Consider the following 56,167-nt stretch of genomic DNA (forward strand, 5'->3'; position numbering starts at 1 on the left):
ACGACGGTGGCGATGACGGCGGTGGCGACGGTGGCGATGAAGGTGGCTGGAACTGATCGCCAGGGAACGGCCATTCCAGCCCGTTGCGACACGATAGGCGGGTGAACGCACACCCCATCTGGCCAAGTCGCGACGATCCGACGGTTGCCGCTGCGAGCGAATGGATCGGTGGCCCCGCGGGTCGTCACGCGACGGTGGGTTCTCGCTGGTGGAACCCGCTGCGGATCATGCTGGCCGTCGCGTGCACGGTCTTCGCGCTGGGCGTGTTGCTCGACGAGCCGTGTCATGACGCATCCTGGGAACGACGCGACGATTCCACGCTGTGGACGTCGCTTTGTTACAGCGACGTGCCCTTCCTCTATCGGGAACGCGGTTTCTCCGACGGTGACCTTCCGTATTGGGACACCGCACTCGAGTACCCGGTACTCACCGGCGTCGTCATGCAAGGCTCGGCCATTGCGGCGCGGGCCGTGCAGTCGTTCGTCGATTCGGAACCCGCAGATCCGGCCGTGGCGGAAAGTGTGCGATTCTACGAGGTCACGACGTTGCTTGTGGGCCTCTCTGCGCTCGTTGTGGTGGCCGCTACGGCGCTGACCGTGCCGCAGCGGCCGTGGGACGCGATGTTGGTGGCCGCATCACCGATCATGCTGCTGAGTGCAACGATCAACTGGGATCTCCTCGCGGTGGCTGCGGCAAGCGTTGCCATACTCGCGTGGACACGAGAACGACCAGGCTGGGCTGGGATCCTCATCGGGGTCGGGGCGGCGGTCAAGCTCTATCCGGTCCTGCTCCTCGGCCCCCTGGTGCTCGTCGCCCTTCGCGCCCCCGGGCGGCTACGTGAGCTGCGAAAGGTCGGTGTCTGCGGCGGGGTCGCCGTGGCGACGTGGAGCCTGATCAACGCGCCGTTCGCGCTATGGGCGCGGGACGGATGGCTGACGTTCTTCGAGTTCAATGCTGCCCGTGAGGCCGACTTCGGTTCGATCTGGTACGCCCGCCAGCTACTCGCGCCCGAGCTGCTTCCCGGCGACGTCGATCGGCTGGCCTTGGGCGCAGCGCTCGTCCTGTTGGGTGCCATCATCCTGCTGGCCATGCTCGCGCCCCGTCCGCCCCGCCTGGCCCAGCTCGCCTTCCTCGCGGTGGCGGCGTTCGTGCTGATCAACAAAGTGTGGTCGCCACAATACTCACTGTGGCTGCTACCGCTGGCGGCACTCGCCATTCCGCGCTGGCGGGAACTGTTGATTTGGCAGGCGGCAGAAGCTATCTACGTCGTCTCGGTCTGGTTCTATCTGTCCGGCTTCTTCGCCGATCACATGATCTCAGATGAGGTCTATGCGTGGTCCATTGTCCTCCGGGCCGTAGTGCTGATCTGGCTGTGCAGCATGGTGGTTCGCGATATGTTCGCCCCTGACCGTGATCCGGTGCGCAACACGAACATGCCCCCATCGCCGGTTCCGGACCGGCTGGAGCACGCCGGCGCATCGGCACCGACGGGCGCAGGTGAGAGGCACCGTTCGGCATGAGTTGGCGAGACACCGAAAGCGTGGCTGTGGAGACGGCAGACTCGCCGGGCCGGGGGCCGTCGTCGGTGCTCATACGCCGACGCGTGGACAACGATGCGATCGGCATCTGGATACTGAGCCGGATCTCCATGGTGGTCGTGGCGGCAGCGACCGGGTGGCTGTTCGCTGTGAACGGGCAAGACGTGATCGGCTGGCTGGATCGCTGGGCACAGTGGGACGTCCATCATTATCGGGGCATCGCCATCCACGGCTACGAAGGTCAGCCCACCGGTGTGCCGAACGAGGCATTCTTTCCGGGCCTTCCCGCGTTGTTGTGGCTCGGGGCGCAGATAGGGCTGCCGCACGTGCTGACCGGACTGCTCGTCTCGTTCGTGGCCGGTGGAATCGCTGCGATAGCCCTGGCACGGCTGGGAGAGCTCGAAGGTGGGCGACATGCCGGGCGTCTCGCCGTCGTGCTCTGGGTGTGCGCACCACCGGCCGTGTTCCTCGCAGCGCCTTACACGGAGGCCTTGTTCCTGGGTCTGGCGTTGCCGGCCTGGTTGGCCGCGCGTCGTGGTCACTGGCTGGCGGCCAGCTCGTTGACCGCGCTGGCGTGCACGGTTCGCGTAAGTGGAATCTTCCTGGCGGCCGCCGTGGGCGTTCATTGGCTCGTGACCCGGAGACGTCACAGGAACTGGTCCGGATTCGGCTGGCTCTTCCTCCCGCTCGTTCCGCTGGCTGGCTGGATGTTCTACCTCAAGCAGCTCACCGGGAATTGGCTGGCCTGGATGGATGCTCAGGCACAGGAATGGAACCGGGAACTCACACCACCGTGGGAGGCACTGAGCAATACCTGGCAGGCGGCCTTCGGCGGCACGCAATCCCCCGGCTTCGCATGGATGTTCGGTGCCGAATTGGTCGCGATGCTGGCCGGAACGTTGCTGACGGCCGCATTGCTCTGGTGGCGGCGATGGGGTGAAGCGACCTGGGTCGGGCTGCAGGTGGTTGCGTTCGCGACGTCGTTCTGGTTCTTCTCCGTTCCCCGGGCGATGCTGCTGTGGTGGCCACTGTGGGTGGGCCTGGCCGTGCTCGCTTCGCGTCGCCGCTGGGTGCTGTGGCTATATCTGGCAGTGAGCGCGCCGTTGATGGTGGTCTGGGCGGCAACCTTCCTCACCGGTCGCTGGGCGGGTTGAGGTGGCGTTCCACTGATTGCACCTTCGTTTCGAGCGCGCCGGATAGGCCGGGGCGATAGTCCGCCTTGATGACGGTGCTCACGCGTGGTGCGCGGCTGGCGACCGCGTCGACGGCCTGTCGCACTACGTCCATGACCTCGTCCCAGGACTCACCCTCGATCGTGGTGAACATGGCATCGGTCCGGTTGGGGAGCCCGGAGGCGCGCACGACCCGGACGGCCTCGGCGACGATCTCGCCAACTCCCTCGCCGACGCCGAGTGGTGTCACGGAGAATGCGACGACGACGGACATGCCGGCCTCCTCGATACGGTTCGGGCGAACTGACGAGCTCCATGATTCCTCATCCATCATCGAACGATCGCCGATGTCGGGTGGGTGCGATAGCGTCAAGTCATGCCCGAGCCAGATCACGTTCGTATCGGTGCCCATGTCGGCTCCGAAGACCCCGTGGGCGAAGCGCAAGCGCGCAGCGGCGACGCAGCCCAATTCTTCCTCGGGGATCCGCAAGGCTGGAAGGCACCCACCGTCGCCTACCCCGACGGCGCGGAGGCATTGCGGAAGGCTGCCGAGGACGCCGATGTCGAGCTCTACATCCATGCGCCATACGTGCTCAACGTCGCCACGACCAACAACCGGATCCGGATCCCGAGCCGCAAGATCTTGCAGCAGCAGGTGGATCTCGCGGCGGAGGTCGGGGCCAAGGGCCTGGTGATACACGGCGGCCACGTCCTCAAGGGCGATGATCCCGACGTGGGTGTGGACAACTGGCGCAAGTGCGCCGAGCGGCTCGATGCGAAGGTTCCCGTATTCATCGAGAACACGGCAGGCGGAGACTACGCCATGGCCCGCACGCTTGATCGGCTGGCCCGCGTGTGGGACGCGGTGGCCGAGCATGGCCTCGGTTTCTGCCTCGATACGTGTCATGCGTTTGCCGCCGGTATCGATCTCGCCGAGGTTGTCGATCAGATCATGGCTATCACGGGCCGCATCGACCTGGTGCATGCAAATGACAGCCGTGACCCCTTCGGTTCCGGCGCGGATCGGCATGCCAATCTCGGTGACGGCACCATCGGACTGGCGGCGATCGCCGAGGTCGTCCGTGCGGCGGGTGCCCCGGTGATTCTGGAGACTCCGGGAGCCAAGAGCGGCGAGAGCGACGACGTCACTCGGTTGCGGGAGTACCTGCGGAGCTGACGCGTTCGGCGTCGCCGTTCACGTGGCGTCGACGCCCGGCGGTGGCCTGACCGACGGTGGTCATGGCGGAGGCAGGATCGGACGTGTGATGATCGCCAGGTACGCTCGGCCCGTGACGAACGCGCCTGCACTCACCGTCCGATCGATCTCTGCTGAACAGCATCTGACCGCGATCGCCGAGCGTCCGTCCGTCAGCTTCTTGCAGACTCCCGCGTGGGGGCTCGTCAAACAGGGATGGGTGGCCGAGTCGGTCGGCTGGTTTGACGGTCAGACCATTGTCGGAGCCGGCCTCGTTCTCTACCGAAAGGCTCCTCGGTTACGGAAATACCTGGCCTACGTCCCCGAAGGTCCGGCGATCGACTGGGAGTCGGCCGCCAAAGCCGGAGATCTTCACCGGTGGCTCGATCCGCTCGTCGAACATGTGAAGTCTGCCGGAGCGTTCGGCCTGCGGGTGGGAGCCCCGGTCGTCACGCGGATCTGGCAGAACGCCACCTTGAAGACCGCGCTGGCCGACGACGCCGTGAAGCGCCTCCGGGACGTTACCGCAGACGAGGTGACCGAGGTGGGGGAATCCCTGGCGGCGCAGCTGACCAGTGCTGGCTGGCGACCTCCGCCGGAGGAGGAGGGCTTCGCTGCTGGACAACCTCGTCACGTGTTCCAACTTCCGCTGCACGGCCGTTCGGCCGATGATGTGCTCCGCGGTTTCAACCAGCTGTGGCGGCGCAACATCAAGAAGGCCGACAAGGCCGGAGTGACAGTGAGCTACGGCACTGAAGACGACCTTCCGGTATTCCACGAGCTCTACACCGAAACGGCACGACGGGACGACTTCACACCCCGGCCACTCGAGTATTTTCAGCGCATGTGGCGCACCATGAGCGCTGAAGACCCGGAGCGATTCCGGCTGTATCTCGCCCACCACGACGGCGACCTGGTGGCAGCGACCATCATGGTGCAGGTCGGCGTGCACGCGTGGTACTCGTACGGGGCGTCGTCGACCGAGAAACGCGAAGTACGTGGTTCGAACGCCGTCCAGTGGAGGATGATCGAGGACGCTCTGGCTGCCGGGTGTGAGATCTATGACCTGAGGGGGATCACGGACACGCTGGACGAGTCCGATCCGCATGCCGGTCTGATCCGGTTCAAGCTCGGTACCGGCGGCCAAGCTGTCGAATACCTCGGTGAATGGGATTTGCCGATTTCCCGCCTCATGTACAACGCGTTCGAGCTCTACATGAAACGCAGGAGCTGATCTGCCGATGTCGCTGACCTTGCATGTCGATGCGTCCCGGTGGCGCGAGCACCTGCGTCGATTTGTGGACACCGGTCGGGTGGCTGTCGTTCCGGTGGCGAAAGGCAATGGATACGGCTTCGGAAACGAGACACTGGCTGCGGAAGCCGGCGCGCTGGGTGTGGAAACGCTCGCGGTGGGGACCTACGAAGAATTGGCTCGCCTCGACGATGCATTCGCTGGCGATCTTCTGGTCCTGACCCCGTGGCGGCCATGGATGAACGCCCGGCTCGGCGACGAGCGGGTCATTCACACCGTATCCCGGCCGTCCGATCTTCATGCACTGGTCGAGCGGGGAGGGCGTCCCCGGATCGTGCTCGAGGTGCTGACAAGTATGCGGCGCCACGGCGTCGATCCCACGCAGCTCGAGGCTATAGCCGAGCCGTTGGCCGAGACCCGGTTCGAAGGCTTTGCACTACATCTCCCGCTTGCCGGAGATCATCGAGACGAGGCACGTGAGCTTGCGGAAATGGCGTTTGGCGCGGTGGCGTCATCCCCGGTGCGCCGGATCTGGGTCAGTCATCTGTCGAGGCAGGCCGCATCGGACGTGGCGTCTGCGATCGATGCCGATGTGCGCGTGCGCGTCGGGTCCGACCTGTGGCTCGGAGACCGCAGCGCGTTGAGCATGCGGGCGACGGTGCTCGATGTCCACTCTCTTCAGCGCGGTGAACGCTACGGTTATCGCCAGCGCCCCGCCAGGAGAGCCGGCCACATCGTCGTCGTCGCCGGAGGCACCGCCCACGGTGTCGCCCTCGAGGCGCCGTCCGCTGTGACGAGCATCCGGCAGCGCGCCGTCTCGGTTGCCAAGGGCGGACTCGAAGCTACGGGTCGCGCGTTGTCGCCCTTCCGGATCGGTGGGAAGCAGCGATGGTTCGCCGAGCCACCCCACATGCAGTGTTCGATGCTTTGGTTGCCGCGCGACGTCGCGCCGCCCGAACCCGGTGATGAGGTGGAGCTCGACGTCCGTTTCACGACGACAACTGCCGATCGGATCGTCTGGGAGTGAAACTAGGCGGTGCGGCGGAATCTGTCGGCCGTCGCTGGTACGCTTACACGCGGTCTGGTTGTCGGTGGGCGATTCACCAGACAGCACAGACCGGCAGACGTACAGCCCTCCTGCTGCGGAAAGACCGCGGCCGTGAAGACCACGGGAGGTGAAACCGGCATGCGTCATTATGAGGTAATGGTCATCCTCGACCCGGAGGCCGAGGAGCGCACCGTCGCTCCGACTCTCGAGCAATATCTGGAGATCGTACGCAAGGCCGGCGGCACGGTCGAGAACGTCGACATCTGGGGCCGTCGCAAGCTTGCCTACGAGATCAACAAGAAGAGCGAAGGCATCTACGCGGTGTTCGATGTGAATTGCGAAGCCGACACCGTATCCGAGCTCGACCGTCAGCTCGGACTCTCCGAATCCGTGCTGCGCACCAAGGTCGTCCGGCCCGTAGCGCGCTAGGTCGTCGGGCGTCGGCGCTCGTACCGCACGACATTCCCGGAGCAAAGGGAGCATCCATGGCAGGCGAGACCGTCATCACCCTCATCGGCAATTTGACCGATGATCCCGAGCTGCGCTTCACGCCGAGTGGCGCGGCCGTCGCCAACTTTCGGGTCGCGTCCACCCCACGCACGTTCAACCGGCAGACGAATACGTGGGAGGACGGCGAGCCGCTGTTCCTCTCGTGCTCGGTCTGGCGGCAAGTGGCGGAGAACGCGGCCGAGACCCTTCAGCGGGGTATGCGCGTGATCGTGAGCGGCCGGTTGAAGCAACGCTCGTTCGAAACGCGCGAAGGAGAGCGGCGTACGGTTTTCGAGGTCGACGTCGACGAGGTCGGCCCGAGCCTGCGCTATGCCACGGCCAAGGTCACCAAGACACAGCGTCAAGGTGGCGGAGGATTCGGTGGCGGTGCACCGCAAGGAGGCGGTGACCCCTGGGCCAGCCAGGCTGCTCCGGCGGCACCGCAGGGTGCCCAAGCACCGGCGAACGATCCATGGTCGACGAACGCCCCGGCGGCTGACGAGCCTCCGTTCTGACCATACCTGTACCCGTCCATCCACCCATCCCGGTCGACCGGCCGGGCTCTTCGTCAAGGAGGAGCACCACGATGGTGAAGTCCCCAGTACGCAAGCCGAAGAAGAAGGTTTGCGCCTTTTGTCAGGAGAAGATCGACTACGTCGACTACAAAGACACGGCGTTGCTGCGCAAGTACATCTCTGATCGGGGCAAGATCCGCGCCCGCCGTGTCACGGGTAACTGCACGCGGCATCAGCGTGATGTGGCGACGGCGATCAAGAACGCGCGCGAGATGGCGCTGCTGCCGTACACCTCGACGGCCCGCTGAGAAAGGTGCGGAGAGCATGAAACTCATTCTCAAGCAGGAAGTCTCCGGTCTGGGATCGGCTGGTGACGTCGTCGAGGTGCGCGACGGCTATGGCCGTAACTACTTGATCCCCCGTGGGTACGCCATGGCGTGGACCAAGGGCGCGCAGAAGCAGATCGACGCGATCCAGCGCGCACGCGAGAGCCGGGAGATCGCCGATCGCGACACCGCGCGGGCGATGAAGGAACGCCTCGAGGCGGGTCCCATCCAGCTGAAGGCCAAGGCCGGCGAATCGGGCCGGCTCTTCGGTTCGATCACGCCGGCGGATATCGCGTCGGCGGTCGTGGACGCTGGCGGGCCGCAAGTCGACAAGCGGCGTATCGAGGTTGGCACGCCCATCAAATCCGTCGGTGAGCACACGGTTACGGTCCGGCTCCACGAGGACGTCTCCGCCAAGATCAAGATTAACGTCGCTGCCGCCTGATCACTCCTCGCCCTGGCGGGGAGGGTCCGTGCTGTACGGCAAGAGTCAGTACGGCGGGGAACCACGTCAGGCAGAATCGTGGGCGTGATCCTCAGGTACGTGTGGGCGCCGCTGGTCAGCAAGTCCACGTTCCGGCGAGGTATTCACCTGCTGCTCGGCGGCGTCATCCTGATTCCGTACCTGCTCTTGGCGTTCGGGTTCGCGCAGATGTATGCGGACCCCGACGTGCCGGTCGTGCCCATCTCCGTGTTGGTGGCGGTCACCGTCGCCATCGTCGCGGTGCCGCCGTTCTTGCCGGTGATGCGCGGGCTGGAGATCTCGGCCGCACAGAGCCTGTTGGATGTGGGGCTTCCGGAACCGGCGCGGCATCCGTCCTGGGACGCCCGTCTACGTGGCGCCACATGGTACGTGCTGCACCTCCTCGGGGGCGGCGCCGCCATGGGAACGTTGCTCTACTGCGTGCCGGCGGCAGTTGTTTCGATCATCAGAGGGCTGGGTGCGGAGGACCAGCTGCCGGCCGACGCCAGCGTGCCTCCGTTCGGCGGCGTGCATGGGCCGGCATCGGTAGCACTCGGCGCGCTCATGCTGCTACTGGTGGCCTACGTCGTCGCCGGAATCGGTGGTGCTCTTGCTCGGGTGGCGCCGTTCTTGCTCGGACCGTCGCCCGCGGAACGCATCGCCGCACTCGAGGACGAGACACGGCGGCTCGCGGAGCGCAATCGACTGGCCCGGGAGCTGCACGATTCGGTCGGTCATGCGTTGACGGTCAGCACGATGCAGGCGGCTGCGGCCCGCCAGGTACTGCGATCCGACCCGGATACGGCGGAACAGGCATTGACGGCGATCGAGGAGGCCAGCCGCTCAGCGGCGGAAGATCTCGACCATGTCTTGGGATTGCTCCGGGACGATCGCACAGCTGACGAGCGTGCAGCTGACGAGCGTGCGAATCGCCGTGTCGATCGTGAACCGGAGCATAGTGGCTCGCGAGGCCGTGACCCCGTTTACGGGCTGGATGAACTCGAGAATCTGGTCGAAGATGTGCGTGCAGCCGGCATGGAGGTCGACGCTGAACTCGATTTTGAAGGCCGGATGGTTCCTGCTATCACATCGCGGGAGGCGTATCGGCTGGTTCAGGAGGGACTGACCAACGCCGTACGACATGCCGCGGCACCGTCCGTCGTGGTGCGAGTACGCGGTGACCACACGGGCGTGACCATCGAACTGTCCAACCCCCTGCGTCCGGCCGAGTCTGCGACCGGCGGTGCGGAGACCGATGGTCGGGGCCTGCGCGGTATGCGGGAGCGTGTCAGCATGTTGGGCGGGGCCTTCTCCGCTGGCCCGGCGGAGGACGGCGTCTGGCGTGTGCGGATCTGGTTGCCGGGCCGGAAGACGCCTGGCAGTAGGGCATCGGCACGAGGCAGGGAGTGAGTTCGGTGGGAGAGTGCCGCTGATGGCGGAGAACGCGATCAGGGTACTCCTGGTGGACGACGAGGAGCTCGCTCGCGCTGGACTCCGTGTGATCATCGAGTCGCAGGGTGACATGACCGTGGCGGGTGAGGCTGCTGACGGTGCGCAGGCCATCTCGATGGTGTCCACGTTGCGGCCCGACGTCGTGATGATGGATGTGCGGATGCCATCCATCGACGGTATCCAGGCGACGCACACGTTGATGTCCCGCGCGGACCCACCCCGGATCTTGGTCGTGACGACGTTCGAGAACGACGATTACGTTTACGATGCCCTGCGGGCCGGAGCACACGGCTTCGTGCTCAAGCGCACTCCACCTGATCAGATCATGCACGCCGTCCGCACGGTGTTCCGTGGTGACGGGCTGCTCTATCCGGACGCGATCCGGCGGCTGGCGGCCCGGCGCCGGTCCGAGACGTCGTCGGGTGATCCGGCGCTGTTGCCGGGATCGCGGCTGACCGACCGCGAAGGTGAGGTCCTGCGGATGATGGCGGCCGGGCTGTCCAATGTCGAGATCGCCGGCGAACTCGTGCTGGGTGTGGAGACCGTGAAGACACATGTCGGAAACGTGCTCACGAAACTGGGAGTGCGAGACCGGACACAGGCCGTGATCGCGGCCTACGAGTCCGGCTTCGTCGCCCCCTCCGAATGACCTACCTCACCGAATGATCATGTTTGGTACGTTTCCTCGGGCCATGACACGTCTGCAGTCGTGTCATGGCCCGAGGAAACGTACCAAACATGATCATTCGGAAGGGGAAATCCCTCGGAAGGGGGAGGGAGTTCCCCGGTGATCGGGATCCCGTGCGCTGCGTCCTCGCCGCAAGCTGGGACGTATGAATCAGTACTCGCTTCGCGTTCACGACAGCAAGCAGCCTCCGCCGCCGACGAAACCGCCGTCGCCCTGGTCGGGTCCGAACCGCTTGATCGGCGCCGCAGCCGTGTGGTCGCTCGTCTACGGCGTGATAGCCATATTGTGGACCGTGACCGGCCGGGGTTATCCCCTCGGAGAAAACGATCCACACGCCTCGAGTTCACTCCTGGGAGCGGTGCCCGCCGACGTCGGGGCGCCGTTGTTCGCCGCGGTAGCTCTGGCGGGGGCAGGCATCGGTGCGCTCATGCTCCGGATGACCGTCGTCTCCCGCGTCGGCCGGGTGATGATCATCGGTTTCGGAATGGCCTCGGCTATCGGCTGGATGGTGATCGTGCCGGATAGTCGGGCGCTTGCCCTGGTCGGTTACCTGCCGATGGTGGTCGTCCAGGCACCGTTCGACGCGGAGCTCCGGGGGGAGTTCGTCGATACCATCAACGGTGTCTATGCGAATCATGTCGCTGTACTCGTCGGCGGCTTCCTCTGGCTTGCCGCCACGGTAATCTTCGCTCGCCGCACAGCCGGAAGGTGCGAGAACTGCGGGCGGGGAAGGCGGCACGCTGCGTGGACGGCACCCGGCGCGGCCCTTCGCTGGGGCCGGATCGCGGTGGCTGTGGCCGTTGCGGTTCCGGCTCTTTACGCGCTGACCCGTTGGACGTGGATCGCCGGTTTCCCGCTGGGCATAGACGACGAGACCCATGCCGAGGGTATGGCCGACGGAACATTGTGGGCCGGTGCCTGGCTGGGTTCGTTCGCGCTGGTGGGAAGCATACTCACGTTGGGTCTGGTTCAACGTTGGGGTGAGGTCTTTCCTCGGTGGATTCCGGGGCTGCGCGGCCGTCGGGTACCCGTCATGCTGGCGGTCATCCCGGCGTCGCTGGTGTCCGCGTTGTCGGTTTCGGCTGGACTGAGCATGAACAAGGCTGGATTTGCCGACGGGATGCTCAGGTTGACGTTGGATAGTTGGGCCGTGGCTGGGCCGGCGATGCTGTGGCCGGTATGGGGTGTCGCGCTGGCCGCCGCTACGTACGCGTACTATCTCCGGCGCCGGGATACCTGCGGTGTGTGCGGTCGCGGCGCGCTCACCGGACAGCTCCCGTGATGGCCCATTTGCCTCGCCGTTCTCGGGCCTCGAGCGTGACGAGTCGGGCAAGCGTCCACACGCCGATGGCCGACCAGAGCCCTACCATGCCGGGGGTGCCGGAGAGGTTCAGGTAATGTACTGCGGCGGCCGCGGGCAGGAAGATGGCGACCGACGCAACCGACGCCCAGGCGAGGTAGGGGCCGTCCCCGGCGCCGATCAGTACGCCGTCGAGGACGAAGACCCACCCGGCCGCGGGCTGCAACACCGCCGCGACGACGAGTGCGGTGACGAGCAACGAGCGAACCTCGGGATCCTGGGTGAACAGTACGGGATAGACGGTAGCGACACCGAGGACGACGATGGCCAGGGCGAGCCCGCTGAGTACACCCCACTGGACCATACGGCGGGTGACGTCCCGGGCTTGTTCCACATCCGATGCGCCGAGCGCCCGCCCGACGAGCGCTTGAGCCGCGATCGCCACTGCGTCGAGAACTAGTGCGAGCAGGATCCAGGTGTTGAATGCCACCTGATGCGCGGCGAGTTCGGCGGTGCCGAGGCCGGTGGCCACGACGGTCGTGATGATCAACGCGATCCGCATGGCCACGGTCCGGACGATGAGCGGCACCCCGGCGCCGAACGCGCGCCTGACGCCGGGCCAGTGTGGCGCGAGCGATGCTCCCTCGCGGCGTGCCGCACGGGCAACGACGACGACGAATACCGTGGCCATGCCGACCTGAGAGATCACGGTTCCGATCGCCGACCCCGCGATCCCGAGGCCGATGCCGTGGACGAGCCCGATGTTGAGGACGACGTTGCTTCCAGCACCGGTGACAGCGACGTAGAGCGGCGTCTTCGTGTCCTGTAGCCCTCGCAGCACGCCCGTGGCGGCGAGAACGAGAAGCATGGCGGGTATCCCGAGGAGGCTGATCCGCAAATACGTCTCCGCCTGCTCGGCGACGTCCGGAGCTGGGCCGAAACGCTCGACGATCCATGGTGTCAGCGGCCATCCCGCAGCGAGCGTTCCCGTCCCGATCACGACGGCGAGCCAGCAGCCGTCGAGGCCGGAATGGAGTGCCCCTCGCATGTCGGAGGCTCCGAGCATCCGCGCGACAGCGGCGGTGGTCCCGTACGCCAGAAAGATCGAGACGTTGACCAGCGTGGAGAGCACTGTGCTGGCGATGCCAAGCCCGGCGAGTTCCGGGGTGCCGAGGTGCCCGATGATCGCGGAGTCAGTGAGGAGGAACAGCGGCTCGGCGACGAGCGCCCCGAGCGCGGGCAGGGCGAGGCGCAGGATCTCACGGTCGGCCGGATGCCTGTGAAATGCTGCCGGACGGGTGAACATAACACTAGTGACAGTAAAGGTTGCTCCTGACATTACGAGGCGTTTCTCAGAACGTGAGATGTTCACAGGTCAGGGGAGAATCCACAGCCCGTGGACGACTATCTGTGCAGTTCACAGCGCACTTTCCACGGTTGCTGTGGGTGCTTCTCCACAGTTTTCCCCAGTATTGTCCACAGCTGGGGATGATCGATGCGGTGGACACCAGGGGACTGAGGCGCATTGTCCACAGCCCGTGCATAACCGTTGTGTGTGTCGAACTTGGTCGCCTGCCCACGACGGCATAACGTCGCTGGAACTGGGACCCGTCGGTCCGTCCACTGGCCGACACGCCGGATGACGTCTCGGTGGTCGCGGCCAACACATGTCGGTCGCGACTGCTAGAACGTGTGTATGAAGCGTCGGGATGTGAAGGGGGACGGCAGGTGAGTGTCACCGAGCTGCCGAACCGCGACGATGCTCCCGCGGGCGGACCGGGCCTGACCCCACCGCAGGATGTCGCCGCGGAGCAATCGGTGCTCGGCGCGATGCTGCTGTCCAAGGATGCGATCGCCGATGTGGTGGAGATTCTCCGCGGGCACGACTTCTATCGTCCGGCCCATGAGGTCATCTACGACGCGATCATCGATCTCTACGGCCGCGGCGAGCCGGCCGACGCCGTCACGATCGCCTCGGTGTTGCAGAAGAACGGGGATATGGGCCGGGTCGGCGGCGCCCCGTATCTGCATACGTTGGTCTCTTCCGTGCCGTCTGCGGCGAATGCCGGCTACTACGCCAACATCGTGCGAGAACGGGCCATCTTGCGCCGTCTGGTGGAGGCGGGTACGCGCATCACCCAGATGGGGTACAACGCCGAGGGCGACGCGGACGATGTCGTCGATCGAGCCCAGGCCGAGGTCTACTCCGTCACCGAACGTCGAGCCTCCGAGGATTACCTGCCGCTGTCCGAGATCATGGAGGGTGCTCTCGACGAGATCGAGGCGATCGGTTCTCGCGCCGGCGAGATGGTTGGTGTGCCAACCGGATTCACCGATCTCGATGCCCTGACGAACGGCCTGCACGCCGGACAGATGATCATCGTGGCCGCGCGACCTGCGATCGGAAAGGCGCTGGCTCTGGACACGCCGCTGCCGACGATCACGGGATGGACCACGATGGGAGAGGTGCGGGTCGATGATCTGTTGATCGGCGCGGACGGCACGCCGACCCGCGTCGTCGCTGCCACCGAGGTCATGCACGATCGCCCGTGCTACGAGGTGGAATTCTCCGACGGCGGTGTCATCGTCGCCGATGCGCAGCATCAGTGGGCCATCACGGACGGCGACGTCATGACGACAGAACAGCTGGCGTCGGCACCGGGCGGTCATCACGTGATTGAGCTGGCCGAATCGTTCGAATGCCCCGATGTCCTCGCTGCGGAACCGCCCGCGGGAACGTGGAAGATCGTGGATGTCCGCTCAGTCCCGGCCGTCCCGGTGCGCTGTGTGGAGGTCGATGCCGCGGATCACCTGTACCTCGCCGGCAGTTCGTGTGTGCCCACCCACAATTCGACGCTGGGCCTGGATATGGCCCGCGCCGCGTCGATCAAGCACCAGGTGACGTCGGTCATCTTCTCGCTGGAGATGAGCCGAAACGAGATCACCATGCGGCTGCTGTCGGCCGAGGCTAAGGTGCCGTTGCATCACATGCGAGCCGGGCAGATGACGGATGACGACTGGAACCGCATCGCTCGCAGCACCGGTGAGGTCTCCAGCGCGCCGCTGTTCATCGACGACTCACCGAACATGACCATGATGGAGATCCGGGCCAAGTGTCGTCGGCTCAAGCAGCGTCACAACCTGCGCATGATCATTGTCGACTACATGCAGCTACTGACCAGTGCGAAGAAGGTCGAGAGCCGTCAGCAGGAGGTCTCGGAGTTCTCCCGGGCGCTGAAGTTGCTCGCCAAGGAACTCGATGTGCCAGTGATCGCGGTCTGCCAGTTGAATCGGGGACCGGAACAGCGCACCGACAAGAAACCGATGCTCAGCGACCTCCGAGAGAGTGGTTCGCTGGAGCAGGATGCCGACATGGTGCTCCTGCTGCACCGTGAGGATGCCTACGAGAAGGAATCACCGCGTGCGGGTGAGGCCGATCTGATCGTGGCCAAGCACCGAAATGGCCCGACAGCGACGATCACCGTGGCGTTCCAGGGGCATTACAGCCGCTTCGTCGACATGGCGCAGTAGCGCCATGGGCTCGTTCACGATGCGTCGAACAAGTACCGATCGGTGAAATCGTTGCGGAACTTCCTATCGGGGTCGTAGCGATTCACCAGCTCGCGGAAGTCGGGTAGCCGGGGGTAGCGAGGTCGCAGGCGCTGCGCCGGCATGGTGAAGACCTTGCCCCAGTGCGGCACGGGGTCGAACGGGTCCAGCGCGTCCTCGATCACGGGAAGCACGGTATGCACGGCGCGGGGATCGTCGATCCACGTGAAGTGAACGGCCACGACATCCTTCTGGTACGCCGGGCTGAGCCATAGATCGTCGGCGGCGATGGTGCGGATCTCGGAGATTTGCAGTACGGGCGCGATCACGTCGCGTATGCGATCCAGCGCGTGGATGGCTTCGACGGCCCGGGAACGCGGCACGAAGTACTCGGATTGCAGTTCCTCGCCGCTGCTCGGGGTGAATCCGAGCCGGAAGTGCGGTAGCCGCTCGTGCCAGGGGCCGCGCTGGCCGGCTTGCTCGGTGCAATGTTCGGGTGACATGCCGGGTACGGGATGTCGGGCGGCGCGGGCCATGCGTGCTCCGAACCACTCCTCCCTGGCTGTCCAGGGTCCACGATCGGCGCGATGCTTTACCCAGACTTGATCGAATTTCTGGCTGCGCCAACGGGTGAACAGGCTCACGCTGTAGGCGGCAGACACGATCGTGTCGAAGTGCTCGGTGAGCGCCTCGTGCGGCAGGTCCTCGAATACGTACTGCTCGACGTCATATGCGGGCTCGACGGTGAGCGTCACGTTGACGACGGCGCCGAGCGCGCCCAGCCCGACGACGGCACCGGGAAAGGCGTCGTCCTGCGCGGTGAGTGTGACCATCTCGCCATCTCCGGTGACGAGATCGATCGCGGAGACGGCGGTCGCGAGGTTTCCATTGGTGACGCCGGAGCCGTGGGTGGCCGTGGCACATGAACCGGCAACGGAAATATGGGGAAGCGAGCCGAGGTTGTGCAGCGCGTATCCTTCGGCGTGCAAACGCTGGCTCACCTCGCCGTATGGCATCGCCGCGCCCACGGTCACCGACGTTCCGTCGGCGTTGACAGTCACGTCTTCGGGCATGCCGGCGAGCGAGATCAGCTCACCGTCGGTGTCGGCTATCGAGTTGAACGAGTGGCCGCTGCCGAGGACCCGGATTCGATCGGCCCGGGCAACCAGCTTCTGTAACTGTTCGAGGGACGACGGGCGGTGGACATGTTCCACGTGGAACGTCACGTTGCCTGCCCAATTCGCCGGACGCTGGCCCATCCGTGCCCCCTTGTGCCTGAACCGCATCCATCTGATCACAGGGGTATCGCGCGTCGCCAGTGTCGATGATCGATTCTTCGCATCATCCCGTGATCAGATGGACGACGCGCTGGTTCAGTGGAACTCGTCGGCGTGCTCGGCCGCCCACTCGGCGAACGTGGTGCCGCGAGCGCCAGTGATCGTCTCGGTCGTCTGGACCGCGGCCTGCGGTTGGTCGACGAGCTCGGCACGGGCATCGACGTACCATTGCGCGTACTCGCCCATGAGTGGTTGGAGGATCGCGATCCCTTCTTCGCGTGATACCTCGATGCACGGGATGTCACGGCCGAGCGCTCGACCGAGGTCGCTGACTTGGTCGTAGCGGTTGATGGTCTCCGGGCCGGTGAGCTCGTAAGCCTTTCCGGCGTGACCGTCGCCGAGCAGGATCGACGCGGCGACGGCCGCAATGTCGTCCATGGCGATCGGGGCGTTGGCCGCCTCGGGATACGGGTCTCGCACCTGACCAGTCGAACGGATTTGTGGGGCGAGGATCGTGGAGTTCTCCATGAACTCCCCGGCCCACAGATGCGTCCAGTCCACGCCGCTCGTCTCGACGGCGCGCGCGACATCGCCCCACCAGCTCTCGTAAGGGCCGGAGAGGTCGACGATATGGCGAACGCCTGTCTGTGCAGCAAGCGTGGTGACCTGTTCGACGGTCTCGGGCAACGGCGCCAAGTACATCCGATCGACGCCGTGGAGCGCCGCGGGAAGAGTATCGGGCTGGCCGACATACCCGACGACGACGTCGACGTTGCCGGGTAGTGCTGCCTTCTCCGGATTGGTGGTGAGGGCGCGCACGTCATCTGCGCCCTGCTGGAGCAGATGATCGACGACGCGGCGGCCGATGTTGCCGGTAGCACCTGTGACGAGAATCTTCATAAACTAAAGCGTACGTTGTACGTAAAATTCGTACAACGTACGCTTTAGTTCTGCGACGAGACACTCTCGTCGCCTTGCTCGAACGTTGAAGGAAGGGGTGGTCCCGAATGGATAGGGAAGAGGTGGTCCCCGAATGGATTCGGAGGGGCGCGCTCACGTGGCAAGGTCGCGTTCGGTCGAATCGTGGACATGGCAGCGGCATGCCCACCATCGGGACGTGCCGGAATGCTTCCCGCGTGTGGCGGCGGGAATTCGGCTGAAACCGAGGTGGAGGTAGGTGGGAGCCAAGAACCGAAGTTGGCGGCAACGATAGCGTCAAACTCGGCACGCAGCAGTTCATGGTCGGAACAGATGAGCTCAGCGAATGCCAAGCGGACCGACGGTTGCTGCATGCCTTTCCGCATCACGACCACACCTCCAGTCACACTCACCAGAGTTGTAGATCGCTTCTAGACATTCTTATAGCAGGCACTATAAATATCGTCAAGGCGAGCCGCACAGCACGAGACCGGCGCGAGAGACGAGACTCCGCGCCGGTCTCGGATGCGCGCATGTCATGTCCGAGCCGAGGTCAACTGCCTCACGACCTCGCGATGACCGCGCTGGGCTTCCTGCAGACTGCTCCACGTCCAGCGCAGGTGCCGGACGTGCGGTGCTGTCCCGGCTTCGTCGATGAACGTCTGAAAAATTGGCGGATCTGTCGTCGTGGTGGCGATTCCCAGCCACGTCGTGATCACCCAGGCATCATTGCCATCCACGCAGATCGGATCGCGCGCAATGACGACGTAGTCGGGGCGCGCACTGAGCGCGAGCCAGGTCTGGCGAGCGATCCGACGTCCGTTCCGGTCGAAGTAGACGACGGCTGGCATGTGCGAGGGTGTAGCGCTCATCACCCTCACCTCACGCCCAGCTTCAGGACGTGTCGGTTCGGTCCTCGGCCTGGCCGATCGCGGTGGTGGTGCGGCCAGCCGTCACGGGGATCCGGCGGGACGTCGAGCCGCTCGCCTTCGGGGCGTGGATGGTCAGTACCCCGTTGGACAGCGACGCTTCGATGCGGTCACCGTCCACGGTCCCGGGAAGCGTCACGGAGTAGTTGAACTGCCCGGTACGTCGAGTCTTGTGTCGCAGGAAACCCACCCGTTCGCGTTCCTTGACCTCACCGTGGATGAACAACTGGTCCCCGTTCCAGTCGAGCGTGAGGTCGTCGTGGGATACGCCCGGAAGCTCGGCCTCGACGATGTAGGCGTCGGGCGTCTCTTCGATGTCCAGCGGCGTCGACCAGCCCCAGCGGTCCAGGTCGTCACTCAGCCCCTGGAAGAGGCTGTCCATGCGCTGGCGCAGCTCGTCGAGGTACGCGAACGGGTCCAGCGAGGCTTGATGAGCCGGCCTCGTGAAGCCGTTGTCGACGTGGTTCTTCGAACGCCGGATCGGCAGACCCATCGTCATCACCTCCCTCGATCACCGTACGACCAAACTTGAGTGTCATCGACTCAATCATTGCAACGCGACGACGTGAGACTCTATTCCGCACGGACGGATCATTTTGGGGGTGACATCACGGCGAGCTCGGTTACCGTCGTCCGGATACTGGGGAAGCTAGGAGAGGACGTGATGAGTTCGCGGGATGCCGAGAACGATGCGTGGCACGATCAGTGTGCGTGGCGATACGGAGCGAATCCACCTGTGATCTTTCGGGCGGCATCACGTCCGTTGTGCAACGGTGTAGCGCACCGGTGTGACCATGTGGAGGCGACCGTCGGCATCGACCATGTCCCGGAGGGCCGCGCGGGTATCGTCACGGGCAGCGGGAAGCTTCTCCGTGGGTATGGCGTCCCAGAAGGCACGCGCTCCGTGCGAGCGGTTCCAGGCGAGCCATTCGTCGGCGGATGCATAGACCACGTCGTATGTGATCGTCTCGTGCTGGACGGCCGTGAATCCGGCGTCATCGAGCAGTTCGGTGATGCTCTCGTCGGTACTGAACGCGTCTCGTGACGGCAGGATTGTCGGCGTCGAACCCTCCGGAATGTGGCGAAACAATGCCTGATAGACGGGCTTCCAGGCGGGGTCGTTCGGGCCCCATGTCGAGAAGGCGAGCGTGCCGCCCGAAGTGAGTATCTGGTGATAGCGCGCCAGTGCGGATTCCGGAGCTGGCAAGAAGAACAGCACGTGTGCGGCGAGGATGCAATCGAGTTCCGGCTCGGTGACGGGTGGGTCCTCGGCGTCTCCAAGGCGGACGTTCACGTGCTGCCATCCTCGGCCCGCCACGGCCCGGCCGACGCGATCGATCATTCCTGGGGCGAGATCGATTCCGAGGACGCGTCCGGTGGGCCCGACCGCTTCGGCAGCGGGGAGCAGCGCGGCTCCCGTGCCGCATCCGACGTCAAGTACCCGCATTCCCGGCGCGAGGCCCGCACGATCGACGAGAGCCCGCCCGAAGAGTTCGAAGAACTCGGGGCCGATCGTCTCGTATTCGCCGGATGCCCCGTCGAACGCGTCAGCGATGGTCGCCTTGGTCCCGGCAGCCGGGTGCATCGTCGTCTCGTCACTCGCCAACGCCAAACTTATGAGAATAATAATTATCATTAATTCTACATGCTCCAGGATCGGGCAACACGCGGGGATGAGATACTGACCCGGTGGCGAAGCGGATACGAGTAGCGTTGTTGGTGTTCGACGAGGTCGACCTGCTCGACGTCGGTGGACCGTACGAGGTTTTCCTGACGGCTAACCGCCTGGCGGAACGGCGCGGCAAAACGGCCCCGTTCGAGGTGGTCACAGTAGCGGCAGAATCCGGTCTGAAGACGTCCTACGGTGGGCTCGATCTGGCCGCGCAGCAGAGTTTCGACGTGCTCGGTGACGATGATGTGCTGATCGTTCCTGGAGCGATCGATATCGTCACCGTGCTCAAGGACGAGCAGCTACTGCGTATGGTGTCCGGACACGCCCAGCGCGGGCTGGTCGCCTCGGTATGCACCGGAGCGTTCATCTTGGCTGCCGCAGGAGTTCTCGACGGCCGTCCGTTCACCACCCATTGGGAGGACGTCGGCGATCTGGCGGAGCGCGTGCGTGGCGGGGAACCGCGGGCTGACGTGCGGTGGGTTGACGACGGCAACATCGTGACGTCGGGCGGGCTGTCCTCGGGGATCGCGATGGCATTGCATCTCGTCGCCCGGTTGGTCGATCCGGACCTGGCCCAGGCGACGGCAGACCAGATCGACTACGTGTGGACCGAACGCCGCGGGTGAGAGTTCGTCATACGGCCAACGGCCGGTCTGAGGCACGGACGGGCGCGGGAAGCGTCGTCGAGCCATTGAGATAGCGATCCACGGCAGCCGCCGCCGCACGGCCCTCGGCGATCGCCCACACGATCAGCGACTGGCCTCGACCCGCGTCACCAGCGACGAAGACTCCGTCGGCGTCGGTGCTGAACTCGTCCGTGCGCGTGAAGTTTCCGCGTCCGTCCAGGCCAAGGCCGAGCTGTTCCACCAAGCCGCTGTCCGGTTCCGGTCCCGAGAATCCCAACGCGAGCAAGACCAGGTCGGCTGGCAATTGCCGTTCGGTGCCCGGTTGTGGTCGACGCCGTTCCGGCTCGACGCCCGCCAGGTTCAGCGCGCGGACGTGGCCATGTGCATCTCCGTCGAAAGCCAGTGTGGAGGCAGAGAAGACCCGCACGTCCCCGTCCGGGCCCGGGAGCGGCACGCTGGACTCGGGCCATCCTGGCCGCGCTGGGGGTGCCCCGTAGCGTTCCCGGGCCTCCTCATGAGCCGGGGAGACACGGTAGACCTTCGGATGTGTGGGCCATGGCTCGTGCGGGGCGCGGTCCGCGCCCGGCAACGGGTTGATGTCGAGCTGGGCGATCGATGCGGCCTTCTGCCGCACGGCCGTACCCAGGCAGTCTGCCGCAGTGTCACCACCGCCGATAATCACGACGTTGCGGCCTGCGGCGTTGATCGGCGAGGGTCCGTCGAAGTCGCCTTCACAAGCGTGATTTGCCAGCGTCAGGTATTCCATGGCCTGATAAATGCCGGCCAGCTCCCGGCCCGGGACAGGCAACTCCCGCGCGGACAGAGCACCCACGGCAACGACCACGGCGTCATATCGTTGTCGCAGCTCGGCAGCGTCGACGTCCTTCCCAACAGCGACGCCCGTCCGGAACCGGGTGCCTTCGGTGCACATCTGGTCGATACGTCGATTGATATGGTGCTTCTCCATCTTGTATTCCGGAATGCCGTAACGCAGCAGCCCGCCGAGGCGATCGTCGCGTTCGTACACGGTCACGGTGTGACCGATCCGGGTCAGTTGCTGCGCACAGGCCAATCCGGCGGGTCCCGAGCCGATGACGGCGACGGTCTTGTCAGACATGCGGTCCGGGATGATCGGAGCCACGTCGCCATCGACCCAGGCCCGATCTGCGATGGCCACTTCGACGTTCTTGATGGTGACGGCGGGTTGGTTGATCGCGAGCACGCATGCCGTCTCGCACGGAGCGGGGCACAGCCGCCCGGTGAACTCGGGAAAGTTGTTGGTGGCGTGCAGCCGTTCGCTGGCTGCCGACCAGTCGTCTCGGTAGACGAGGTCGTTCCAGTCGGGAATGAGATTTCCGAGTGGGCAACCCTCATGGCAGAACGGGACGCCGCAGTCCATGCAGCGGCCTGCCTGCGCACCGATGATCGGGAGCAGGCTCTGCCCGTCGTAGACTTCGTTCCAGTCTTCGACGCGCTCCTCGACAGGGCGGCGAGTGCATTCCTGCCGAGGTGTGGTGAGAAATCCCTTGGGATCGGCCATGGTGGTGCTCCGGCGAGATGAATTCCCAGGTGAGATGCTCAGAAGGTACTCCTGACACTGTATGTTGCCTCCTCGGCCGACGTCATGAGCCGGCGAATTGCCAGGATGGGGGCATGAACGTCGGTGACACCGTGGACGACTTCGAGCTTCCCGATCAGCAGGGCGAGCGGCAGCGGCTGCGCGGCCTGCTCGCGAACGGACCCGTTGTCCTGTTCTTCTACCCGTTGGCCATGAGCCGCGGCTGCACGGCGCAGGCATGCCATTTCCGGGACCTGGCTGACGAATTCCGCGCAGTCGGTGCGCAGGCCGTTGGTGTCAGCGCGGATCCGGTCGAGCGGCAAGAAGAGTTCGCCCGGCGTCACCAGCTCGGCATGATGCTTCTCAGCGACCCGGACAAGACGGTTGCCCAGCGCTTCGGGGTACAGCGGGGACCGAGCATGCTCCGCGGTCTGCTGCCTGACAAGCTGTTGCCCACCAAGCGGCACACGTTCGTCATCGACACGGACCTCCGCGTCGTCGAGATCATTCGAAGCGAGCTGAACATGGACGCTCATGCTGACCGGGCATTGGAAACGTTGCGCGGCCGTAGATCGTCATGATGGCGGGCACGCCACGATTGTGTTGTGGATCACGAAAATGAGGTGTGCCGGTGACAGGTGCGTAACGGTTCTGAAAACCGGATGAGAATCGCCTGTCGAACGGCCATTTCCCAGGGGCTTTACGTAGTGATCTCACGTGTCGTGTGACAAGCTAGGCGGTCATGGACAGAAGACGAACGCTACATGTGGTCGGCGCGGCAGGCTTGGCCCTGACCCTGTCGGCTTGCTTCAAAATGGACGTCGATCTCGAGCTGAACACGGACGACACCGTGGACGGCTCGATGGTCGTAGCTGTGAGCTCGGAGTTTCGCGACATGGCGGAAACGATGGGCGAAGACGTCGACATGTTGGACGAGATGTTCGGCGAAGGCTTCGGGGGCGTCGAAGAGGAGGCACCTGACTACGCTTCGATCGAACCATATGACGATGGCGAGTTCATGGGCCAGGAGATCGTCTTCGACGAGGCTCCGCTCTCCGAGTTCGAGGGCGGCGAGGCTGAAGGTCTGTCGATCGTGCGTGACGGCGAGGAGTTCGTGGTCGAGGGCGCCATGGACATGACCGACGCCGATCCGGAAGCGGGCCAGATGGAGGACCTCCCACCTGGCATGGCCGACCAGATGGATATCGATGCCCGGGTGAGCATCACCTTCCCAGGTGAGGTCCTCGACCACAATGGTTCGCTCGACGGCACGACGGTGACCTGGGAGCCACAGATCGGTGAGTCCAACGAGATATTCGCTCGCGCGGAAGATTCCGGCGCCGGGGGTGGCTTCCCCGTGTGGCTGTGGATCGTGATCGGCGTCGTGGTCGTTGCGGGAATCGCCACCCTGCTCTTCGTTCTCTTCCGGAACAAGGGAGAACCGGCGCCGGCGGCGACGGGAGGCGACGTTCCGCCGCCCGCGAGTACCGGTGCCGGAACTCCGGCGCCTGCTGCGGACGCGGGAGCGTCCACGACGGCTGCGGCCGCGTCGGCGCCGCCCGCTCCCTCGACGGACGAGTCGGTGCCGCCTCCGCCGTCCGAGCCAGCCGTATCGAACGGATCGGAGGAATCGGACGAGCTGGACGACTCGGCCGAGTCGGCTCAGTCGGCTGAGTCGGCTGAGTCGGATGACGCTCAGGACCGTACCGAGCCTGGCAGCGACGCTCCGGAATCACCAGAATCGCGATGAGTGGTCGCCGTCGGCTTTTCGCCGGGTGATCAGCCAGTCGGGCACGGTGAGGCCCATGACTGGGCACGCGCGGTGTGGGGCCGCTCGTCGAGCGGCCCCACACGTGTATCTACTCCCTGGTCAACGAGAGCGAGAACTCGACGAATCCCTCGTCTTCCACCCGGACGAAGGCAAGGTCGGGAGGCTCGATGTCGAAGTCGGTGAACGTGATCGGGATAGATCCCGCAGCTCGGACAGAGTCGCCTTGTGCCTGGAGTGCCAGCTCGACCTCGACCTCCCGGGTGACGTCGCGCAGCGTCAGTTCGCCGCGTACGGTGTGCTCGGTGGGTTCCGGCGAATTTCTCAGCTCGCCGAGCGGTACGGTCTCGAGCAGCGTGAACCTCGACGTGGGGTACTCGTCGGTGTTCATGATCGAGTCGCGGAATTGACCGTCGCGGCTGTCGCTGTCGGTCGTGACGCTGGCCATCTCGACGACGATCTCTGCTGCCGTGGCGGTGTCGTCGCTCACGGTGATCTCACCGGTGACGTCGCTGGTGCGACCGACGACGGTGTTGTCCATTCCGTTGAGCACCTCGTCGACCCGATAGCCTGCCTCCGAGCCGGTGTCGACGGTCCACGTGCCGTCGAGTACGGCATCGTCGCCCAGCGCTTCCCCGGAGCCGGCCTCAAGGCCGAAGGGCTCGGCGGCTTCGTCGGAAATGACGTTGATATATATCCACGTGCCGAGTACGGCAAGGATGGCGATGGCGGCTATGCTGCCCGCGATCACGAGCAGGCGGCGCGAGACGTTTGACGGCCACGGCATCAGTACTCCAATTCATCAGATGGGTCGGGTGTGATTGTGCTACGGCTGTCGGTGTCCGTGGGATTGCCGGCCGTACTCGCCAGCGCGTGCGGATGAGAGCGTAACTAGACCTCTTGACATGCCGTCGGCCGAGATAAACAGGAAATATTCCAGTCTTCTGTGGGATGGCTGCGAGCATTGCGTTAACTGTGGCGATCCGACGCAAGAATATGTTGAATCAGGGCAGACAAGAGGTATAACTCCTGGCATGCTGTGGCAAAGTCCACCGTGAATCCCTGTCACAGGCAGGGTCACCCACCCGGGAGGTATTGCTGTGGTACCCGAACCCGAACCTCGCACGAACCACACGCTGAGCCGTCGGACCATGATCGGCGGAGTGGCCGCGGCAGCAGGAGCCGCCACGGTCGGAGCCGTGGCCGTGGCCGTGGCACCTGCGGCACATGCCTACAACTGGACCCGGACGATGCGCAACGGGGACTCCGGCAGCGACGTTCGCGAGTTGCAAATTCGCGTGGCCGGTTGGGCAGCAGACAGCGCCCGGCAGACATACGTGTCGGTCGATGGCGTCTTCGGCCCGGAGACCGAGGCCGCGGTGCGGCGATTCCAGTCGGCCTACGGGTTGACCGTCGACGGTATCGCCGGTCCGGAGACCCACGGCCAGCTCAATTGGCTGGAGTCGTCCGACGGTTCGACTCGCCACTTCGCCTGGAGCGAGTTCCACTCGAAGGACGGGAGTGGCTTCAGCGGCGGCAAGGTGGGGTCGTCCACCGTCCAGGAGAACGTACGTCGCCTCATGTACAAGCTGGAAGCGGTTCGGCGCAAGGGCGGCAACAACCCTTGCATCATCAACTCCGGCTTTCGCAGCGTGAGCCATAACAGCAGCGTCGGGGGAGCCTCCAACAGCCAGCACATGTATGGCATCGCCGCGGACATCCGGATCAGCAACCGATCGGTGTCGCAGGTCATCTCGTACAGCCAGACCAGCGGCTTCAGCGGCATCATCCGCTACAGCACGCACACCCACGTGGACAGCAGGGTCGAGTACCCCTACGGTGCCCGGTCCTGGTACTGGGCCACCTGAGAAAACGACGGAGCCGGCGGCGTGCGGGGCGGGATCCCGTGAGGCTCGCCCCGCGGGCCGCTGGAGCGATGGCGCTACAGCTGAGACAGGAGTAGTCCGATGAGCACGGCGACGTAGCCAACGGCGAGTGCGGCTACGGCGACGACGTGCACGGCCTCGTGACGCCGGGGTGGGTGTTTGAACATCGCTCACCCCCGGATGGCAAGGGAAGTTCGGCGACCCGAACTTTGCTCTTCGCATCTCCATAGTGACACATCGAGGCCGGGCGGCGACATCGAGGTGTGGCCAGCGGGTGAGAACGGCTGGCCACACCCCATCGCTTGCCAAATCAGTGCGGCGTGAGCAAACCGCTGGTCTTGGACCGCGCCTTGCTGAACCGGTCGGCGACGTCCGCCCAGTTCACGATGTTCCAGAAGGCCGCGACGTAGTCGGGCTTGACATTCTTGTACTGCAAGTAGAACGCATGCTCCCACATGTCGAGCATGAGCAACGGAACTGTGCCGGCGGCGAGATTTCCCTGGTGATCGTAGAGCTGCTCGATCACCAGGCGCTCGCCGAGGCTTTCCCACGCCAGAATCGCCCAGCCAGACCCCTGGATACCCAGAGCGGCGGCCGTGAAGTGGCCGCGGAAGCCGTCGAAGGAGCCGAAGAACTCGTCGATGGCCGCACCGAGCTCACCATCTGGCTTGTCGCCACCCTCGGGTGACATGTTGTTCCAGAAGACCGTGTGATTGACGTGACCGGCGAGGTTGAAGGCGAGGTTCTTCTGCAGCTGGTTGACGATGTCGAACTTGTTCGACGCCCGGGCCTCTTCCATCTGCTCCAGGGCGGTGTTGGTTCCGTTGACGTAGGTCTGGTGATGCTTGGAGTGATGCAGCTCCATGATCTGACCAGAGATGTGGGGCTCGAGAGCTCCGTAGTCGTACGGAAGGTCGGGGAGCGAGTAGGTAGCCATGCGTAATCCTCTCGTCGATGAGCGCTCGTACTATATGCTCATTGCCAAATTACGCCTCAGTATTCCCTCTCAATGCACCCGGGCCCGCAGATATGCCGAGGATCACGACGTGGGTCGGCGCCAGCAAGTCACGTGTCGGGCTCGCTCAACTCGATGCGCACGGCGCGGAACGTGTCGGGTGCTTCCCGCAACACCGCGAGCCGCGGATCGGGCACGGGCAGAAACGGTGCTACTACCAGATCACGGAGCTCGGAGAGGCGCGCGTCGGCCAGCACGTGATTGACGGCTGCTCGGTCACCACCGCAAACGACGGCGTCGAGCGAACTCACATGCGGCAGGACGATCCGTGCCGCGACATCGGCGGCTGCATCGAAGGCCTCCCGAGCCTGCTTGTCACGCCTGCGCGCAAAGCGCTGCTGGGAACGCCCTCCGGCAGCGGTGCGGCCTTGGACATGTCGCGACCCGACCTTCGACGAGACGAGCTCGCGTCCCTCGAAGATCCCGGCCGCGTAGCCTCCTCGGCGCACGAGGACTACGCCCACGCGCCGGTCACGGCGCGCGTGCTCGATCAACCCGCCATATGGTGCGTGTTCGTCGACCGCCAGTGGCGCCAGCGGTACGGTGCAGCGCGCGCACGCTCCGTCCGCTGCCGACACCGTCACGACGTCGGGCGTGGCTTCGTGCCCGGCCGGTCCGTGCCGGTCGGCGAAACCCGCCAGCCAGCGTTCCAGCCGCTCTGGCGGTATCGAGAGGCGTTTGGTCGGCATCCTTCGAGGATGCCAAGGGGACCAGTGCCGACCGTGACCGCCCCGCACGAAGCCCGAAATTACCGGGATCCCGAAATGCCGGGACCCGAAATAACGGCTTAGAGGCGAGTGACTTTGGGATTCGGAAGCGTGATGGTCCGGGCTCCGCCGCCGAAATCGACATGGATCTTGTTATCCGGTCCGACTGCGACGACACGGCCCATCCCGTGACGATCGTGCGTCAAAAGATCGTTTACTTCGAATGGTTCGATGGGCTCCGGCGCTGCGGATTGGAAGGGACTCGTAGACAGGACTCGTCGATTGGTCGTGCTAGAGGTCATAAGGCTAGTGTGCTCTACGACACAGCAGTTGTGTAGCCCTCATCGGTATGAATCTTCGTGGCCAGCCTTTTTATCGACCGCCCGCACCGGACCAGGGCGGCTCGCGAGCTGGTGTACGACGAGGATGGCCGCGAAGACGACGGCCGTGATGCTGATCACTCCGAATGCCCCGCCGGTGTAAGCGCGGACGAGCTCGTCGCGTGAGGCCAGCGAATCGCCGGCGGCGAGCAGGTCACTGGCGTCGGTCAGGGCGGACATGGCCAACAAACCGGTGACCAGAGCGACGACCGCCATCAGGCCACTGGCGAGTGCCGTGGGGACGATCGCGGGATCGGCACGGCGGATCCGCTCGGGGGTGCCGAGTCCGGTGACGATCATCGTCAGGCCGGCCCAAGCCAGCACGACCATCATGGCCGCGACGACATCGGAGGGACGGTGCCACTGCCCGATCATGGTGGCCACACCTGTGACAGCGGCGTAGCCCGCTGTCAGGACCGCGACGGCCGGCCGAGTGTAACGCGGCACGACGAGGACCAGCGCCGCGGCGACACTGGCCGCAACGGTGGTATGCCCGCTGGGCAGAGAATTGGCGATTGCTCCCTGCGTGGGAGCCAGATCGGGTCGTTCGAAAACCACGTACTTCAGCAGCTGTGTCGTGATATTGGCACCGCCGACCAGGACCGTCACCTGGATGGCAAGCATCCACCGTTGCCGCATCAATGCGATGATCGCGGCGGCGCCGAGCACGATGACGATGAACGGGACGGAGACGATGTCCAGTACCGGTTCGGCTCCCCTCCACAGGGTGCTCTGGCCGATCTCCGCTCCGCGGAAAGCGGCGTCGTCGAGGCGCTGCCCGGTCGGGGTCTGCACGAAATAGCGCCAGGTCAGGTATGTTCCCGCGACTCCGGCGGCGAACATGACGAACCCCAGGAACGAGGCGCCGAAGCGTGGGGCGGAACTGTGCACGGTACGAGCGTAAAGAACCCGGTCGCGAAAGTCGTGATTACGGTGCCGTAGCCAGCCGGCGTGCTGCGGTGGCGTACCGCCGGATGGCCATGCCCTGCACGATTCTCGTCACGGGTCCAGCGAGCCTGGCGTACCACGCGTGCGGACGGCTGACGACGGTAGTGGCGAACCATACGTCATCCGCGTCGTCGATCTCGACCATCAAGAGTTCCTCACCGCTGAGGGGATGACCGGTGAGCGTGCCGTAGGCGAACCCGACGCGGTCCTGTTCGTTGATCGTCCACACCACGCGGGCGTAAAAGCGCATCCGGAGCGGACCGAGGCCGAGGCCGCTGGCGAGTTCCACGTCGGGCGCGGCGTAGTCGTGGCTGGCTTGCACCCACAGGCCGGCGCGGCGGTGGACGTTCCAGCTCATCAGCCCTTCGGTCGCCGCGTGGAACGCCTCGCGTCCGCGGGCGATGCGAAATCGCGCGCTGCGGTGGTGATATCCGGCCGGCCGGCGCCCTTCTCGGGTGGCGCCGACGTCGGGATAGGTGAAGGATCGCATGGCCGTCTATTCTGCCTGGTGGCCGTCACGGTGCAGCACCGCGCCGAGACGGGCGACGAATCGGTTCATCGTGGGTTCGTCCCGGAGCGCGATGCGCATCCACTCCGGGCCGAGCCCGGGAAAGGTGTCGCCACGGCGAAGCGCCCAGCCGAGGTCGCGCAAGAGCTGCCGGAGACGGTCACCGTCGTCGAACCTGACGAGGACGAAGGGCGCCCGGGGATGGGGAACCACCTGGCCTCCGAGACGTCGTAGCTCGCTCGTGAGCCGCTCGCGGACCGGCGCGTCGGCGCGCGCGAGCCGCTCGGCTTCGGCGACGGCCGCGGGCTCGACGCAGGCCTGGATCGCCTCGACCGCGAGGCTCGATACCGACCATGGTGGCTGCACCTGGCGTAGCGCCCGGATGATCGGTTCCGGTCCTGCGACGTAACCGGCCCGCAGCCCGGCCAGTCCCCACGTCTTCGTCAAGCTACGCAAGACCACGAGCCCGGGGATGTCCGGCCGCCCCGCGAGGGATTCGGGTTCGGCGGGCACGGCATCCATGAACGCCTCGTCAACGACGAGAATCCGGCCGGGGCGGGCCAGGCCCGTGAGGACATCGGCGGGGTGGAGAACGGAGGTGGGATTGGTCGGATTGCCGACGACGACGAGGTCGGCGTCGCCCGGTACGTGCTCGGGCCGCAGCCGGAAGCCGTCGTCGGCGGAGAGGATCACCCGTTCCACGCCGTGCCCGGCAGCACCGAGGGCCGCTTCGGGTTCGGTGAACTGGGGATGCACGACGACCGGCCGACGGACGTCGACGCCGGGACGGAGCGCCCGGGCGAGCAAGGTGAACGCCTCGGCCCCGCCTGCGGTGGGGAGGACGTCGTCCACGGACCGGCCGTGCCGGCCAGCGATCGCGTCTGCCGCGGGGCGGGCGTCGGGGTAGGTGGCGATCCCGTCGATCGCGGACGCCAGCCGTTGGCGAAGCCAGCCCGGTGGCATGCCGGTGCGGACGTTGACGGCGAGGTCAACCATCCCGGGCGCGACCTCCGCGTCGCCGTGATGGCGCAGATCCACACCCCCGTCCTCCCCCACCCGCTGATCATGAACACTAGTCGCCCTATGTGCCTGACTAGTGTTCATGATCAGCGGATGATGGTTACCACTCGATGCCACGTTGGCCCTTCTGCCCGGCGTCCATCGGGTGCTTGATCTTGGTGGTCTCCAGGACGAGATCGGCGGCGTCGATGAGCCGGGGATGCGCGTTGCGTCCGGTGATGACGACGTGCTGATGGCCCGGCCGCTCGGCGAGTACCTTCACCACGTCGTCAACGTCCACCCATCCCCAGTGGATCGGGTAGGTGAACTCGTCCAGCACGTACATCGTGTGTCGCCCGGCGTTCAGCCGGGACGCGATCTCCCGCCACCCCTCGGCGGCGGCCGTCGCGTGATCCTCCTCGGTGCCCTTCTTGCGGGCCCAGGACCAGCCCTCGCCCATCTTGTGCCACTCGACAGGACCACCCTCACCCGTCTCGTCGTGCACGCGGCCGAGCGCACGAAGCGCCGACTCCTCGCCGACGCGCCACTTCGCGGACTTGACGAACTGGAATACCCCGATGTCCCATCCCTGGTTCCAGGCCCGCAGCGCGAGCCCGAACGCGGAGGTCGACTTTCCCTTCATCTCGCCGGTGTGGACGATCACCAGCGGGCGGTTGCGGCGCTGGCGAGTGGTGAGGCCGTCGTCAGGAACGGCGCTCGGCTGGCCTTGAGGCATGTCAGGCTGCCCTCCTGTGGGTTGAATGTGCGTGAACGGTGGACGTGAGGGTGGATGCCGCGTTGCCCGCGTCGATGCCCTCCAGAACCAGATGTTCCGCGCCGACGTGCGTGGCGAGAGAGGAGGCGAGGCCGAGCCGGATCGGTCCGGTCTCGCAGTCGACGACGACGGACGTTCCGCGGACTCGTTGGAGCTCGCGGGCGAGCTTCGTGCCGGCGACACGCGAGCGCGGCAGCGCGTCCGTCCCGCTGGTCGCCCGGCCGTCGGTGACGATCACGAGCAGGGGGCGCCTGCGGGGATCGCGTACCGCCTCCAGGGCGACGACGCGGGCGGCCTCGCCGAGACCCTCGGCCAGCGGAGTCCGGCCGCCCGTGGGTAACGATTCGAGCCGGGCTGCGGCGGCCTCGACGCTGGACGTCGGGGGGAGGGCGAGGCTGGCCTCTTGTCCCCGGAACGTCACCAGGCCGACCTTGTCTCGCCGCTGGTAGGCGTCGAGGAGGAGCGACAGGATCGCGGTCTTGACGTCGCGCATCCGCTGGCGTGCTCCCATCGACCCGGAGGCGTCGACGCAGAACAGCACGAGATTGCCCTCGCGGCCTTCGCGTACCGCCAGGCGCAGGTCCTCGCGCCGGAGGTGAACGGCGGGCGATGACCCGGCGGTCCCGGGCGAAGGGAAACGGAGGGCGTCATCTGCCGATGCGCGACGATACGGCTGATGCGGCGCGGCAGCGATGAGCGTCGCGACCAGATGCGGGCTGGACGAGCCGCCGTCGTCGCCGTTGCCGGGCCCGCGTGCACCGATCGTCCGGCCGCTGGTGGTGATCGCGCGCGAGCGGCGGCCCGCGGCCCCCGCCCCCTGCCCGGCGACGGTCAGCAGCCGGGCCCGGAACGGGGTCCCGGCCTCCTGCACGGTGCCGTTGCCGGCTGGCGTCGACGACGAGCTGGCGGTGCGCTGGTTCCCGATCGAGTCGTGTTGCCGATCGGGACCGTCGTCCGTGGTGTCGCCACCGGTACCGGGTCCGGGCTGGCTGTCGGGTTCGCTCTCGGGCTGTGCGCCTTCGGGACCGCCCTCGGGCGGTGGATCACCGTTTCCGGAGCCGCCCGGGCCCGGGTCGTCGCCACCGGGATCGTCGGGACCGGAACCATCTGGATCGGGATCGTCGGGCCCCGGGTCGGGGCCGGAATCGCGTAGTACCTCGTCGAGCTGCTCGTCGTCGATACCGGGCGCGTCGAACGGGTTGCGCCGGCGCCGATGGGGAAGGGCCAGCCGGGCGGCGGCGCGAACGTCCTCGGTCTCGACGACGGTGCGCCCGGCCCAGGCGGCGTGTGCGATGGCCGTCTGGGCCGTCACCAGATCGGCACGCAGCCCGTCGACCTCGAAGGCCGCGCACACCTCGGTGATCTGCCGCAACGCGGCCTCGGTGAGCATGACGTCACCCAGCCGTTCCCGTGCCGCGGCGATCCGCCGGGAGAGCTCCTGCTCCGCCTCGGCGTACCGGGCGGCGAACGATGCCGGGTCGGACTCGTAGGCGAGCCGCGCCTGGACGACCTCGGCCCGCAGCTCCGGATCGCGCGATGCGGTGACCTCGACGGTCAGGCCGAACCGGTCGAGCAGTTGGGGTCGCAGTTCGCCTTCCTCCGGGTTCATGGTTCCCACGAGGACGAATCGGGCGGCGTGGGAGACGGAGACGTGTTCGCGTTCCACCTTGACCTGGCCCATCGCGGCGGCGTCCAGCAGCACGTCCACGAGGTGATCGTGCAGCAGGTTGACCTCGTCGACGTAGAGGATTCCGCGATGCGCGCCCGCGAGAAGTCCGGGTTCGTACGCCGTGACGCCCTCGCTGAGCGCGCGTTCCAGCTGGATTGACCCGAGGACCCGGTCTTCCGAGGCGCCCACCGGGAGCTCCACGAGGCGGGCCGGGCGGTTGAGCACGTCGTCGGCGTCGGAATGCGGGCCGTCCGGGCACTCGGGATCGGGATCCTTCGGTGCGCAGGAGAACCGGCACCCGGCGACGACGTCGACGGGCGGCAGCAGGTCGGCGAGCGCGCGGACCATCGTCGACTTGGCCGTGCCCTTCTCTCCGCGCACCAGCACCCCGCCGGTGGCGGGAGAGACGGCAGACAGGATCAGCGCCAATCGCAGATCGTCCATGCCGACGACGGCGGTGAACGGGTATCCGTATCTCATGTGTTCTCCGTAGTGGACGTGTTGCCAGGTGCGCCGGTGGCGCGGCCAGGGGCGGGCGAGGCGATGGTCCGCGGAACGCGCAACTCCTCGACGACGCGGCCTTCGTGCAGGTGCTCCTCGACGATGCGGGCGGTGTCCTCGGGATCGACGGACGTGTACCAGACGTCGTCGGGCTGGACGACGACGATCGGACCGAGGTTGCACGGCACGAGGCATCCGGTATTGGTGATCAGGACGTCCTCGTGGCCGACCGGCCCCTCCTGCAGCCGACTTCCGAGTGCCCGAGCGACGGCAGGAGCGCCGTGCGACGAGCAGCGTGGTCCCCGGCACACCAGGACGTGATAGCGGTGGGCGCCGATCTGTGACCAGTTCGCGCTCCGGTACGCCTCGGGTGATTCCGACACCGGGCGACTCGGCTCGTTCGTGACCGAGCGCAGTGCGTCTACCAGGGCGTCGCTCCCGCCCACGGCGCGAGCGAGGCCGATCCGTGGCAGGGGGACGGGCCCGTCTATCCGTTCCTCGCGGCGCCGTTGCATCCAGTGCGCCGCGGCTTTGGCCACCCACGTCTCCACGTACCGGTCCCGGGGGACCTGGACGGGGAGGATCAGCACGTCCCTGGAGCCGTCGTCCGCGCACGCGTCGAGGGCGTCGTGGACCGAGCGCTCGCCGTGGTCCAGCATCGCCGCCCGCACCGGCGCGCCCGCGCGGTCGGCCAACCGTTGGGCAAGGTCACCGAGCGCGCGATCGGCCGTCGGCGCTCCGAGTGCGCGCCCCACGAGAACAATCTGGCGATTCATGACCTCCCCCTCGCGACCGTTTCCGGTGTAGCGCTCGCCCCGGGTATCCAGGGTTCCGCAGTGTCCGGCAACACCTCGTCGGGTGGGTGGAAGGTCAGGAGTGGCCGGCCGGTGCGGGGATGTACCCCGACGTCCGCGTCGACCTCGTAGACGTCGCGCAGCAGCTGCGGCGTCAGGACCTCGTGTGGCGTGCCGCTGGCTCGCACGCGTCCGCGATCCAGAACGACGAGATGGTCACAGAACGTGGCGGCGAGGTTGAGGTCGTGCAGTGCAGCGAACGTGGTGAGACCGGAACGGCGTACCAACGACATGAGCGACAGGGCGTGGGCGATGTCGAGATGGTTCGTCGGCTCATCCAGGACCAGCAGGGCGGGCTGCTGGGTGAACGCCCGGGCCAGGTGGACCCGTTGCTTCTCGCCACCCGAGAGCGTGCTCCAGCGGCGTTCGGCGAAGTCCAGCATGTCGACCTGTGCGAGTGCCTGCCGGGCGAGCGCGCGGTCGTCGCTCGAATCGCCCTGCAATGCCGACCGGTACGGGGTGCGGCCGAGAAGGACGACGTCGAGCACGGTCACGTCGTGATCGGTGCCGGCGTGCTGTTCGACGACGGCCAGCCGCTGGGCGAGGTCGCGGCGGCGCAGCCGGGCGAGGTCGACGCCGTCGAGGTGGACGACGCCGCGATCCGGTGCTGCCAGGCGGGCAACGGCGCGCAGCAGGGTGGTCTTGCCGGATCCGTTCGGGCCGAGCAATCCGGTGATCTTCGTCGCCGGTGCGGTGAGCTCGATGCCGTCGACGATGACGGTCCCCTTGACCGACCAGCTGACGTCGTGGACGTCGAGTCCGTGCCGGATGGGCGAGTGCCCGGCCCGAGCTGGGGTATGGCCGGCGTCGCGAGATCCGGCGTCGTGCGGCGTGCTCGTCATGCTCTCACCTGCCGTTTGCGCAGGATCCAGATGAACGCGGGGACGCCGAGCATCGCGGTGACCACGCCGACCGGCAGCTCGCGCGGGTCGAACACGGTGCGTGCCACGGTGTCCACCCACAACAAGAACATCCCGCCAAGAAGGGTCGACAGGGGAAGGACGATCCGGTGGTCCGGGCCCACGAGGAACCGGACGGCATGCGGGAGCAGCAGCCCGACGAAGCCGATCGCCCCGCTGACGGCTACGAGCACGCCGGTGAGCAGGGCGCAGGTGACCAGCAGCACCCACCGGACGCGGTTGACGTCCACACCCAGCGACGCGGCGGCGTCCTCCCCGAACGTGAACGCGTTCAGCGATCGGGCGTGCCAGAGAAACAGCAGCAAGGCGACGACGAGGATCACCGCGGCGATGCGCATCGACGACCACCGGGAGGCCGCCAGCGAACCGGAGAGCCAGAACTGCACGTCCTGGGTGGCGTGCGGGTCAGCAACCCACAGGATAACGAACGAGGTCACCGCCCCGCAGAACTGCCCGATCGCGATGCCGGCCAGGATCATCCGGACCGGAGTCAACGTTCCCGATCGCTGCCCGATCATGAGTACCAGGAGGAACGCTGCCAAGGCACCGGCGAACGCGCCGGCGGATACGCCGACGAGGCCGGACCCGAGGCCGGCGACGATGACGAGCACGGCTCCCAGTGACGCTCCCGAGGAGATGCCCAGGAGATACGGATCGGCCATCGGGTTGCGTGTCAACGTCTGCATGATCGCGCCGACGATGGCCAGACCGGCGCCGACGACCACGGCGTTCAGCGCCCGGGGTAACCGCATTTCCCAGATGACCTCCGCGTGGATCTGGCTGGGATGCCGGGCGCCGAGTCCGAGAGCGTCGACCTGGAGGGCGGCCAGCCCCAGCCGGTCGCTCATGACGGTCCAGGACTCGCGGATCGAGATGTCGGCCTGCCCGATGGTGACCGCGACCAGGACCGAGCCGACCAGGAGAGCTGTCGCCAGGACCACGATCCCGCCGGCCCCGATGCTCCGCCAGGACGGCCGGTGCGATTCCTGCGGTACGGCTCCGTCCTCGCCCTGGTGCGTGGAACGTGGCGGCGGGGATTCGGTGACGGGCGGGCCACTCATGATACGTCCAGGTTCCTGGCCGCCTCGGCCAGGACGCCGATCGTGGCGACCGTCTGGATGCCCGGTGTTGTCCGGGCGAACGGCAGCGTGACGATCGCGTCCTCCTGAACCGCCCGCAACTGGCTCAGGGCGGGATCCGACGTCAGGAAGTCGAGCTTGGTGTCGATGTCACCGTCGCCGAAGTCGGCGATGACGATCATGTCCGGATCCCGCTCGATGACTTGCTCCCAGCTCGCGTCCGCCCAGTGGCCCGGGATGTCGTCGAAGATATTCGCGAAGCCGAGCGACTCGATGATCATTCCGGGCGCGCCGCAGCAGGCGCCGACGAAGGGCGCGTCGGTCTTCATGTCCCACCAGAAGACCGACATCGGGGGAAGATCGTCGAGCGAGGCCAGCGTGTCCTCGTAGGTCTTTCGCTGCTGCTCGATGAGCGCGGCCGCCCGGTCCTCCACTCCGAAGATGGTGCCGATCTCTTCGATCTCGGCCCAGATCTCCTCGATGCTCATCGGCTCGCTCTCGTCCCGATCCGGGCACCGGCCGTGCGAGAGGAACGTGGGGATGCCGAGGTCACGGAACGTGTCCCGGCTGGCCACGCCCTCGTCGTCCTCGCGGTAGGCACTCGGGTAGGCGGCGTAGACGAAGTCGGGTTCGAGGTCGAACAGGGTTTCAGCGCTCGGATACCCGCTCTCCACCATGATGTCGAGCTGCTCGAACGAGTCGGCTACTTCGGGCGCCACGTGCTCGTCGGGCTCGCCTGCCGCCGCAGCAATGCGGTCTTGCAGGCCGAGGGCGAGCAGGATCTCGGTGGCTGGCTTGTTGAGCGGGACGACCCGCTCGGGCGGGCGTTCGATGGTGATCTCGACACCGCAATTGTCGATGGTGAGCGGGGTGTTGCTGCCACTCAGCGGCGTCGTGTCCCCTTCTTGTGGCTGCTCGACCGCGCCATTCTGGGTGGCACCGGAGCTACTTTCACTTCCGGCGCAGGCGCTCGCCACGGCGGCGGCCAGCAGGAGGCTGCCGACGAGGACCGGATGTCGCGGGCGAGGAGCGGAAGCGCCGGTGCGGAGGGTGCGGTTCGTGCTCAACGCAGCACCTCCAGCTCCTCCGCGAGGTCCACGATCGCGCCCGCGTTGCGCACGCCGGGGGTGGTGGCGGAGAACGGGACCTCGACGAACCGTTGCTCCCGCACGGCTGGCAGCTCGCTCACGGCGGGCGTCGACGCGATGACGTCGCGTTTCTCGTCCGCCGGACTCCACTCGGCATCGATCAGGACGATCACATCCGGGTCGCGTTCGACAACCTGCTCCCAGCTGACGTCGGTCCAGCTGCCGTCGATGTCGCCGAAGACGTTCTCGGCGCCGGCGGCGTCCATCATCATTCCCGGCGCGCCGCAGCACGCGCCGACGCGGGGTGCGTCGGAACCGCCGTCCCACCACATCACCGTGGGCGGCGGACGGCCGTCGTCCGTGGGTACGGCAGCCTTGAGCGCGTCCTCCTGCTCGGCAATGAGCTCATCGGCCCTCTCCGAGACGCCGAAGATGGTGCCGATCTCCCGGATCTCCTGCCACACGAGCTCGATGTCGAGCGGCTCGTCACTCGGCGTCTCCGGGCAGGCGCTCGGAGACAGGTAGCTCAGGATGCCCAGCTCGGCCAGCTCCGACCGATCACCCGCGTGCTCCGGGTCGAACGCGCTCGAATACGCGGCATACACCGCATCCGGCTCGGCGTCGAGAAGGGTCTCGGTGGACGGGTACTCGTCCGCGAGGACGGGAACGGACGCGTACGCGTCGGCGTACTCCGGCAGGATCTCGTCATCCAGGTACGCCGTCCCGACCAGACGATCTTCGAGCCCCAGGGCGAGCATCACTTCCGTCGCCGCCTGGTTCATGGTGACGACCCGTTCCGGAGCACCATCGAGCGGAACGTCGACGCCGCAGTTGTCGATCGTGTCGGTATCGGCGTCGCCGGGAGTTGAGCCGTCGTCGTCGGACGCCGTCGCGCTCTCCGTCGAACTGTGGGCGCCGCCGCAACTTGCGAGCAGAACGGCGCCGCACGCGAGGCCGATCACGCGAAATGTTCGAGAGAACCGGAAACGGGGGGCACGTGCAGATACGGCCATGGGGACCGCCTTCCATCACCTCGTGGAATCGGACTATCCAGTGCCGTGGCCGGTCTCCTGGCTAACGGGTCTACACCCTCCGGCTTGCCTTCCCAGACAGCGCGCTGTCCAGTGGCTCTCCTGTGCAGGAGATGAGGCCGGGAGCTTCCCGATCACAGTGGCGAGGGCCGCTCCGGCATTGCACCGGATTCCCGTACACCACGGCGGCTCATACTCTACCGGTGCCGGGCGGCCGCGGCGAACCGGCGGGCCATGTGGGGGTGTCCGGCCCAGTGGACGTGCAGGTACGACGCGTGAACGCGGCTGGTCGCGAACCCTTCGGCGTGGCCGTCCCACTGCCAGGCCGCCGGGTCACCATGGCCCGGCGTGACCCGGGTGCGGTGGAACTCGTGCGCGGTGACCTGCTGGCTCGCTGGTGCGAGCAGGTTGTCGGTGGCGGCGACGGCGCTGCGATACCCGAGCGTGCGCCGTTCTGTCATCTGTGCCGACGCGTCGAGCACGCCAGCCATCGGTAGCCCGTCGAGCTCCCGGCACAGGTAGGTGAGCCCGGCACACTCGGCGACGACGGGGCCGGTTCGCGCGATTTCCGCGACGGCCGTGCGCAGCGGCTCGTTGGCACTCAGCAGCTCGGCATGGACCTCCGGAAATCCGCCGCCGAAGTACAACCCGGAACATCCGGCAGGTAGCGCGTCGTCGGTGAGGGGATCGAGGTCGACGACGTCGATCCCTGCGGCGTCGAGCAGTTCCATGTTCTCGGCGTAGCGGAAGGTGAAAGCGGGCCCGGCCGCGGCAGCGATCACGGGGCGGGCTCGCCGATCACCGGTGGTGAGCCCGTCGGAGCGGTGCCCGCGATCATCAGAGACGGTTCCCGCGTCGTCGCCGTTCGAAGCGGCGATCTCGGCGCGCGGATCCCATGCCGATCCCGCGAGTGCCGGCGCGGTGCGGGCGGCCTGGACGACGGCGTCGAGGTCGATGCCGCGGCCGATCCGCTCGCGCAGGGCGTCGAGCACGCGCCCGGATTCCGGCTCCCTCTCCGCCACGGGGACCAGGCCCAGGTGCCGGCTGGGCACCTCGAGATCGTCGGACCTGTACAGCACGCCGAGAACCGGGATGCCGATCCCGTCGAGGGCGGCCCGCAGCTCCGTCTCGTGGCGTTCGGAGCCAACCTTGTTCAGGATCACCCCGGCCAGCGACACTCGCGTGTCGTAGGTGGCGAATCCGTGCACCATGGCGGCGATGCTGCGCGAGATCGCGCGGGCGTCGACGACCAGGACGACGGGCGTGTGGGTGATCGTGGCCACGTGGGCGGTCGAGGCGAATCCGTCGGTGCCAAGCGCGCCGTCGAACAAGCCCATGACCCCTTCGATGATGGCGACGTCGGCAGGGCGCGATCCCGCCTGGGCGCCGTGCAGGAGCAGTGGAACGAGACGTTCCTCACCGTGCAGGTGCGGATCGAGATTCCGCCCGGCCCGGCCCGTGGCGAGTGCGTGGTAGCTCGGGTCGATGTAGTCGGGACCGACCTTGTGCCCGGAGATTTCGAGGCCACGGTGCCGAAGAGCCGCCATCAGACCGGTGGCGATAGTGGTCTTGCCGTGCCCGGATGCGGGCGCCGCGATGGCGAGCCGGGGAAGTGCCGCCTCCTGTCGAGTGAGGGCCATACCGTTCAGTCTGCCGGACGCAAGCTACCGTGACTCTCGTGAACCCCGTGCCCTCCCCGACGATCCCACCTGCGGACGTGATCTGCGTCGTGGGCATCGGCGCGGACGGCTGGCCAGGGCTGACGGATCACGCACGCGAGATCGTCGAACGGGCCGACGTGCTGGTGGGCGGTCAGCGTCACCTGGACATGGTCCCACGCGACGATGTGACGAAGGTCTCGTGGCCGAAGCCGTTACGTGACGGGCTGCCACGCCTGTTCGCGACGCACGAGGGCCGCCGTCGGGTGGTGCTGGCCAGCGGTGATCCGCTGGTGAGTGGGGTGGGGACGACGTTGATCGAGCTCTTCGGCAGCGACGCCGTGCGCATCGTCCCGGCTGTCTCGTCGGTGGCGTTGGCACGGGCCCGGCTGGGCTGGGCCGCGGACCGTACCGAGGTGATCAGCGTCGTCGGGCGGGAGGTGCGCCGGATCGCGCGGGCACTGGCGCCGGCCCAGCTGCTGCTGATTCTCAGCTCGGACGAATCCACGCCGGCGCTGGTCGCCTCGCTGCTCACCGAGCACGGCTACGGCGCCAGCCGGGTGTGGGTGCTGGAGAACCTGGGCGGTGCCGACGAGCGCTGCGTCAAGGGAACCGCGCGGGACTGGGGGCATCCGGAAGCTGCGCGGCTCAACGTCGTCGCGGTGGAATGCGAGCCGGACCCCGGAACGTGGCCGCTGGCCACCGTGCCGGGCTTGCCCGACGAGGCGTTCGAGCACGACGGCCAGCTGACCAAGCGAGACATGCGGGCCAGCTGCCTCGCCCGGCTGAACCCGCTTCCCGGTCAGCTGCTGTGGGACGTGGGCGCGGGTTCGGGCAGCATCGCGATCGAATGGATGCGCGCGCACCCCTCCAACCGGGCGGTCGCGGTCGAGCCGCGTACCGAACGGGCCGGGCGTGTCACGCGCAACGCGCAACGTCTGGGCGTGCCCGGATTGCGGGTCGTCGAGGCGTCGGCGCCACGAGCGTTCACCGAGCTGGACGAGACCGACCGGGCGCCGGACGCCGTATTCGTCGGCGGCGGGGTGAGCACCCCGGGGCTGATCGACGAGTGCTGGACCGCGCTGCGTCCGGGTGGCCGGATCGTCGCCCACGCCGTGACGCTCGAATCCGAGGCGGCGCTTGTCCGCGCGCATGCCGCCTACGGTGGCGAGCTGGTGCGGCACTCGCTGGAGCGTGCCGCACCGCTGGGTGGGCTGACCGGCTGGGAACCGGCGCGGGCCGTCACCCAGTGGAACGCGAGCAAGGAGAATCGTTGACCGTCTACTTCATCGGCGCCGGTCCCGGTGCCGCCGATCTGATCACCGTGCGCGGCCGGGACCTGCTTGCCCAGTGCGGAACGTGCCTGTATCCGGGAAGCTTGACCCCCACGGAGCTGCTGGACCACTGTCCCGAAGGCGCCCACCTGATCGACACCGCCGATCTCACTCTCGACCAGATCATCGACGAGCTCGCCTCCGCCGATGCGCGGGGCGCCGACGTGGCGCGGCTGTGCTCCGGCGACCCGTCGATCTACAGCGCGGTCGCCGAGCAGATGCGCCGCCTCGACGCGGCCGGGGTGCCGTATGAGGTCGTGCCCGGGGTTCCCGCGTTCGCCGCTGCGGCGGCACTGCTGAAGCGGGAACTGACCGTGCCCGCCGTGGGCCAGAGTGTGGTGCTGACCAGGGCGCAGGCCAGGTCGACGTCCATGCCGGAGGGGGAGGAGCTTGCCACCTTCGCGGCCAGCGGAGCGACACTCGTGCTGCACCTGGCCGTCAACCGGGTCGAACAGCTGGTGGACGAACTCGTGCCCCACTACGGGACGGACTGTCCCGCGGCCGTCGTGGCACAGGCAAGCCAGCCCGGTGAGCAGGTGATCCGCGGGACGCTGGGCGGCATCGCGCGCGCGGTCCGCGACGCGGGGATCACCCGGGCGGCGACCATCTTCGTCGGGCCGGTGCTGGCCGCCGAAGGGTTCCCCGACAGCTTCCTGTACTCGGCTGACCGTGACCGTTCGAAGCAACCGTCATCGCTGTGAGTGCAGGTACGAGAGATCCGGAGAGGGTCTCGACGCGCCGGATCTTCTCAACCACGGCCGACGACCGCGCCGGCCCGGTCGACGGCCACGACGTCGACGGTGACGGGTGCACCACGCAGCACGTCGGCAGCCGCCTCGCGTGCCCGGCGAGCGACGAGCGTGCCGAGGTCGACGCCGGCATCCTGGGCGAGCTCCAGGGCGTGAATGGCGGTGTTGGCCGCACGGATCGGATCCGCCAGCTGCGGATGCCCCGCCGTGGTGACCAGCTCGGCGAGCAATGTGAAGTCGACCTGCGAGCGCTGGGAGTGCAGATCCAGGTGCCCGGCAGCCAGTTTCGACAGTTTGGCGAATCCCCCGGCAATCGTCAGCCGGGGAAGGGGATGGCGGCGCAGGTACTTCAGCACGGCGCCGGCGAAGTCACCCATGTCGAGCAGGGCACTGTCCGGCAGCGCGTACATCTCCTGCACCACCCGTTCGGATGTGCTCCCGGTCGCGGCCGCCACGTGCGTGAGCTCCAGGGCCCGGGCGACGTCGATGCCGCGCCGGATGCTGTCGATCCAGGCCGAGCACGAGTAGGGGACGACGACACCGGTCGTGCCGAGCACGGACAGGCCATCGACGATGCCCAGCCGGGGGTTCCAGGTGTGGCGGGCCATCTCGTCGCCGTGCGGGATGGAGATCTCCACGACGACGTCCGCGCTGCCACCGTGTGCCGTCGCCACGCGTTCGATCGCCTCGCGCATGAACTGGCGGGGCTTGGGGTTGATCGCCGGTTCGCCGACCGTGAGGGGAAGCCCCGGGCGCGTGACGGTACCCACGCCGTCACCGGCGCGGAACGTGACGCCCGAGCCCGGCTCGCCGGCGCGGACGGTCGCGACGATCAGGGCGCCGTGCGTGACGTCCGGGTCGTCGCCGGCGTCCTTGATCACTCCGGCGCTCGCCGAGTCGGCTTCCAGGCGTTCAGTGGCCAGGGCGAATGCGGGCCGCTTGCCCTTCGGGAGGACGACCTCGACTGGATCGGGGAAATCGCCGGTGAGCAGTGCGGTATATGCGGCTGTGGTGGCCGCCGTCGCGCATGCGCCGGTGGTCCAGCCGTAGCGCATGCCCTCGCTGGTCCGTTCCGTCGTCACTGCTCGTTCTCCCGCTCCCGGTCCATCGGCCGGGCCGGATCTCGGTCGATCTGTCGGTTCATCCGGCCTTCCTGGAGTATGACGTGAACGCCGGCGCTCACGAACGTCGCGGCCCCGTTCTCGTGCTCGGGGGAACCTCGGAAGCACGTGCACTGGCCGCCGAGCTCGTGCGCCACGGGGTTCACGTGGTGTCGTCACTGGCCGGCCGGGTGCGGGCGCCGCGACTGCCCGACGGCGAGGTGCGTATCGGGGGGTTCGGTGGCGCCCGGGGACTGGCGACCTGGCTGCGGGAAACCGGCGTGCGCTGCGTCGTCGACGCCACGCATCCGTTCGCGTCGCGCATCAGCCAGTCCGCCGCGTCGGGGACCGGGGAAGCCGGTGTCCCGCTGCTGCGGTTGGAACGTGCCGGCTGGCATGCTGGTGCGGCGGATGACTGGCGGTGGGCCGGCTCGCTCGACGAGGCGGCGCAGCTTTGTGCCCGGCTGGGAACGCGGATCTTCCTGACGACGGGACGGCAAGGCCTGGCGGCGTTCGCGGGCCTCGACCAGCCATGGTTCCTGATCCGGTGTGTCGACCCGCCGGACCCGCCGCTGCCTGCGCGCTGCGAGGTGGTGCTGGACCGGGGACCGTACACGGTCGACGGTGAGATCGACCTCATGCGCCAGCACGGGATCGACCTGCTGGTCACCAAGGACAGCGGCGGAACGTACACGGCGGCGAAACTCGACGCTGCGCGGCGGCTGGGCGTGCCCGTCGTCGTGGTGCGCCGCCCGTCCCGGCCGCGAGTCCACACGGTCGAGACGGTGGATGAGGCCGCGGCGTGGGTGCTCGCGCACGCTGGTGCGATCGGGAAGGCATCGAAGGACGAACGAGAGGACGGTATCTGATGGTCACGGGTCCGGAACCGGTGGTCGCGAACTTCTACGATGTCGTGACACGTCGCCGGGACGTGCGGGGCGAGTTCACCGGCGCGCCTATCGCGGACGAGGTGCTGGACCGGGTCCTGGGCGCGGCGCACTCGGCCCCGAGCGTGGGGCTCAGCCAGCCATGGGACTTCGTGCTGGTGCGTGACGAGTCGACGCGGGCGACGTTTCGCGAGCACGTCATGGAGGAGCGCAAGGTGTTCGCCGATACGCTGTCCGGCGAGCGGGGAGGGACGTTCGCCAAGATCAAGATCGAGGGAATCCTCGAATCGAGCCTGGGAATCGTGGTCACCTACGACCCCGCGCGCGGAGCTCCGGACGTGCTCGGGCGCCACGCCATCGCCGATGCCGGGCTGTACTCGGTGTGCCTGGCCATTCAGAACCTCTGGCTCGCGGCCACGGCAGAAGGATTGGGCGTGGGCTGGGTCAGCTTCTACCGCGAGGAGTTCCTCGCCTCGCTCGTCGGCCTCCCGGAAGGCGTGCGGCCCGTGGCGTGGCTGTGCCTCGGTCCGGTGTCGGAGCTCGCCTCGACCCCTGATCTGGAACGTGCCGGGTGGCGCCGTCGCCGTCCGCTCACCGAGGCCGTGCACTACGAGCGTTACGGCGACGTGCGGGACGGTGATCGATAAGGTCAGGCCGAGCGTACTCCGGTCGGCCTGCTCGCTGACGTGCCCGTGGGCTCCGCATACCATCGACGACGCAACTGGTTCCCCGACGGACGGGAGCGTGTGTAGGCATGAGCACGGCTTCGCAGCGTCTGGGCCTCGCGTCGCTCGGGCGGGTACGAGCGGGAGGAGTCCCGGGTTACGATCCGCGAGCGATCGAGGCCGGGATCGTGCATCTCGGAGTGGGGGCATTCTTCCGCGCCCACCAGGCCGCCTACACCCACGAGCTGCTCCAGGAAGGACACCACGCCTGGGGAATCTGTGGCTTCAGCCAGCGAAGCGATACGGTGCCCGGGCAGCTGGCTCCCCAGGACGGCCTCTATAGCCTGCTGGTGCGGGACGCGATCACCGCACCACGCCTCCAGGTGATGGGCGCGCTGCGTGATGTGCGGTGCGCCGCCCACGAACCGGAGACGGTCGTCGAGAAGATCGCGGCGCCGTCCGTCCATGCCGTGACCCTGACCGTCAGCGAGAAGGGGTACCGCCAAGATCCCGCTACGAACGGCCTGCGGATCGACGACGAAGTCGCCGCCGACCTCGGTGGTCAGCCGCCGCGCACCGTCGTGGGCCAGCTGGTGCGCGGCCTCCAGCGGCGCCGCGCCGGAGGGGGCGCACCCATCGCGATCATCTCGTGCGACAACCTCACGTCGAACGGCGCGATGTTGCGCCGATTGGTCCTCGACTTCGTCGACCGGCTGCCCGCTACCGAGCGCGGCCCGCTCGGGGACTGGATCGCCACGCAGGTTGCCTTCCCCAACACCATGGTCGACCGCATCGTGCCGGCAACCAGTGAACGGGACCGCGCCGAGGTGGAAGAGCTGATGGGCCTCCGCGACGAGGGCGTGGTGGTGGCCGAGCCGTTCACCCAGTGGGTGATCGAGGACGCCTTCACCGGAGCTCGCCCTCCCTGGGAACTCGCCGGAGCCGTTCTGACCGACGATGTCGAGCGCTACGAGCGGGTCAAGCTGCGGCTGCTGAACGCGGCGCACTCGCTGGTCGCCTACCTCGGCGTGCTGATGGGCCACGACACCATCGCGGAGGCCGTGGCGGACGAGCGAATTCGGGGTGCCGTGCTGCGGCTGCTGAACGACGATCAGATACCGACGGTGACACCGCCCCCGGACGTTGACCTCTCCTCCTACCGCGACGAGGTGCTGCACCGGTTCGCCAACCCGGCACTGGGCCACCGCACTGCGCAGGTGGCCATGGATGGTAGCAAGAAGCTGCCACAGCGTCTCCTGGGTGCCCTCCGGCAGCGCCGCGCAGACGGGGCGCTGCCCCGTTACGGCGCCCTGTTGATCGCCGCCTGGATGCGCGCCCTCTCCGCGGAGCGCGCGGACGGCTCTATCGCCGACGTGGGGGATCCGGAAGGCGACACCGTGCGCCGCCTCCTGGCCTCCGCGCGAAACGACCACGAAGCGGTGCGCGACGTGCTGGGCATTCGCTCCGTCTTCGGGCCAGATCTGTCGGGCGACGAGGAGCTGGTCGAAGCGGTGGCCGAGTTCTACACCGCGCTTGGCCGCCACGGGGTGGATGGCGCCCTACGGGCCGTCGGCGGGTGATCCTATGGCGTCTGAATCGCTGCACCTCCGTGTAGCCGACTCGCTCGGGCGTCGTGTCGCCGGCTACGAACTCCCGGCCGGCAGCGTGGTGAGCCTGGCGGAGTTGGAGAAGGAGTACGGGATCTCCCGGACCGTCGCTCGCGAGGCCATGAGGTTGCTGGAATCGTTGGGCATGCTCGAGGCTCGCCGCCGTGTCGGGCTCATCGTCACGGACGAATCCCAATGGAATGTGCTGAGCCCGCAGGTCATCGAGTGGCGCCTGGCAGGGGCGGGCCGGGACGCCCAGCTCCGTTCGCTGCTCGACCTTCGTATCGCCGTCGAACCGATGGCCGCACGTGGGGCCGCTCTGCACGCGTCGCCGGACGATCGCCAGCGGCTCGTGGATCTCGCTCGCCGGCTTCGCGAGCTGGGTGAGCAGGGCCTGGGCGAGACAGATGAATACCTGATGACCGACGTCGCGTTCCATGAAACGCTTCTACACGTCAGCGGAAACGAGATGCTCGCCGCGCTCGACCAGGTCGTGCGGTCGGTGCTCGTGGGCCGCACCCGGCTCGGCTTGTCGCCGGCGGTCCCGGTCGCCGAAGTGATCGACTACCACGAAACCACCGCACGGGCGATCGTGGAGCGTATGCCGGAGGCTGCCGAGCTGTACTCGCGTCAGCTCGTGGTGCGGGTTCGAGCGGAGTTTTCCCTGCCCGATCCACCGGGCGACGCGGGCCGCACGGCTCCGTGATGTCTCTCCCATCGCGCAAAAGAGAGTACTTGTGTGCTCGTGCGGGTGGTGGCACTATGGCCTGTACTGGTCCGACGGGACCCCAATAACCTGGCCAGATGACGCTAAAACTGCACGCCCGGCTCTCTCGGGAGGAACGAGCATGCAACGGCGCAGAGTGACACTGATACTATCAATCGGCGTAACCGCGGCTCTGGGGCTGGCCGCGTGCGACAACGGCTCGGCCGGTGAGGAGACCTACGAGCTCCGTTTCAACCACGTACTCTCCGAATCCGAGCCGTTTCACGAGGGATTCCTCTCCTGGGCCGAAGCCGTCGAGGAGCGCACCGACGGCGGCCTGACCATCGAGGTGTACCCCTCCGCCGAACTCGGCGTGGAGGAAGACATCATCGAGCAGATCCAGGACGGCGCCGCCATCGGGCAGAACACCGATGCCGCACGGCTGGGGCAGTACGTGGAGGACGTGGCCGTCGTCAACGGCCCATACTTCGTCGAAAGCCTCGACGAAGTCGAGGCCCTGCGCGAGAGCGAGACGATGCAGGGCTATCTGGACGAACTCGAGGACCAGGGGCTGAAGGTCATCTCGTTCAACTGGGTGCAGACGCACCGGCACTTCTTCACGAACCAGGAGATCAACACCCCCGAAGACCTGAACGGCCTGCGAGTCCGCACACCAGGCGCGCCGATCTGGCAGGAGTCGATCCGGGCGCTCGGCGCATCGCCAGTGGCCATGGACTTCGGCGAGGTGTATCCCGGCCTCCAGCAAGGCGCCATCGATGGGGCAGAACTGGTCTACGCGAACATTCCCGCGGGAAGCCTCCACGAGGTCGTGTCCCACGCCACCGAGACCGGTCACATCCTGCTGGTCAATTTCGAGGTGGTCAGCGCCGAGTGGTTCAACTCGCTGCCCGACGAGTACCAGGAGATCCTCGTCGAGGAGGCCGACCGTGCCGGGCGCGAGACGTCCCAGGTCATGGAGGAGGAAATCGCAGAGATCAAGGACGAGCTGGTCGACCAGGGCATGACCATCAACGAGGACCCGGACGTCGAGGCGTTCCGCGAAGCCGGGGAGGCCGCCTACGACGCCCTCGGGCTCACCGAGGTCAGGGACCAGATCTGGTCGGAGATCGGCAAGGAATGACCGGGACCGGCGGGGCGAGCGGAGCAGACGGTCGCGGCGACGGAGTGCAGAACGGCGAGGTACGGACAGAGCCGGGACCCTACGGGATGCTCGGACGGGTGGAGCTGCGGTTCGCCCAGATGTGCGTCGCGCTGATAGCCGTGCTCGTACTGGTCTCGGCGCTCGCGCGCACCGTTGGCCAGCCGGTTGCGTGGGCGGTGGACCTGGCCACGTTCTTCCTCGCGTGGGGAGTGTTCGTGGGCGCAGACGTGGCGTGGCGGCACAACCGGATGGTGAGCATCGATGTGCTCGTCGAGCGGCTGTCGCCGCGGGTGCGCAGTTGGTTGCAGCTCGTCAATCACTTGCTGATCGCGCTGTTCCTCCTGGCCTTCGTCGTGCTCGGGACGAGACTCGCTTACACCACCGCCGACCGAAGCTTCGACGGTCTGCCCTGGCTGAGCTACACCTGGGTGACCCTCGCCGTCCCCACCGGCTGCCTGCTCATGCTGTACACCACGGCACACCGGATCAGGCACACGATGGACGTGCTGCGGCGGAGTGTCACGTGATCACGGTCATCGTCGTCTTCCTGGTTCTGGTGGCGATAGGGATGCCCGTGGCGTTCGCCATCGGGATCTCCGGCTTCCTGTTCTTCCTCATGGAGGGCTCGCTCAGCCTCACCATCCCACCGCAGGTCACGCTGACGCAGACACAGAACTTCGCCATTCTGGCCATCCCGATGTTCATCTTCGCCGGGAACTGCCTGAACGAGACCGGGATGACGCGGCGCTTGCTGGATTTCGCGTCGGCGTTGACGGGGCATCTGCGGGCCGGGCTCGCCCATGTCGGTGTCGTCAGCTCGTTCATGATGGGTGGCGTCACGGGCTCCGCGATCGGTGACGCCACCATGTACGGCCGCGTACTCGGTCCGGGAATGTTGGAGCGCAAGTACGTCCCCGGCTTCGCGGCTGGTGTCATCGGCACGTCGGCCGTCATCGTGACGATGGTGCCGCCAGGGACCGGGTTGATCCTGTACGGGACGCTCGGCGAGGTCTCCATCGGCCGGCTGTTCGCCGCGGGTGTCGTCCCGGGTGTCCTCATGACGGTGGTGCTGATGCTCGCCGTGGTGGTGACGGCCCGCCGCCGGGGGTACGAGCGTGAGCTATCGCGCCGGGCTCCGCTGGGCACGGTGGTCCGAACCGGGCTCGCCGGCGTATGGGCGTTGATCTTCCCGGTCATCCTCATCGTCGGACTCCGGTTCGGCGTGTTCACCCCTTCGGAGGCGGGTGCCTTCGCCGTCGCCTATGCCCTCCTGGTGGGGGTGGTCATATATCGCGAGCTCACCTGGGCCAGGTTCACCCGGGCGTTGCAAGACACCGTCAACGACGTCGGCATGATCATGCTCTTGATCTCGTTGTCCGGCACGTGGGGTCATGGCCTGACATGGGATCGGATCCCGCAGCGCATCATGGAGGCGCTTCTGGGGATCTCGGAGAATCCGCAGGTGATTTTGATCGTCCTGGTCGTGGCACTCCTGGTGGCCGGGATGTTCATGGACTCCACGGTTCTGATCCTGCTCCTGACCACGATGCTCATGCCCGTGATCACGGAAGTGGGGATCGACCCGGTCCACTTCGGCATCGTCATGGTGCTGACGCTCACCACGGGCCTGTTGACGCCCCCGATCGGCGTCATCATGCTCGTCGTCTGCTCGCTCTTCGATACGACGGTCCCGGCCTACCTGCGAGAGTCCGTGTACTTGTTCCTGGCCCTCGTGGGGCTCATCGTTCTCCTTGCCTTCGTCCCGGAGCTCGCCCTGTGGCTGCCGCAGCTGATCTACTGATAGGAGGTCGTCGTGGACTTCAGCGGACGGACCGCGATTGTGACCGGTTCCGGTGCCGGAATCGGACGCGAGACAGCGCTGCTGTTGGCATCGCACGGTGCCAACGTGGTCGTGAATTCGAGGAATGGTGCGGGCCGCGGCCAGGCCACGGTTGACGAGATCGTCGCGTCCGGGGGGCGCGCGGCGTACGCGCCGGGCGACGTCGCGGAACCGGCGACGGCCGCCGGTGCGGTCGAGATGGCCGTCACCGAGTTCGGCGGCCTCGACATACTGGTGAACAACGCCGGACTCACCATTCCCGGCACCGTGGAGACGACGTCCGAGGACGACGTCCAGCGCATGCTGGACGTCAATGTCACGAGCACGATCCTCATGTCCCGTGCCGCCATGCCGGCGCTGCGCGCACGCGGCGGCGGGACGATCGTGAATGTGGCGTCCGTGGCCGGCATCAAGGGCCACCAGGACCGCGCCGTGTACTCCGCCACCAAGGGAGCGATCGTCGCGTTGAGCCGCTCCATGGCAGTGGACCACGTGCCGGACGGAATCCGTGTCAACTGTGTCTGCCCTGGTACGACGTTGACCCCGGCGATCGAGGAGAAGATCAACTCCAGCCCTGACCCGGACGCAGCCGAGAGGGCGTTCGTGCATCGTCAGCCCATGGGCAGGCTGGGGTTGCCTCGCGAGATCGCCCACACGATCGCGCACGTCGCATCCGCGGAGGCGGCCTTCATGACCGGATCCGTCGTGGTGATCGACGGCGGCATGACGATGTGACGGATCGGCTCAGGAGCAAGGCATGACCACGGTTCCCTATGTGGAGCTCGAGACCTTTGCAGCCCAGTGTCTCACCGCGGCCGGAGCCAGCCAGCAGGACGCGCAGGCCACCGCGAGCTTGCTCACCCGCACGGACGCCTTCGGCATCCACTCGCACGGGCTGAAGAACCTCGCCGGATACCTCGAGAAATCCCGGCGGGGTGCGATCGATCTCACTGCCCGTCCGACGACCGAGGTCGACGGACCGGCCTTCGCCCTGCTCGACGCCCACCACGCGATCGGTATGGTCAGCGGGACTCAGGCCATGCGAACGGCAACCGAGAAGGCACGCGAGGCCGGCATCGCCGTGGTCGCGGTGCATTCGTCGACGCATTTCGGAGCGGCCGGACTCTACGCCCTGATGGCAGCGGAGGATGGCCTGATCGGGCTCACGGCGAGCAACGTCGACCCCAACATGACGGTGCCCGGCGCGCGCGGCAAGGTCCTCGGCAACAACCCCATCGCCTATGCGCTGCCGGCGGGACGGCACCGACCGGTCGTCTTCGACATCAGCCTGAGCGCGGTCGCCTCCCTCAAGGTGATCCAGGCACGCGAGGACGGCGCCGAGGTTCCCGAAGGGTGGATCGTCGATGGAGCCGGCAGGCCGACCACCGATCCCTCGCGTTACCCCGGTGAGGGAGCGATGATGCCGATGGCCGGCCACAAGGGCTACGGCCTCGCGCTGCTGGTGGATGCGCTCACCGGCCTGCTGGCGAACGCCGCCACGTCCGACCAGGTGCCCAGCTGGTACTTCGAGATGGACCGGCCGAACGACGTGTCCCATGCCTTTCTCGCGATCGACCCGAGTCTTTTCGGCGGCTCCCCGGATTACGCCGCGCGCGTCGAGAGCTTCCTCGACCGGATCCACGCCGCGCCGCTTGCCGACGGCGCCGAGGAGATCCGGCACCCCGGACAGCTCGAATGGCGCAACTACGAGAAGGCACGTGACGGTGGTCTCTCGTTGCCTCCCGAGGTCGTCACCACGCTGGAAACGGCAGGGCATTCGGTCGGTGTGCGTCCACCCTGGGTGTGAGAACGGCCTGGTTACCCAATGGACGGCGTCTCCTCAGATGCCGGAAAGCAGCGGGCAGGCGGGGTCAGGATCGGTCAGTCAGTAGGCGACTGGCCTGCCGTTGACACGGCGTCTTCCCCGTAGGTTCGCGGTGTCCAGACGCGCACGCTCCCGTCCGGCCGTTCCGTGGTCCGGGTGCGTGAGGAGCCGACGATCACCAGGCAGCGCATGTCCACGTCGTCGGCATCGAAGCCTTCGAGCGTGCTCACCTGCACCGATTCGTCGTCGCCGCCGACATCGCGGGCGATGACGACAGGCGTGCCCGGTGACCGGTGCCGCGCGAGCACGGCCCGCGCCTTGTCGAGCTGGGCCCGCCGGCTGCGCGATGCGGGGTTGTAGAGGGCGACGACGAGATCGGCGGCGCCGGCCGCATCGAGGCGTTGCTCGATGACACTCCAGGGCTTGAGGCGATCCGACAGCGAGAGCATGCAGAAATCGTGGCCGAGTGGTGCGCCGACGCGTGCGGCCGCCGCCTGCGCAGCCGTCACACCGGGGACGACGCGAACATCGACCCCCTGCCACCGCGCGTCGTCGGCTTGTTCGAGCACCGCGGAGGCCATTGCGAACACGCCGGGATCGCCGGACGAGACCACGGCGACGCGGGTGCCCTGCCTCGCCAGCTCCAGTGCCTGAACGGCGCGGTCGGCCTCGACGCGGTTGCCGGAGCTGTGCCGCTGCTGTCCTGCCCGCGTGGGTACTCGTGCGACATACGGGCCGTAACCGACGACGTGGTCAGCCGCGGCCAGTTCCTGTTCGGCCTCCGGGGTCAGCCATTGCGTACCAGCGGGTCCGAGTCCGACGACGACCACCTCACCGCGCCAGGCTGGATCCGATTGCTCGCCACGGGAGCCGGTCTCGACGTCGTGGACCTGCTCCGCGGCCCCGTGCGTCGCCCGTTCGTCCCGGGGCACGACAGCGACGGAGAAATACGGCACGGTCTCCGGGTCGACGTCGGCGATCCGCTGGATGCGGCCCTCGCCCCACGTGGCCCGCTCGACATAGTAGGCACCGTCCAGGCGCCCGGACTCGGCAAGCGCGTCCCGTACGGAGGTGAACGTGCGCCCGAGTTTGAGGATGGCGGCAGCGTCCGTGTCCGCCAGCCGCCGCGCCAGCTCCGGTTCCGGCAGGGTGCCGGGCAGGACGGTGAACGTTTCCTCGTGCTGCACGAGTGGGCGACCGAGCTCGGCCGCCGCACCGCTGATGGAGGTCACACCCGGAACGGCGTGCGCCTCGTAACGCTCGCGGAGCCGCTCGTGCATGTGCATGTAGGAGCCGTAGAAGAACGGATCACCGGCACAGAGCAGGGCGACGTCCCGCCCGGCGTCGAGATGCTCGGCCAGGCGCTTGGCGGCGTGCTCGTAGAACTCGGCGAGGGCGCCCTCGTAGCCACCGGGATGCCGCGTTCCTTCCGTGGTGACCGGATAGACGAGGGGTTCCTCGATCTGGTCGCCACGCAGGTACGGCTCGGCGATCGAGCGAGCGATGCTACGCCCGTGCCGGGCACTGTGGTAGGCGATCACGTCGGCTCGCTCGATCAGGCGGGCTGCCTTGATGGTGATCAGTTCGGGATCGCCCGGACCCAGCCCGACACCCCAGAGCCTGCCGACGGTCGAGTCGTCGGGCGAGCCGGTGTGCACGTCGGTATGCGAGTCCGTGCGCACGTCGGTGTGCGAGTCGCTGCTAGATGCGGCGTCGCTCATTCGTCCTCCCTCGCCACGGCGTTCACGGCGGCAGTGGCGATCGCGCTACCCCCGCGGCGGCCGTGGACGGTCAGATATGGTGCTGGTGCGCGCTTCTCCAGCTCCTCCTTCGACTCGGCGGCCCCCACGAACCCGACCGGCACGCCGATGATGACGGCGGGCGCCGGGACGCCGTCGTCGAGCAGCTCGAACAGCCGGAACAACGCGGTCGGCGCGTTGCCGATGGCCACGACGGACCCCGCGAGCTGCTCGCGCCACAGGTCGAGGGCGGCGGCGCTGCGGGTGGTTCCCACCGTGTGGGCGAGCTCGGGAACACGCGGGTCGGACAGCGTGCAGATGACGTCGTTGTCGGCCGGCAACCGGGCGCGAGTGATGCCGCTGGCGATCATGTTCGCGTCCGTGAGGATCGGCGCTCCGGCCCGCAAGGCCGCGCGCCCGGCAGAGACCACGTCGGCGGAGAACGCGATGTCGTCGACCAGGTCGACCATGCCGCAGGCATGGATCATTCGCACGACTACGGTCGCCACGTCGGGTGGAAGGTTCGCGAGGTTCGCCTCGGCGCGGATGGTCGAGAACGACTGGCGGTAGATCTCGGCGCCGTCGCGGATGTAGTCGTGCATGTCAGTCCCTCCCCGGGACGATGGAGGACAGGCCAGTGGGGGCGCCGCCGTTGACGACGTAGCCCTCGCTCGTGGCCACGACGTCGACGTGTTCGGCCTGCGGCCGTCCACAGCGCCGCTCGCATCCGCTGATGTGGATCGGTGGGCCGGCCGGAAGTTCGGCGAGGACGGCGCGCGCATCCGTCCGGACATCGGCAGCCGAGGAGGCGCATCCGGGGCTGCCGATGCACGCGCTCACGCGCAGTGCCGAATCGCCGGGGTTCAGCAGGAAGCCAGCCTCGTCGAGCCGGGCGGTCACGTCAGCGGCGGCGTCGGGGTCGAGACCCGGCACGATGACCGAGCGCCACGGCGTGACGACGGCCCGCTCGGGGGCGAGCTGGGCGAGCAGCCGCAGCTGGGCGCTGGTGAGCGTGCCGAAGGCCACGCCGGCCACGATGGCTACGGCGTCGCCGGTGGAGTGCCGGTAGACGCCGACGCTCTCCGCCCCGCCCCCTCTCCGATGATCATGAACACTTATCGACCCCATGGGTCGATAAGTGTTCATGATCATCGGAGGGAGGCGGTGCAGGGATGTGGGATCGAGCTCGCGCACTCGCCAGGCGCCGCTCCCGTCCTCCGCACGCAGATCCAGGAAGGCGAGCGCGGCGCTGATCATGGCAGGAACGGCGACGTTCCTCTCGGCATGCAGGCCGCTGGCGGCACCGCCGACGACGAGCGCGCCGCTCGTGTCGTCGACGGCACGCCAGCCGACGTCGAGGGAGCCCGGCGGGAGATCACCTCGACCGTCGTCGAGGCCGAACTGGAACCGGCCGGGAAGTTCCGTCAACCGGGGCTCGTTGCAGATCGCCGCGTCGAGCTCGGTGACGAGGTGCCGGACGTCGGTGAGGCCCCCACGGATGCCGCTCATCGGAGAGGCCAGGATGTTGCGCACTCGCTCGTGTGGGGGCGCCGGAAGCAAACCGGCCCCACTCAGGCGAGCCGCGAGGTCGTCGACGTCCCGGACGGCGCGTATCTGTACGTTGGCGCGCGACGTGAGGTGAAGCTTGCCGGATGCGCACTCGTCGGCGCCCCCGGCCAGGGCGGCTAGCTGCGGGGCGGAGATGGCCCCACCCGGGACGCGGATACGCGCGAGCGGGCCGTCCGCGGCATGGTGTGTGGTGAGAGCTCCGGGGCAGGCATCGGTGCGCTCGCGTACTGACCGGCCCATGGACGACCGCCTTCCATCACCTCGTGGAACGTCGCTTGCAGTGCCGTGGCCGGTCTCCTGGCTGACGGATCCACACCCTCCGGCCTGCCTTCCCAGGTGGCGCGCCACCCAGTGGCTCCCTTGACGGGACGGCCGGGAGCTTCCCCGATCACAGTGGCGAGGGCCGCTCCGGTTTCACACCGGATTCCCATACGCCACGGCAGTGAACAGTGTACCGGATCGGCATCCGGCGCCGTTTTTTGGAACTCACTTCTTGGCTCTGCGGAACGTCCAGAGCCCTCGATGCCGCTCTGGACGTTCCGCAAACCCAAGAAGTCGGCCTTGCTCGCCGTGACGAGGGTGAATCCGTTCCGCGGCGCGCAATCTCCGTCCGGCTTCGCGTCGTACAACCGGTGTCCGAACACCTCGGATGGACACCAGGTCCGGTGAGACGTGCCCATCCGGACGACCGATGCTTGGAGGTTCGATGAACCGCCGACTACGGATGTCGCTCGCGCTGCTCGGCATTGTCGCGCTGGGTGCGCTCGGGGCATGCAGCGACGACGACGGCGATGTGGCCGCCCCGGAGGGTCCGCACCTGACCGTGACGGACACCGATGCCGGTGAGATCCTCGTGGACCACGAGGGACGCACCGTCTACCTGTTCACTGAAGATTCGCCCGGGCAGAGCGCGTGCGTCGACGAGGACTGCCTGAGCGCCTGGCCGATCCTCGAGGGAGAGTTCGAGGCCGGCGAGGGTGTCGACGCCGACCTGCTCGGCACGATCGAGCGTGACGACGGGATGACACAGGCCACCTACGGCGACTGGCCCCTGTACTACTTCGCCAGCGACGAGGGCCCGGGTGACATTCAGGGCCAGGGCGTCAACGACGTCTGGTTCGTGCTCGACCCCGCCGGCAACGCGATCGAAGGGGACGTCGCGGTGGAGGAGGATGGCAACTCCGGATACTGATGCCGGTTCTGGCGGCATGCCACGGGGTAGGCGAGGATT

The 56,167-nt window shown here is 67.1% G+C and carries 55 protein-coding genes and 2 riboswitches; of the genes, 29 read left to right on the plus strand and 26 right to left on the minus strand.

The window, feature by feature from the left end; translation table 11 throughout:
* The first annotated feature begins 101 nt into the window (after positions 1-101).
* Together DPM12_RS10820 and DPM12_RS10825 are read left to right on the plus strand one after the other, a co-directional pair.
* A complete protein-coding gene (locus DPM12_RS10820; RefSeq protein WP_112258340.1) occupies positions 102-1,520 on the plus strand; it encodes a glycosyltransferase family 87 protein in 1,419 nt (472 codons plus the stop codon).
* Positions 1,517-2,692, plus strand: a complete 1,176-nt coding sequence (locus tag DPM12_RS10825) for a mannosyltransferase family protein (protein WP_112258341.1) — start codon at positions 1,517-1,519, stop codon at positions 2,690-2,692. The genes DPM12_RS10820 and DPM12_RS10825 overlap by 4 nt, the downstream gene beginning before the upstream one ends.
* On the opposite strand, the gene DPM12_RS10830 is transcribed toward DPM12_RS10825, so the two are convergent.
* Positions 2,670-2,984, minus strand: coding sequence for an MTH1187 family thiamine-binding protein (locus DPM12_RS10830; protein WP_112258412.1), 315 nt, complete (start codon positions 2,982-2,984; stop codon positions 2,670-2,672). The two genes, DPM12_RS10825 and DPM12_RS10830, sit on opposite strands and share 23 nt — an antisense overlap.
* A gap of 102 nt (positions 2,985-3,086) precedes the next feature.
* Here DPM12_RS10830 and DPM12_RS10835 point away from each other — a divergent pair, with 102 nt between their 5' ends.
* From DPM12_RS10835 to DPM12_RS10880, 10 genes are all read left to right on the plus strand, one after another.
* Complete coding sequence (locus DPM12_RS10835) at positions 3,087-3,887, plus strand: deoxyribonuclease IV (protein ID WP_112258342.1); 801 nt, start codon at positions 3,087-3,089, stop codon at positions 3,885-3,887.
* A 112-nt stretch (positions 3,888-3,999) separates the two neighbouring features.
* On the plus strand, positions 4,000-5,139 hold the full coding sequence (locus tag DPM12_RS10840; RefSeq protein ID WP_245951251.1) for a lipid II:glycine glycyltransferase FemX: 1,140 nt from the start codon (positions 4,000-4,002) through the stop codon (positions 5,137-5,139).
* Between the two features lie 7 nt (positions 5,140-5,146).
* Positions 5,147-6,184 (plus strand): alanine racemase, encoded by a 1,038-nt coding sequence (locus DPM12_RS10845; protein ID WP_112258344.1) that lies wholly within the window; start codon positions 5,147-5,149, stop codon positions 6,182-6,184.
* A 159-nt stretch (positions 6,185-6,343) separates the two neighbouring features.
* Positions 6,344-6,634 (plus strand): 30S ribosomal protein S6, encoded by a 291-nt coding sequence (gene rpsF, locus DPM12_RS10850; RefSeq protein WP_112258413.1) that lies wholly within the window; start codon positions 6,344-6,346, stop codon positions 6,632-6,634.
* A gap of 56 nt (positions 6,635-6,690) precedes the next feature.
* Positions 6,691-7,209 carry a single-stranded DNA-binding protein gene (locus DPM12_RS10855; RefSeq protein WP_112258345.1) on the plus strand — a complete coding sequence of 173 codons (519 nt, stop codon included), beginning with the start codon at positions 6,691-6,693 and terminating at the stop codon, positions 7,207-7,209.
* Positions 7,210-7,280: 71 nt separating this feature from the next.
* A complete protein-coding gene (rpsR, locus tag DPM12_RS10860; protein ID WP_112258346.1) occupies positions 7,281-7,517 on the plus strand; it encodes a 30S ribosomal protein S18 in 237 nt (78 codons plus the stop codon).
* A 16-nt stretch (positions 7,518-7,533) separates the two neighbouring features.
* Positions 7,534-7,980: a 50S ribosomal protein L9 gene (rplI, locus tag DPM12_RS10865; protein ID WP_112258347.1), complete on the plus strand. Its 447-nt coding sequence runs from the start codon at positions 7,534-7,536 to the stop codon at positions 7,978-7,980.
* Positions 7,981-8,064: 84 nt separating this feature from the next.
* Positions 8,065-9,408: a sensor histidine kinase gene (locus DPM12_RS10870; protein ID WP_112258414.1), complete on the plus strand. Its 1,344-nt coding sequence runs from the start codon at positions 8,065-8,067 to the stop codon at positions 9,406-9,408.
* Positions 9,409-9,430: 22 nt separating this feature from the next.
* The gene (locus DPM12_RS10875) at positions 9,431-10,099 is read left to right on the plus strand and encodes a response regulator transcription factor (RefSeq protein ID WP_112258348.1); all 669 of its coding nucleotides are present in this window, start codon (positions 9,431-9,433) and stop codon (positions 10,097-10,099) included.
* A gap of 184 nt (positions 10,100-10,283) precedes the next feature.
* A complete protein-coding gene (locus tag DPM12_RS10880) occupies positions 10,284-11,420 on the plus strand; it encodes a hypothetical protein (protein WP_211658793.1) in 1,137 nt (378 codons plus the stop codon).
* On the opposite strand, the gene DPM12_RS10885 is transcribed toward DPM12_RS10880, so the two are convergent.
* Positions 11,401-12,744: an MATE family efflux transporter gene (locus tag DPM12_RS10885; protein WP_112258350.1), complete on the minus strand. Its 1,344-nt coding sequence runs from the start codon at positions 12,742-12,744 to the stop codon at positions 11,401-11,403. The genes DPM12_RS10880 and DPM12_RS10885 overlap by 20 nt on opposite strands.
* A 422-nt stretch (positions 12,745-13,166) precedes the next feature.
* Between DPM12_RS10885 and dnaB the strand changes: the two genes are divergently transcribed.
* Positions 13,167-14,969: a replicative DNA helicase gene (gene dnaB / locus DPM12_RS10890; RefSeq protein ID WP_211658795.1), complete on the plus strand. Its 1,803-nt coding sequence runs from the start codon at positions 13,167-13,169 to the stop codon at positions 14,967-14,969.
* A 14-nt stretch (positions 14,970-14,983) separates the two neighbouring features.
* On the opposite strand, the gene DPM12_RS10895 is transcribed toward dnaB, so the two are convergent.
* From DPM12_RS10895 to DPM12_RS10915, 5 genes are all read right to left on the minus strand, one after another.
* A complete protein-coding gene (locus DPM12_RS10895; protein ID WP_112258351.1) occupies positions 14,984-16,246 on the minus strand; it encodes an FAD-binding protein in 1,263 nt (420 codons plus the stop codon).
* A 114-nt stretch (positions 16,247-16,360) separates the two neighbouring features.
* Positions 16,361-17,164 (minus strand): SDR family oxidoreductase, encoded by an 804-nt coding sequence (locus DPM12_RS10900; RefSeq protein ID WP_112258352.1) that lies wholly within the window; start codon positions 17,162-17,164, stop codon positions 16,361-16,363.
* Positions 17,165-17,718: 554 nt separating this feature from the next.
* Positions 17,719-18,054, minus strand: coding sequence for a hypothetical protein (locus tag DPM12_RS10905; protein ID WP_123788613.1), 336 nt, complete (start codon positions 18,052-18,054; stop codon positions 17,719-17,721).
* Between the two features lie 22 nt (positions 18,055-18,076).
* The gene (locus DPM12_RS10910; protein WP_112258416.1) at positions 18,077-18,604 is read right to left on the minus strand and encodes an Hsp20/alpha crystallin family protein; all 528 of its coding nucleotides are present in this window, start codon (positions 18,602-18,604) and stop codon (positions 18,077-18,079) included.
* A gap of 261 nt (positions 18,605-18,865) precedes the next feature.
* A complete protein-coding gene (locus tag DPM12_RS10915) occupies positions 18,866-19,723 on the minus strand; it encodes a class I SAM-dependent methyltransferase (protein WP_158542855.1) in 858 nt (285 codons plus the stop codon).
* A 77-nt stretch (positions 19,724-19,800) separates the two neighbouring features.
* On the opposite strand from DPM12_RS10915, the gene DPM12_RS10920 reads away from it, so the two are divergent.
* Positions 19,801-20,409 carry a DJ-1/PfpI family protein gene (locus DPM12_RS10920; RefSeq protein ID WP_112258355.1) on the plus strand — a complete coding sequence of 203 codons (609 nt, stop codon included), beginning with the start codon at positions 19,801-19,803 and terminating at the stop codon, positions 20,407-20,409.
* Between the two features lie 7 nt (positions 20,410-20,416).
* Here the strand turns inward: DPM12_RS10920 and DPM12_RS10925 are convergent, their stop codons facing one another.
* Positions 20,417-21,949 (minus strand): glutamate synthase subunit beta, encoded by a 1,533-nt coding sequence (locus DPM12_RS10925; RefSeq protein ID WP_112258356.1) that lies wholly within the window; start codon positions 21,947-21,949, stop codon positions 20,417-20,419.
* Positions 21,950-22,062: 113 nt separating this feature from the next.
* Here DPM12_RS10925 and DPM12_RS10930 point away from each other — a divergent pair, with 113 nt between their 5' ends.
* Both DPM12_RS10930 and DPM12_RS10935 read left to right on the plus strand, forming a co-directional pair.
* Positions 22,063-22,548 carry a peroxiredoxin gene (locus DPM12_RS10930; protein ID WP_112258357.1) on the plus strand — a complete coding sequence of 162 codons (486 nt, stop codon included), beginning with the start codon at positions 22,063-22,065 and terminating at the stop codon, positions 22,546-22,548.
* A 161-nt stretch (positions 22,549-22,709) separates the two neighbouring features.
* A complete protein-coding gene (locus DPM12_RS10935) occupies positions 22,710-23,717 on the plus strand; it encodes an LppM family (lipo)protein (RefSeq protein WP_123788612.1) in 1,008 nt (335 codons plus the stop codon).
* 109 nt (positions 23,718-23,826) lie between these two features.
* On the opposite strand, the gene DPM12_RS10940 is transcribed toward DPM12_RS10935, so the two are convergent.
* Positions 23,827-24,522, minus strand: a complete 696-nt coding sequence (locus DPM12_RS10940; RefSeq protein ID WP_112258359.1) for a YceI family protein — start codon at positions 24,520-24,522, stop codon at positions 23,827-23,829.
* 364 nt (positions 24,523-24,886) lie between these two features.
* Here DPM12_RS10940 and DPM12_RS24130 point away from each other — a divergent pair, with 364 nt between their 5' ends.
* Positions 24,887-25,603 (plus strand): D-Ala-D-Ala carboxypeptidase family metallohydrolase, encoded by a 717-nt coding sequence (locus DPM12_RS24130; protein ID WP_112258417.1) that lies wholly within the window; start codon positions 24,887-24,889, stop codon positions 25,601-25,603.
* 328 nt (positions 25,604-25,931) lie between these two features.
* Here the strand turns inward: DPM12_RS24130 and DPM12_RS10950 are convergent, their stop codons facing one another.
* The 13 genes from DPM12_RS10950 to DPM12_RS11015 all read right to left on the minus strand — a co-directional run bounded on the left by DPM12_RS10950 (position 25,932) and on the right by DPM12_RS11015 (position 39,735).
* Entirely contained in the window at positions 25,932-26,558 is a 627-nt protein-coding gene (locus DPM12_RS10950) for a superoxide dismutase (protein ID WP_112258360.1), read from the minus strand.
* A 128-nt stretch (positions 26,559-26,686) separates the two neighbouring features.
* Positions 26,687-27,325, minus strand: a complete 639-nt coding sequence (locus DPM12_RS10955) for an acVLRF1 family peptidyl-tRNA hydrolase (RefSeq protein ID WP_112258361.1) — start codon at positions 27,323-27,325, stop codon at positions 26,687-26,689.
* Positions 27,326-27,684: 359 nt separating this feature from the next.
* Complete coding sequence (locus tag DPM12_RS10965) at positions 27,685-28,614, minus strand: phosphatase PAP2 family protein (protein ID WP_112258363.1); 930 nt, start codon at positions 28,612-28,614, stop codon at positions 27,685-27,687.
* 37 nt (positions 28,615-28,651) lie between these two features.
* Complete coding sequence (locus DPM12_RS10970) at positions 28,652-29,161, minus strand: DUF1990 domain-containing protein (protein ID WP_112258364.1); 510 nt, start codon at positions 29,159-29,161, stop codon at positions 28,652-28,654.
* A 6-nt stretch (positions 29,162-29,167) separates the two neighbouring features.
* A complete protein-coding gene (gene cobC, locus DPM12_RS10975; RefSeq protein WP_245951252.1) occupies positions 29,168-30,217 on the minus strand; it encodes an Rv2231c family histidinol phosphate aminotransferase CobC in 1,050 nt (349 codons plus the stop codon).
* A gap of 82 nt (positions 30,218-30,299) precedes the next feature.
* Positions 30,300-30,914 (minus strand): cob(I)yrinic acid a,c-diamide adenosyltransferase, encoded by a 615-nt coding sequence (cobO, locus tag DPM12_RS10980; RefSeq protein ID WP_112258366.1) that lies wholly within the window; start codon positions 30,912-30,914, stop codon positions 30,300-30,302.
* A gap of 1 nt (position 30,915) precedes the next feature.
* On the minus strand, positions 30,916-33,102 hold the full coding sequence (locus DPM12_RS10985; protein ID WP_112258367.1) for a magnesium chelatase subunit D family protein: 2,187 nt from the start codon (positions 33,100-33,102) through the stop codon (positions 30,916-30,918).
* On the minus strand, positions 33,099-33,899 hold the full coding sequence (locus DPM12_RS10990; RefSeq protein WP_112258368.1) for a (2Fe-2S) ferredoxin domain-containing protein: 801 nt from the start codon (positions 33,897-33,899) through the stop codon (positions 33,099-33,101). The genes DPM12_RS10985 and DPM12_RS10990 overlap by 4 nt, the downstream gene beginning before the upstream one ends.
* Complete coding sequence (locus DPM12_RS10995) at positions 33,896-34,819, minus strand: ABC transporter ATP-binding protein (protein ID WP_112258369.1); 924 nt, start codon at positions 34,817-34,819, stop codon at positions 33,896-33,898. The genes DPM12_RS10990 and DPM12_RS10995 overlap by 4 nt, the downstream gene beginning before the upstream one ends.
* Positions 34,816-35,958: a FecCD family ABC transporter permease gene (locus DPM12_RS11000; protein WP_112258370.1), complete on the minus strand. Its 1,143-nt coding sequence runs from the start codon at positions 35,956-35,958 to the stop codon at positions 34,816-34,818. Before DPM12_RS11000 ends, DPM12_RS10995 begins: the two co-directional genes overlap by 4 nt.
* Positions 35,955-37,043: an ABC transporter substrate-binding protein gene (locus DPM12_RS11005; protein ID WP_211658801.1), complete on the minus strand. Its 1,089-nt coding sequence runs from the start codon at positions 37,041-37,043 to the stop codon at positions 35,955-35,957. The genes DPM12_RS11000 and DPM12_RS11005 overlap by 4 nt, the downstream gene beginning before the upstream one ends.
* Positions 37,040-38,077, minus strand: a complete 1,038-nt coding sequence (locus DPM12_RS11010) for an ABC transporter substrate-binding protein (protein WP_112258371.1) — start codon at positions 38,075-38,077, stop codon at positions 37,040-37,042. Before DPM12_RS11010 ends, DPM12_RS11005 begins: the two co-directional genes overlap by 4 nt.
* 30 nt (positions 38,078-38,107) lie before the next feature.
* Positions 38,108-38,295, minus strand: a riboswitch (cobalamin riboswitch).
* Positions 38,293-39,735, minus strand: a complete 1,443-nt coding sequence (locus tag DPM12_RS11015; protein WP_112258372.1) for a cobyrinic acid a,c-diamide synthase CobB — start codon at positions 39,733-39,735, stop codon at positions 38,293-38,295. (Overlaps the previous riboswitch by 3 nt.)
* 38 nt (positions 39,736-39,773) lie before the next feature.
* Here DPM12_RS11015 and cbiE point away from each other — a divergent pair, with 38 nt between their 5' ends.
* Both cbiE and cobM read left to right on the plus strand, forming a co-directional pair.
* Positions 39,774-41,030 (plus strand): precorrin-6y C5,15-methyltransferase (decarboxylating) subunit CbiE, encoded by a 1,257-nt coding sequence (gene cbiE / locus DPM12_RS11020; protein WP_211658803.1) that lies wholly within the window; start codon positions 39,774-39,776, stop codon positions 41,028-41,030.
* Positions 41,027-41,788, plus strand: a complete 762-nt coding sequence (gene cobM / locus DPM12_RS11025) for a precorrin-4 C(11)-methyltransferase (RefSeq protein WP_112258373.1) — start codon at positions 41,027-41,029, stop codon at positions 41,786-41,788. Before cbiE ends, cobM begins: the two co-directional genes overlap by 4 nt.
* Positions 41,789-41,835: 47 nt before the next feature.
* Here cobM and DPM12_RS11030 read toward each other — a convergent pair whose 3' ends face one another.
* Positions 41,836-42,891, minus strand: coding sequence for a cobalt-precorrin-5B (C(1))-methyltransferase (locus DPM12_RS11030; RefSeq protein WP_425467589.1), 1,056 nt, complete (start codon positions 42,889-42,891; stop codon positions 41,836-41,838).
* Positions 42,892-43,001: 110 nt separating this feature from the next.
* Between DPM12_RS11030 and DPM12_RS11035 the strand changes: the two genes are divergently transcribed.
* The 9 genes from DPM12_RS11035 to DPM12_RS11075 all read left to right on the plus strand — a co-directional run bounded on the left by DPM12_RS11035 (position 43,002) and on the right by DPM12_RS11075 (position 51,610).
* Positions 43,002-43,805 (plus strand): cobalt-precorrin-6A reductase, encoded by an 804-nt coding sequence (locus DPM12_RS11035; protein ID WP_211658805.1) that lies wholly within the window; start codon positions 43,002-43,004, stop codon positions 43,803-43,805.
* A complete protein-coding gene (gene bluB, locus DPM12_RS11040; RefSeq protein WP_112258375.1) occupies positions 43,805-44,470 on the plus strand; it encodes a 5,6-dimethylbenzimidazole synthase in 666 nt (221 codons plus the stop codon). The genes DPM12_RS11035 and bluB overlap by 1 nt, the downstream gene beginning before the upstream one ends.
* A gap of 107 nt (positions 44,471-44,577) precedes the next feature.
* Positions 44,578-46,068: a mannitol dehydrogenase family protein gene (locus DPM12_RS11045; RefSeq protein ID WP_112258376.1), complete on the plus strand. Its 1,491-nt coding sequence runs from the start codon at positions 44,578-44,580 to the stop codon at positions 46,066-46,068.
* Positions 46,069-46,072: 4 nt separating this feature from the next.
* A complete protein-coding gene (locus tag DPM12_RS11050; protein WP_112258421.1) occupies positions 46,073-46,801 on the plus strand; it encodes a FadR/GntR family transcriptional regulator in 729 nt (242 codons plus the stop codon).
* A gap of 142 nt (positions 46,802-46,943) precedes the next feature.
* Positions 46,944-47,942 (plus strand): C4-dicarboxylate TRAP transporter substrate-binding protein, encoded by a 999-nt coding sequence (locus tag DPM12_RS11055; RefSeq protein WP_112258377.1) that lies wholly within the window; start codon positions 46,944-46,946, stop codon positions 47,940-47,942.
* Entirely contained in the window at positions 47,939-48,490 is a 552-nt protein-coding gene (locus DPM12_RS11060) for a TRAP transporter small permease (RefSeq protein WP_112258378.1), read from the plus strand. Before DPM12_RS11055 ends, DPM12_RS11060 begins: the two co-directional genes overlap by 4 nt.
* A complete protein-coding gene (locus DPM12_RS11065) occupies positions 48,487-49,764 on the plus strand; it encodes a TRAP transporter large permease (protein WP_112258379.1) in 1,278 nt (425 codons plus the stop codon). Before DPM12_RS11060 ends, DPM12_RS11065 begins: the two co-directional genes overlap by 4 nt.
* A gap of 12 nt (positions 49,765-49,776) precedes the next feature.
* Positions 49,777-50,538, plus strand: coding sequence for an SDR family NAD(P)-dependent oxidoreductase (locus DPM12_RS11070; RefSeq protein ID WP_112258380.1), 762 nt, complete (start codon positions 49,777-49,779; stop codon positions 50,536-50,538).
* Between the two features lie 22 nt (positions 50,539-50,560).
* Positions 50,561-51,610, plus strand: coding sequence for an Ldh family oxidoreductase (locus DPM12_RS11075; protein WP_112258381.1), 1,050 nt, complete (start codon positions 50,561-50,563; stop codon positions 51,608-51,610).
* Positions 51,611-51,684: 74 nt separating this feature from the next.
* On the opposite strand, the gene DPM12_RS11080 is transcribed toward DPM12_RS11075, so the two are convergent.
* Genes DPM12_RS11080 through cobG form a run of 3 tightly spaced genes read right to left on the minus strand, consistent with a single transcriptional unit; the run spans position 51,685 to position 55,176 of the window.
* Entirely contained in the window at positions 51,685-53,349 is a 1,665-nt protein-coding gene (locus tag DPM12_RS11080; protein WP_112258382.1) for a precorrin-2 C(20)-methyltransferase, read from the minus strand.
* Complete coding sequence (locus DPM12_RS11085; RefSeq protein WP_112258383.1) at positions 53,346-53,969, minus strand: precorrin-8X methylmutase; 624 nt, start codon at positions 53,967-53,969, stop codon at positions 53,346-53,348. Before DPM12_RS11085 ends, DPM12_RS11080 begins: the two co-directional genes overlap by 4 nt.
* Position 53,970: 1 nt before the next feature.
* Positions 53,971-55,176, minus strand: a complete 1,206-nt coding sequence (gene cobG, locus DPM12_RS11090) for a precorrin-3B synthase (protein WP_112258384.1) — start codon at positions 55,174-55,176, stop codon at positions 53,971-53,973.
* A gap of 30 nt (positions 55,177-55,206) precedes the next feature.
* Positions 55,207-55,390, minus strand: a riboswitch (cobalamin riboswitch).
* Positions 55,391-55,642: 252 nt separating this feature from the next.
* On the opposite strand from cobG, the gene DPM12_RS11095 reads away from it, so the two are divergent.
* Positions 55,643-56,128: a COG4315 family predicted lipoprotein gene (locus DPM12_RS11095; protein WP_211658806.1), complete on the plus strand. Its 486-nt coding sequence runs from the start codon at positions 55,643-55,645 to the stop codon at positions 56,126-56,128.
* Positions 56,129-56,167 lie beyond the last annotated feature (39 nt).

The organism is Phytoactinopolyspora halophila, from assembly GCF_003287285.1.
Lineage (GTDB): Bacteria > Actinomycetota > Actinomycetes > Jiangellales > Jiangellaceae > Phytoactinopolyspora_A > Phytoactinopolyspora_A halophila.

What these genes read in the sequence shown, in the direction of transcription:
- DPM12_RS10955 (WP_112258361.1), bottom strand. Translation starts at nt 27,325, where the DNA reads ATGCCGACCAAACGCCTCTCGATACCGCCAGAGCGGCTGGAACGCTGG.
- DPM12_RS10835 (WP_112258342.1), top strand. Translation starts at nt 3,087, where the DNA reads ATGCCCGAGCCAGATCACGTTCGTATCGGTGCCCATGTCGGCTCCGAA.
- DPM12_RS10910 (WP_112258416.1), bottom strand. Translation starts at nt 18,604, where the DNA reads ATGGGTCTGCCGATCCGGCGTTCGAAGAACCACGTCGACAACGGCTTC.
- DPM12_RS11075 (WP_112258381.1), top strand. Translation starts at nt 50,561, where the DNA reads ATGACCACGGTTCCCTATGTGGAGCTCGAGACCTTTGCAGCCCAGTGT.
- DPM12_RS11000 (WP_112258370.1), bottom strand. Translation starts at nt 35,958, where the DNA reads ATGAGTGGCCCGCCCGTCACCGAATCCCCGCCGCCACGTTCCACGCAC.
- DPM12_RS10905 (WP_123788613.1), bottom strand. Translation starts at nt 18,054, where the DNA reads ATGAGCGCTACACCCTCGCACATGCCAGCCGTCGTCTACTTCGACCGG.
- DPM12_RS10935 (WP_123788612.1), top strand. Translation starts at nt 22,710, where the DNA reads ATGGACAGAAGACGAACGCTACATGTGGTCGGCGCGGCAGGCTTGGCC.
- DPM12_RS11060 (WP_112258378.1), top strand. Translation starts at nt 47,939, where the DNA reads ATGACCGGGACCGGCGGGGCGAGCGGAGCAGACGGTCGCGGCGACGGA.
- DPM12_RS11080 (WP_112258382.1), bottom strand. Translation starts at nt 53,349, where the DNA reads ATGAGCGACGCCGCATCTAGCAGCGACTCGCACACCGACGTGCGCACG.
- rpsF (WP_112258413.1), top strand. Translation starts at nt 6,344, where the DNA reads ATGCGTCATTATGAGGTAATGGTCATCCTCGACCCGGAGGCCGAGGAG.
- DPM12_RS11085 (WP_112258383.1), bottom strand. Translation starts at nt 53,969, where the DNA reads ATGCACGACTACATCCGCGACGGCGCCGAGATCTACCGCCAGTCGTTC.
- DPM12_RS10970 (WP_112258364.1), bottom strand. Translation starts at nt 29,161, where the DNA reads ATGCGATCCTTCACCTATCCCGACGTCGGCGCCACCCGAGAAGGGCGC.
- DPM12_RS10845 (WP_112258344.1), top strand. Translation starts at nt 5,147, where the DNA reads ATGTCGCTGACCTTGCATGTCGATGCGTCCCGGTGGCGCGAGCACCTG.
- DPM12_RS10855 (WP_112258345.1), top strand. Translation starts at nt 6,691, where the DNA reads ATGGCAGGCGAGACCGTCATCACCCTCATCGGCAATTTGACCGATGAT.
- DPM12_RS11010 (WP_112258371.1), bottom strand. Translation starts at nt 38,077, where the DNA reads ATGGCCGTATCTGCACGTGCCCCCCGTTTCCGGTTCTCTCGAACATTT.
- DPM12_RS11030 (WP_425467589.1), bottom strand. Translation starts at nt 42,891, where the DNA reads ATGCGCTACGGCTGGACCACCGGCGCATGCGCGACGGCGGCCACCACA.
- DPM12_RS11095 (WP_211658806.1), top strand. Translation starts at nt 55,643, where the DNA reads ATGAACCGCCGACTACGGATGTCGCTCGCGCTGCTCGGCATTGTCGCG.
- DPM12_RS10985 (WP_112258367.1), bottom strand. Translation starts at nt 33,102, where the DNA reads ATGAGATACGGATACCCGTTCACCGCCGTCGTCGGCATGGACGATCTG.
- DPM12_RS10885 (WP_112258350.1), bottom strand. Translation starts at nt 12,744, where the DNA reads ATGTTCACCCGTCCGGCAGCATTTCACAGGCATCCGGCCGACCGTGAG.
- cobO (WP_112258366.1), bottom strand. Translation starts at nt 30,914, where the DNA reads ATGCCTCAAGGCCAGCCGAGCGCCGTTCCTGACGACGGCCTCACCACT.
- DPM12_RS11050 (WP_112258421.1), top strand. Translation starts at nt 46,073, where the DNA reads ATGGCGTCTGAATCGCTGCACCTCCGTGTAGCCGACTCGCTCGGGCGT.
- DPM12_RS10990 (WP_112258368.1), bottom strand. Translation starts at nt 33,899, where the DNA reads ATGAATCGCCAGATTGTTCTCGTGGGGCGCGCACTCGGAGCGCCGACG.
- DPM12_RS10930 (WP_112258357.1), top strand. Translation starts at nt 22,063, where the DNA reads ATGAACGTCGGTGACACCGTGGACGACTTCGAGCTTCCCGATCAGCAG.
- bluB (WP_112258375.1), top strand. Translation starts at nt 43,805, where the DNA reads ATGGTCACGGGTCCGGAACCGGTGGTCGCGAACTTCTACGATGTCGTG.
- DPM12_RS10895 (WP_112258351.1), bottom strand. Translation starts at nt 16,246, where the DNA reads ATGGGCCAGCGTCCGGCGAATTGGGCAGGCAACGTGACGTTCCACGTG.
- DPM12_RS11015 (WP_112258372.1), bottom strand. Translation starts at nt 39,735, where the DNA reads ATGGCCCTCACTCGACAGGAGGCGGCACTTCCCCGGCTCGCCATCGCG.
- DPM12_RS10995 (WP_112258369.1), bottom strand. Translation starts at nt 34,819, where the DNA reads ATGACGAGCACGCCGCACGACGCCGGATCTCGCGACGCCGGCCATACC.
- DPM12_RS10825 (WP_112258341.1), top strand. Translation starts at nt 1,517, where the DNA reads ATGAGTTGGCGAGACACCGAAAGCGTGGCTGTGGAGACGGCAGACTCG.
- DPM12_RS10940 (WP_112258359.1), bottom strand. Translation starts at nt 24,522, where the DNA reads ATGCCGTGGCCGTCAAACGTCTCGCGCCGCCTGCTCGTGATCGCGGGC.
- DPM12_RS10880 (WP_211658793.1), top strand. Translation starts at nt 10,284, where the DNA reads ATGAATCAGTACTCGCTTCGCGTTCACGACAGCAAGCAGCCTCCGCCG.
- DPM12_RS10830 (WP_112258412.1), bottom strand. Translation starts at nt 2,984, where the DNA reads ATGTCCGTCGTCGTCGCATTCTCCGTGACACCACTCGGCGTCGGCGAG.
- rpsR (WP_112258346.1), top strand. Translation starts at nt 7,281, where the DNA reads ATGGTGAAGTCCCCAGTACGCAAGCCGAAGAAGAAGGTTTGCGCCTTT.
- DPM12_RS10925 (WP_112258356.1), bottom strand. Translation starts at nt 21,949, where the DNA reads ATGGCCGATCCCAAGGGATTTCTCACCACACCTCGGCAGGAATGCACT.
- DPM12_RS11045 (WP_112258376.1), top strand. Translation starts at nt 44,578, where the DNA reads ATGAGCACGGCTTCGCAGCGTCTGGGCCTCGCGTCGCTCGGGCGGGTA.
- rplI (WP_112258347.1), top strand. Translation starts at nt 7,534, where the DNA reads ATGAAACTCATTCTCAAGCAGGAAGTCTCCGGTCTGGGATCGGCTGGT.
- DPM12_RS10875 (WP_112258348.1), top strand. Translation starts at nt 9,431, where the DNA reads ATGGCGGAGAACGCGATCAGGGTACTCCTGGTGGACGACGAGGAGCTC.
- DPM12_RS24130 (WP_112258417.1), top strand. Translation starts at nt 24,887, where the DNA reads ATGATCGGCGGAGTGGCCGCGGCAGCAGGAGCCGCCACGGTCGGAGCC.
- DPM12_RS11055 (WP_112258377.1), top strand. Translation starts at nt 46,944, where the DNA reads ATGCAACGGCGCAGAGTGACACTGATACTATCAATCGGCGTAACCGCG.
- DPM12_RS10900 (WP_112258352.1), bottom strand. Translation starts at nt 17,164, where the DNA reads ATGAAGATTCTCGTCACAGGTGCTACCGGCAACATCGGCCGCCGCGTC.
- cobG (WP_112258384.1), bottom strand. Translation starts at nt 55,176, where the DNA reads ATGGGCCGGTCAGTACGCGAGCGCACCGATGCCTGCCCCGGAGCTCTC.
- DPM12_RS10950 (WP_112258360.1), bottom strand. Translation starts at nt 26,558, where the DNA reads ATGGCTACCTACTCGCTCCCCGACCTTCCGTACGACTACGGAGCTCTC.